This is a genomic window from Lentzea atacamensis (assembly GCF_003269295.1).
In the GTDB taxonomy this organism is placed as follows: domain Bacteria; phylum Actinomycetota; class Actinomycetes; order Mycobacteriales; family Pseudonocardiaceae; genus Lentzea; species Lentzea atacamensis.
In genome coordinates, this window is the sequence record NZ_QLTT01000011.1 from 228,229 (window position 1) to 285,223 (window position 56,995).

Below are 56,995 nucleotides of genomic sequence, written 5' to 3' on the forward strand. Positions count from 1 at the left end.
GTACGGGTCGTCGACCTCGACCGTGTGGTCGCCGTAGGACACCAGCAACCGGTAGTCGCCCGGCGCTTCCGGCAGCTCGCCCTCGAAGAGCGCGTCGGCGATGCGTGGCAGCTCGACCTGCTTGTCACCCCACGACACCGCGACCGACGTCGCGCCGGGCCGCAACGCGCGAGCGATCACCTGATCGCCGATGGTGTGCACGCCCAGCACCGAGTGCGGGTCGTGATGGGCTCCTGACAGCAGTCGGTCCAGGTCGGCCTTCACGACTCACTCTCCTCCGCTTGTCATGCGGGCGATCGACGACAACGGGACCGTCAACCACTCCGGCCTGTTCGCGTGCTCGTAAGCGACCTCGTAGACCGCCTTGTCCAACTCGAACGCGCGCAGCAGGTACGTGTTGTCCCGCGGATCGGCCGCCACCTCGGCGTACCCGTCGCAGAACGCCGCACGGTTGCGCTTCGTCCACTCCATCGCGCGGTATTCGAGCTGGTCGTCGTCGGGCTGACCGATGAGCAGCTGCCTGGCGGCGTAGTCGAACGACCTCAGCATCCCCGCCACATCGCGCAACGGCGACTTCAGCGCGTTGCGCTCCGCCGCGGGTGCCGCCGGCTCGCCCTCGAAGTCGATCAGCAGCCAGCCGTGCACGGTCCGCAGCACCTGGCCCAGGTGCAGGTCGCCGTGGATGTGCTGGATCGGGATCTGCCCGATGTGCTGCCGGGCTTCCTCGAACGTGGCGCGCAACGCCTCTTCGTAACGGCCCAGCTCGGGCACCGCCTCCAGCACGGTGTCCAGGCGCTGCTGCATGCCCGCGATGGCGTGCGTGATCGCGTCCTCGTCGGCGATCCGCGTGCCGAGCGCCTCGGCTAGGTCGGCGTGCACCTTGGCCACCGCGTGGCCGAGGCGGCAGGCCTCGCCGGCGAAGTCGCCGCCGACCTCGTCCGCGTGCAGGTCGGCCTCCGCCATCAGGTCGCGCACCGAGGTCTTGGCCATGTCCCAGCCCTCGACCGCGTCCGGCAGGAACTCCTGCAGCATCGCGAGAGTGACCGGTTCACCGTCCAGTTCGGTCGAGATCGAGCCCAGCGGCAGCGCGATGTGCTCGCAGCCGACCGACCGCAACGCCCTGTGCATCACCAGGTCGCGGTTCTCGCCGCGGGCGAGCTTGCGGAAGATCTTCAGGATGTACTGCTGGCCGTAGATCAGGGACGTGTTGGACTGCTCGACGCCGATCGGCCTGCCGCGCAACGAGGTGCGCAGCTCGACACCCTCCTCGTGCGCGAACGTGATGCCGTCCAAGTGTTCGCCTGCCGCGATTTTGGTCAGCAGCAAGCCGTTCCGCTCGGGGTCTGCCGTGGCGTCGAAGCCGTCGGAGTGCTCGCTGATGATCAGCTGGTACTTCTCGGTGCGGCCGGGCTGCTCGACCTCGACGATCACGTGCACCAGATCGTCGCTCAGCGGGGTCGTCCGCAGTGGACGGACGGCGGTGACCGGGCGGTCCTTGCCGCCGAACCAGCGCAGCGTCGGCAGAACGTCGGGCAGGGTGGTGACCAGCTTGTCGGTGAGCTCGTCGGGGTCAATCACGCGCGATTCACCTCATTTCGCCGTCGTCGCCCGCCTCTACCAGCTGGAACCAGTAGAAACCGTGACCGGGAAGGGTCAGCAGGTACGGGAGTTCCCCGATCGCCGGGAACTTGACACCTCCTGTGAGCTCCAGCGGCGTGTAGTCGCGGTGCTCGGAGAGGTCCAGCTCGACGGGTTGCGGGAAGCGTGACAGGTTGTTCACGCAGAGGACGATGTCCTCGCGTCCGTCGGGACGCTTCCACAGTCGTTTGTAGGCGAGCACGCTCGGGTTCGAGCCGCCGAGCTCGCTGAAGTCGCCCTCGGCGAACGCGTGGTGCTGCTTGCGCACCTCGATCATCCGGCGGGTCCAGTTGAGCAGCGACGACGTGTTGTTGAGCTGCGCCTCGACGTTCAGGGCCTGGTAGCCGTAGACCGGGTCCATGATCACCGGCAGGTAGATCCGGCCGGGGTCGCACGACGAGAAGCCCGCGTTGCGGTCCGGCGTCCACTGCATCGGCGTGCGCACGGCGTCGCGGTCGGCGAGCCAGATGTTGTCGCCCATGCCGATCTCGTCGCCGTAGTAGAGGACGGGCGAACCGGGCAATGACAGCAGCAGTGCGGTGAACAGCTCGTGCTGGTTGCGGTCGTTCTCCAGCAACGGGGCCAAACGCCTTCTGATGCCGATGTTCGCCTTCATCCGCGGGTCCTTGGCGTACTCCGCGTACATGTAGTCACGTTCTTCGTCCGTGACCATTTCCAGCGTCAGCTCGTCGTGGTTGCGCAGGAAGATGCCCCACTGCGCGTTCTCGGGGATCGCCGGCGTCTGCGCCAGGATCTCCGAGATCGGGAACCGCGACTCGCGCCGCACCGCCATGAAGATCCGCGGCATCAGCGGGAAGTGGAACGCCATGTGGCACTCGTCGCCACCGATCTCCGGGTCGCCGAAGTACTCGACCACGTCCGACGGCCACTGGTTCGCCTCGGCGAGCAGCACCCGGCCGGGGTACTCGTCGTCGACGACCTTGCGGCAGCGCTTGAGGAACTCGTGCGTGCGCGGCAGGTTCTCGCAGTTCGTGCCCTCCTCCTCGAAGAGGTACGGCACGGCGTCGAGGCGGAACCCGTCGATGCCGAGGTCGAGCCAGAAGCGCAGGACGTCGAGCATCGCCTCCTGCACGTCCGGGTTCTCGTAGTTGAGGTCCGGCTGGTGGCTGAAGAAGCGGTGCCAGAAGAACTGGCCGCGGACCGGGTCGTACGTCCAGTTCGACGACTCCGTGTCGACGAAGATGATCCGGGCGCCCGCATAGCGCGAGTCGTCGTCGCTCCACACGTAGTAGTCGCCGTACGGGCCCGTCGGGTCCTGCCGCGACTGCTGGAACCACGGGTGCGCGTCACTCGTGTGGTTCAGCACCAGGTCGGTGATCACCCGGATCCCGCGCCGGTGCGCCTCCTCCAGCAGGTACACGAAGTCCTCGACGGTGCCGAACTCCGGCAGCACCGCGCGGAAGTCGCTGATGTCGTACCCGCCGTCGCGCAGGGGAGAGGCGTAGAACGGCGGCAGCCAGAGGCAGTCGACGCCCAGCCACTCCAGGTAGTCGAGCCTGGACGCGAGCCCTCTGAGATCACCTGTCCCGTCACCGTTGGAGTCGCTGAACGCGCGGACCAGAACCTCGTAGAAGACGGCACCCTTGAACCAGCTCGGGTTCGCCAACGCCGGCTTGGCCGACTTGAAGTCCTCTGCCTGGGGTTCGATGAGCATGCCGTCGTCGTCGATGGCCTCACCGGTGTGCGGAATGCCTTCCAAGCCCAGTGCCGCGTCGGGACGGGTGTCTTCGTTCATGATCTCCCACCTCGTCGGGGTGTTGAGGTCACGGGTGGCTTCCGTCGTCCGAACGACGGAAGCCACCCGTGACCTAGCTGAAGCGGCGCTGCAGGCTCACGACGTGCGCGACGGCACGCCACGGCTCGAGGCGGACGTAGTTGGCCTGTCCCCAGTCCCAGGTCTCGCCGGTGACCTCGTCGTGCGCGATCACCCGCTCGTGCCAGTCGAAGCCGAGTGCGGGCAGGTCGAGGTACAGCGTGCCGTCCTGGGCGTTGTTCGGGTCGAGGCTCACCACGACCACGACCGTGTCACCCGTTGCCGGATCGCGCTTGGAGAAGGCGAGTAGCGCGTCGTTGTCCACGTGCTGGAACTTCAGCGTGCGCATCTGCTGGAGCGCCGGATGCGCCTTGCGGATGTGGTTCAGCTTGCGCAGCCACGGTTCGAGAGATCGCCCGTCCGCGAGTGCGCGGGCGTAGTCACGCGGCCGCAGCTGGTACTTCTCGGAGTTGAGGTACTCCTCGCTGCCTGGCTTGACGGCTTCGTGCTCGAACAGCTCGTAGCCGCTGTACACGCCCCACGTGGGGGAGAGCGTCGCTGCGAGGGCCGCGCGGAGCGCGAACATGCCGGGACCGCCGTGCTGCAGCGACTCGTGCAGGATGTCCGGCGTGTTCACGAAGAGGTTCGGCCGCGCCTCGTCCCAGTGGTCGCGGAGGTCCTCGCCGAACTCGATCAGCTCCTGCTTGCCCGTCCGCCACGTGAAGTACGTGTACGACTGGGTGAAGCCGAGCTTGGCCAGGCCGTAGAGCCGCGCGGGACGGGTGAAGGCCTCGGACAGGAACAGCGTGTCCGGGTAGACCTCCTTGACCTTCCAGATCAGCCACTGCCAGAAGTCCGGCGGCTTGGTGTGCGGGTTGTCGACCCGGAAGATCCGCACCCCGTGCTCGGCCCAGTACAGGACCACGCGCAGCACCTCGTGGTAGAGGCCCTGCGGGTCGAGGTCGAAGTTGATCGGGTAGATGTCCTGGTACTTCTTGGGCGGGTTCTCCGCGTACGCGATCGTGCCGTCCGGCCGCGTGGTGAACCACTCCGGGTGCTTGAGCACCCACGGGTGGTCCGGCGCGCACTGCAGCGCGAAGTCGAGTGCGACTTCCATGCCGAGCTGATGGGCGCGTTCGACGAGGGCGTCGAAGTCCTCGATCGTGCCGAGCTGCGGGTGGATCGCGTCGTGGCCGCCCTCGTCCGCGCCGATGGCCCACGGCGAACCGGTGTCCTCGGGTCCCGCGACGAGCGTGTTGTTGGGGCCCTTCCGGTTCACTCGCCCGATCGGGTGGATCGGCGGGAAGTAGACGACGTCGAAGCCCATCGCGGCGACCCGGTCGAGCTCCTTGGTCGCCGTGGCGAACGTGCCGTGCACCGCCTGGCCGGTCTCGTCGATCCCGCCTGTGCTGCGCGGGAAGAACTCGTACCACGAGCCGTACGCGGCCTTCTTGCGGTCGCACCAGATCTTGTGCGTCTTGCCCTTGGTGATCAGCTCGCGCACCGGGTGCTCGAACATGATCTTCTGGACGTCGTCGGCGAAGGCCGGCGCGACGCGTTCGCCCAGCGGCCGGTCCTCGTCGCGGAGTGCTTCCGCCGCGGACGTGAGAAGTGCTCGCTCCTGTCTCCGATCAGGGCGTCGTGCCACCCGATCGAGCAGCTGTGCACCGATCTCAAGATCGTTTGCGAGATCGCCGGGACCCTGTCCCGCCGCGATCTTCACCTCAACGGTGTGGTTCCAGGTGCCCCAGGGGTCGCTCCACGCATCGATCCGGAACGTCCACGCTCCCTGGTGATCGGGAACGATCGTGGCACCCCAGCGGTCGAGGCCGATGCCGACCTCGTGCATTCTCGTCTGGCGAGCGACTCGGTCGTTCGGTCCTCGCCACGTGACTGTCGCCGCGAGCTTGTCGTGACCCTCGCGCCACACCGTGGCCTGAACCGGAATGTGTTCTCCCACAACGGCTTTGGCTGGATACCTGCCAGCCGACACCACCGGGGATACGTCGTTGATACCGAGCCGTCCACTCATCGGCAGCGCCTTTCCGCCGTGTCGCTCCGCGTAGCTCGTAATCCTGCCTTGCTCGATCAAGCGGCCTGTCAGCGGGTTGCCCCGTTCCAGGTCCGTACCCAGTCGGTGTCGATCGCACACCTTGACCGGGCTGTGTGTCCAGCATCTCCGTCCATCATGTGGCCACCTCACGTTCTCGGCATTGGACCGTTCGCCCCATACCCACGACGTTACGAGGGGGCTACGGGTACCGTCCCGCGCGTGAACAAGCTTGGCGACCGCTACGTTCTGCTCGACCAGCTCGGCGCCGGCGCGATGGGCGTCGTGTGGCGCGCACGCGACGAGCTCCTGCACCGGGACGTCGCGGTCAAGCAGCTGCTCCTCAACGACGTTCAGCCGAACGAGTTCCACGAAGCCGTCCAGCGCGCCATGCGGGAAGGGCGCATTGCCGCGCGCCTGCAGCACCCGAACGCGATCGCCGTGTACGACGTCGTCGTCGACAACGGCAAGCCCTGTCTGGTCATGGAGTATTTGCCCTCCCGCAACCTGTCGGCGGTCCTGGACGAGCGCGGACCCATGCCCCCGGTGGAGGCCGCCCGGATCGGGTCGCTGGCCGCGTCCGCGTTGGCCGCCGCGCACGCCGCCGGGATCGTGCACCGCGACATCAAGCCCGGCAACGTCCTCATTGGACGTGACGGTGCGGTCAAGATCACCGACTTCGGCATCTCGCGCGCGCTGGGCGACGTCGCCGTGACCAAGACCGGCATGCTCGCGGGCACGCCCGCGTACCTGGCGCCGGAGCTCGCCCGCGGTGCCGAGCCCGCGCCGCCGTCGGACGTCTTCTCGCTCGGCGCGACGCTCTACGCGATGACCGAGGGCGAGCCCCCGTTCGGCAAGAGCACCAACGACCTCGGCCTGCTCTACAAGGTCGCGCGCGGCGAGACCCGGCCGCCGATGCGCTCCGGCCCGCTCACGCCGTTGCTGGTCCGGCTGCTGGCCAACGAGCCGTCGCAGCGCCCCACCGCGGCCCAGGCTGCGGAGGAGCTGAAGGCGATCGCGTCCGGCAACGTGCCCCCGGTCACCACCGTGCTCCCTCCTCGCCCGATGACGCCGCCGTCCGGCACCGCCGTGATGCCGTCCGGGCCCGGCACGCAGGGGCCGCGCACGGTACCGCCGCTGGGGCCGCCGCCCCAGGGGCCGCGCACGAGGCCGCCGGCGCCGGTGTTCGACCAGACGGAGCTGCCGCGCAAGAGCAACCGGGGCCTGGCCGTCGCCGCCTCGATCCTCGCGGTGCTGCTCGTCGCGGGCGTGGCGTACGCGATCATCAACGCCGGCGGCGGCAACAGCGCGGCGGGGCCCACCTCGACCCAGAGCACCCCGCAGAGCCAGGCGCAGGCCGGCGCCACGACCCAGACCAAGGCTCCGACCACCACGGCCCAGAAGAAGCCGGCGCCGACGTCGCAGACCTACACCAGCCAGCTGCCGTCGAAGCCCGCGAGCAAGTTCAACGCGGCCCAGGTCACGCTGTTCGTCAAGCAGCACTACGCGAAGCTGCCGAAGGACGTCGCGGGCGCCCGAGAGGACTGGGACCCGGAAAGCGCGCCCAGCGAAGGCTCCGAGAAGGAGTACTGGAGCGGCTACACGAAGGTCGCGGTCAAGGGCAATCCGGTCGTCACGACGTCCGACGACGGCACCTTCACCGTGACGACGGCGCTGGACCTGACCGAGGCCGAGACGAACAAGGTCGTGACGGAGGAGCACATCCTCAAGATCTCCGGCAAAGGCGACAAACTGCTCATCATCGACGAACAGCGCTGAACGGCAGCTTCGTCGTTTCGGCTGCTCACGCGGCCGGGCGTCTTGACCGGTTCTGCAAGTCGTTGCAGGTGTGAGCGGGAACGTTGTCAGGCGTGCGGGGGTGGCAGGTAAGTTGCCTCGGCATGCGAGCACTTCGCCGGTTCACCGTCCGAGCCAGTCTGCCGGAGCCCCTGTCCGCGCTGAGCACGCTCGCCACCAACCTGCGCTGGACGTGGCACCCGCCCACGCAGGAACTCTTCGCCTCGATCGACCCACGCGTCTGGTCAGAGGTCGGTGGCGACCCGTTGCGCCTGCTCTCCGTCGTGGACGCCGGAAAGCTGGAGGCCCTCGCGAGAGACGAGCAGTTCCTGCTCAAGCTCCACGCGCTCGCCTCCGACCTGGAGCGCTACGTCGAGGGGCCGCGGTGGTACCAGCGGCGCCAGGACGAGATCGCCCAGCGGCGCGAGCACGGAGCGACCACCGACAACCCGTTGCCGACGAGCGTCGCGTACTTCTCGATGGAGTTCGGCGTGCACGAGGCGCTGCCGAACTACTCGGGCGGCCTCGGCATCCTCGCCGGTGACCACCTCAAGGCGGCCAGCGACCTCGGCGTGCCGCTGATCGCGGTCGGCCTGCTCTACCGGTCCGGTTACTTCCGGCAGTCGCTGTCGCTCGACGGCTGGCAGCAGGAGCACTACCCGTCGCTCGACCCGCGCGGGCTGCCGCTCGAGCTGCTGACCGAGCCGTCCGGGCTGCCGTTGCTGGTCCACGTGGCGATGCCGGGCGACCGGATGCTGCGCGCCAAGATCTGGCGGGCCCAGGTGGGCCGGGTGCCGTTGCTGCTGCTCGACTCGGACGTGGAGCAGAACGACGAGGACCTGCGCGGCGTCACCGACCGGCTCTACGGCGGCGACCAGAACCACCGCATCCGCCAGGAGATCCTCGCGGGCATCGGCGGCGTGCGCGCCGTGCGCACGTTCTGCGAGCTCACCGGCCATGCGCAGCCCGAGGTGTTCCACACCAACGAGGGCCACGCGGGCTTCCTCGGTCTTGAGCGGATCCGCGAGTACATCACCAACGACGGTCTGGACTTCGACCAGGCGCTCACGGCCGCGCGTGCTGGCGCCGTGTTCACCACGCACACGCCCGTGCCCGCCGGCATCGACAGGTTCCCGGTCGACCTGGTCCAGCACTACTTCGGGTCCGAGCAGCTCGTGCCCGGCGTGAACACCCAGCGGATCCTCGCGCTCGGCGCGGAGGACAACCCCGGCATGTTCAACATGGCCCACATGGGTCTGCGCCTGGCCCAGCGCGCGAACGGTGTGTCCAAACTGCACGGTGAGGTCAGCAGGGACATGTTCCGCGGCCTCTGGCCGGGCTTCGACGCCACCGAGGTGCCGATCGGCTCGGTCACCAACGGCGTACACGGTCCGACGTGGGCGGCGACCGAGATGAGCAAGCTCCTCGGTGCGTCCGAAGCGGACACCCAGACCAGCACCGGCCTCGGCATCGGCTCGTTCGAGCCGGTCACCGACGCGGGCCTGTGGGAGCTGCGGTCGACGCTGCGCGGCCGCCTGGTCACCGAGGTGCGGCGCAGGCTGCGCGAGTCGTGGCTGCAGCGCGGCGCGTCGGCGCTGGAGCTGGGCTGGACCGACTCGGTGTTCGACCCCGGCGTGCTGACCGTCGGCTTCGCCCGGCGCGTACCGACCTACAAGCGCCTCACGCTGATGCTGCGCGACCCGGAGCGGCTGCGCGGCCTGCTGCTGCACCCCGAGCGGCCCGTGCAGCTCGTGGTCGCGGGCAAGTCGCACCCGGCCGACGACGGCGGCAAGGCGCTGATCCAGCAGATCGTGCGCTACGCCGACGACGCGGGCGTGCGGCACCGGATCGTGTTCCTGCCGGACTACGACATGTCGATGGCCCGGTACCTGTACTGGGGCTGCGACGTGTGGCTGAACAACCCGATGCGCCCGCTCGAGGCGTGCGGCACGTCCGGCATGAAGGCGGCGTTGAACGGCGGCCTCAACCTGTCCATCCGCGACGGTTGGTGGGACGAGCTCTACGACGGGTCCAACGGCTGGGCCATCCCGACCGCGGACGGCGTCACCGACCCGATCCGCCGGGACGACCTGGAGGCCAACGCCCTGTACGAGCTGCTCGGCTCGCAGGTCGCGCCGCTGTTCTACGACCGGGGCGAGGACGGCGTGCCGACCCGCTGGATGTCGATGGTCCGGCACACGCTGGCCTCGCTCGGGCCGGTCGTGCAGGCCTCGCGCATGGTCCGCGACTACGTGGAGAGCTACTACGCGCCGGCGGCCGCGTCGGCCGCGGGTGTGGTCGGCGAGGGCTTCCGCGGCGCGAAGGAGCTGTCCGCGTACCGGCACCGGCTGCGCGCGTCGTGGACGCGGGTGCGGGTGCTCGACAGCGACCTGGTGCTCGGCGGCTCGTCGGTGCCGGTGCTGGGTGCGCCGGTCATCGTGCGGGCGCGGGTCGAGCTGGCAGGGCTGGAGCCGTCCGAAGTGGACGTTCAGGTCGTGCTCGGCAAGGTGTCCCACGACTCCGACGAGCTCAAGGACGTCGTCACCGCCCCGATGAACTACGCGGGCAACGGCAACTACGAGGCGGAGGTGCCGCTGCCGCACGCGGGCTCGCTCGGCTACACCGTGCGAGTGCTGCCGCGTCACGGTCTGCTGGCGTCTCCCGCGGAACTCGGCAGGGTCGTGCTGGCCAGCTGACCTGGCAGGAGATCAACACAGGGCATCCAGTTCGCCTTCAAGCGGTGGGCTGGATGCCCTGATGTGTTCGTCTTCTTTGTTTCCTGTTCACTGCTCGTGATCCGGGGCAGGCGCGTGTTCGATTCAGCGCCCTCCCTCAATCGAATGAGCCCTTTTTCGAGTGGGTGAATTCGTGATCTCCGCTGGTAGGGGCCGGTGTACAGGCTTACGCTCTGTCACATGGAATGAACCGCACCAGAATTTTCCACGACGGCATTTCCGGCGCGGCTCCAGCGAATTTGCGCATTGAGGAAGAAGGTAGCCGTGAAGAAGACGATTACCGCACTCTCGCTCGTCGCAGCTCTGTTCACCGCTTCATCCGTACCGGCTGCCAGTGCGACGCCCGCCGCGCCAGAACTCCCAGCCGCCTGCGCGGGTCTCGTGACCGACCTCGCCGGGAAGCTCACGAAAGTCGTCAGCAGCCTGTTGCCCGTCCCGAACGTGGGCGCGGTGACACCGTTGATCGGCGATCTGCTCGGGCTGGTCTCCGCTCTGCAGGGCGCCGGCTGTCTGCCGACACCGCCGGTGAGCGCGCCGGGCGTGCCGTTGCCGGTCAAGGCAGCCGAGTACAGCGGGCCTGTCGACCAGTGTCTGCCGGTCGTGCTGAACCTGGTCTCGTCCATCGCCGGTCTCGGCGGCGCGATCCTCGGCGCTGCCGGTGGTGGCCTGCCGGACGTCGGCAAGATCACCGGGATTCTGACGACGTTGCTCAAGACGGTCACCGACCTGCTGCAGAAGTGCGGCCTGCCGGCACCTCCTGGCGGCCTGCCGACGCTGCCCGGCCTGCCGCTGCCGGTCGAGAACAGCTGATCTGAAACGCGGGGTGGGAAAGGGTCCGTCACCGGTCTCGGTGACGGACCCTTTCCCGTGTGCGTTCCGTAGCATTCCGCGCCGGGCTGAATACCTGTCACCACCTGCGCGGTCACCCGGTGGTTGCGGTTCTGGCGCTTTTCGGAACTGCACACAATTGTGCGACTGATCCGTTTTCGGTCAGACGATGTGGTTAGCCTGCGCAGGTGATGGCAATGGTGGCGGCGGCAACATCGTCGTGGGCACCTCGAGCTGCGGCTAGCTGATCTCGAGACGGGCGCGGGTCGCCGCCACCCGCGGACTCCAGCCCGCGAGCTCGTGCGCCTCGGCCACGAGATCGCGGGCCTTCGCGTTGTTGCCGTCTGCCATCCACGCCCGCGCCACGGTGATGAGGTCGTCGGCACGTCCCGGCGCGTTCTCGCTGCTCTTGGCGGCCCACCCGGCCAGCTGCCTGGCCTTCGCGGTCTCGCCCTCGACCAGCGCCATGACCGCCAGCGTCCCGTTCGCCCGGTGCTGCGGATAACCCGCCTCGTAGGCGTTGTTCAGCATGTTGCGGGCTGTCTGCAGCCCGACCTCGGCGGGGAACTGCCCGGCCTCGACCGCCTGCACGGTGATCCCGGCCGTGGTGGCCATGATGAACGCCAGCTCACGCGTGCCGATGTCGTCGCGCCCGTTCAGCGCGAGCACCGCCTGCAGCGCCTCCAGGTACTTCTCGCGGGCGCACCTGGTCACGACCTTGAGCCCGACCACGGTGATCAGGTCGGGGTGGTCCTTCACCAGCTCGTCGTAGATCCGCTCGGCCTCGTCGATGTCGCCGCGGTGGTAGGCGTCCATGCCCACCAGCACCCGCGGCCGTGCCTCCAGCTCGCCGAGCCGACGGCCGCTCAGCTTCGGCAGGCCGAACACGAACCAGCCCAGGCTGGTGTGGCCGGCCTTGTCGATCGGCACGAGCTGCAGGCAGAGGCACGCGGTGGTGGCGAGCGCAAGGCCCTTGCCGAACGCCGAACCGATCGCGAGCCAGGCCGCCGCCGTGATCAGCGCGCAGCAGGCGATGGCGAAGGCCCCGGTGATGACCGTCCGCCTGCGCACGCCCGGCTTCTGCCCGGTGATGCCGACCGCGGCCAGCACCGGGATGGAACGCAGCACGATCCGCTGGTTCGTCCTGGTCCACGACTTGAGCTCGCTGCCGAGGCCGATGATCAGGTGTGTGATCCGCAGTCCGAACAGGACGGCGCCGAGCGCCAGACCCGCCTGCGCCGCCGTGAGCTGCAGCAGGAGACCGATCAACGCCCCGGCCAGGCCGAGGTGGAAGTCCGGGAAGGTCCAGGCGATCGTGCCGGCCACCACCAGTGCCGTCACGACCCAGCGCACAACTGCCACGACCTCCAGACGCTACCGGCGTGACAGCGGTTCCACCCCCGGTTCACACCACGGCCTGGGAGCCGCCCTCCCGGATCGGCAGACCGGCCGCGCGCCAGCCGCGGTACCCGCCGACGAGGTCGGTGGCGTTGGCGAGCCCGATCCGTTGCAGATCGCGAGCCGCCAGCGACGAGGCCCATCCCTCGTTGCACACCACGACCACCGTGGTGCCGGCGTCGAAGCCGGGCAACCGCCAGTTTCCGGCCGGATCCAGCCGCCACTCCAGGACGATCCGCTCGACCACGACGGAGTTCTCGATCTCGCCCTCGGCCAGCCGGTTGTGGATCGGCCGGATGTCGACGATCAACGCGTCCTCGAGCCGGTGCAGCTCATGCGGCTCCAGCCGCTTCAGGTGGGACCGCGCCTCTTCGAGGATGATGTCGACGTTGTTCACGGGCCCTCCTGGTCGGCCAGCTGACGCAGTTCGGACAGGGGGAGACGCTGTGCGGGCAGCGGCGGGATCGAGTCGGGGATGTCGAGCAGCGACGCGTACTCGCGGGTCGGCACGAGCGGCGGGGAGTAGGCGTGCACGGTCGCGGCGGGCGTGGCGAACGGGTTCGTCACCTGGTGTGCCCGCCCGGAGCCGAAGCCCAGCGCCTCACCGGTGTTGCGGACCGCCGTGCGGACCGGTCCCGCCGGGTAGCGGTAGTCCTCCCGCAGCGCGCCGGTCAGCACGGTGAACGACCCGGCGGAGCCGCCGTGGTCGTGCGGCTCCGTGCCCTGTCCCGGCAGCCACGACAGCAGCCACAGCTCCACGCCCTCGGTCAGGCCGAGCCGCGCCCACCAGCGGCGGTCGGCCGAGTACTCGAGGATCTCCAGCAGGCCCGTGGTCAGCTCGCTCGCCACGAACGAGGTCAGGTCGCGCAGTTCGCGCGGCGTCCACAAAGGCCGGGACGGGTGGATCACGTCACGCAGCAGCTGGCTGTCCAGCCGCGGATGCAGGTCGAATTCTGCGATGGTCGAAGTCACCGGCTCGCTCCTGATGGCCACGTCGGTACGGGGTAGCGATCAAGACGCGACGCAGCGGCTCAGCGCGCGCGTCGCGTCGAGCTACACCCGCACGAGGCCACGAGGACGAGGTCGATCGTGCGGTCGGACCAGAAGAAGTGGACCGGCACGCGAGCGATGGTGCCAGACCCTCTCGGAGAGTGGCTAGAGCGTCCACTCGGTGGTCTGTGGTATAGACCAGATCTTGCGACCGTCCTGCTCCGGGCCGTAGGCAGATCAGCATGGAGATCAGTCGTCGCACAGCGCTCGCTCTCGGTGCCGCCGTGGCCCTGGTTCCCACCGGCACCGCCAGGGCCGTCGCGCCACCAGCGATCTTCTACTCGCCCCACCAGGACGATGAGTCACTCGCGATGGCCGGGTCGATCCGTGAGCACGAGGAGGCCGGCCGCCGGGTGATCCTCGTGCTGCTCACCCGCGGCGAGAACGGCGGCCTGCTCGACATCATGAACGGCACCGCCGACTGTCCTCTCGGGCAGGGTTGCCCCGGCGGTGGTTCACACCGCTTCGGGTTGACGCAGGAGGACATCGTGCGGGCGCGCACCGCCGAGTTCAGGGCGGCGGCGCGACGTCTCGGCGTCGACGAGGTCGTCGTCCGCGACCGGCCGGACTCCGCGTGGGGCGACTACGCCGGGTTCGTCCGGGAGGTGCGGAACACGATCCTCGAGTTCGAGCGGAAGCACCCCGGTGCCTCGCACAAGCTGGTCAACGGCTACCGCGACGTGATCCACGGCTCCCCGCCCGACCAGCCCAACCTGACGCACAAGGCGTGCCGTGAGGCCGCGGAAGGCCTTGCGGGCCTCGACTTCCGCTTCTACTGGGTCTACGGCTACACGTACCCGCGGGAGCAGCGGACTGCCGACTACGTGCTTCCGTTGTCCGCCAAGCAGTTCGCGCGCAAGCGGCAGGCGCTGGCCGAGTACGGCCGCTGGGACCCGGAGCGCGGCCGGTACGCGCTCGGGTACCACAGCGTCGGCAAGCTCATGATCGACCCGGCGGCGGCGGACCCGCACGAGTACATCGACCTGCCTCGCTCAGCGCGGCAGGCGCAGCAGTAGCAGCGAGCGCGGTTCCAGCGTCAGCTTCGACCTCGGCAGCAGGCCGGAAGGATCCGCGGGGGAGCCGTCCGGTGTCGTGGTGTCCAGGAACGGTTCGTACGACGGCCCGTAGCGCTCGTGCGGCAACGTCACCGTGATGGGGTCCGCCCCGGCGTGCATCAGCAACAGCCACGAGTCGTCCGACACGAGCTCACCTTCCCGCGTGCGCGAGAGGCAGTTCGAGCCGTCGATGAACATGCCGAGCGTGCGGCGTCCTTCGTCGAACCAGTCGGTCTCGGCCATCTCCTGCCCGTCCGGCCGGAACCACACCAGGTCCGGGTTGCCGCTCGGCGTCGTGCGTCCCTCGAAGAACTCGGGCTGCCGCAACGCCGGTGAGCTGGCCCGCAGCTCGATGAGCCGCTGGGTGAACCCGAGCAGCGCTTCACCGGCGTCGGTCCGGTCCCAGTCCACCCACGACACCGCGTTGTCGAGGCAGTAGGCGTTGTTGTTGCCGCCCTGCGTCCGCCACATCTCGTCGCCCGCCACCATCATCGGCGTGCCGGTGGACAGCACGAGCGTCGCGAGCAGGTTCCGCGCCTGCTTGGCCCGGAGCTTCAGGATCTCGGGATCCGTCGTCTCGCCCTCGGCCCCGCAGTTCCACGACCGGTTGTCGTTCGTGCCGTCGCGGTTGTCCTCGCCGTTCTCCTCGTTGTGCTTGTCGTTGTAGGACACCAGGTCCCTGAGCGTGAACCCGTCGTGCGCGGTGATGAAGTTGATCGACTGCCACGGCCGGCGCAGATCGTCCGCGTACAGATCACTCGACCCGCTCAGCCGGTACGCGAGATCCCGCACCGACGTGTGCCCGCGCCAGAAGTCCCTGACGGTGTCCCGGTACCGGCCGTTCCACTCGGCCCACTGCACCCCGAAGTCGCCGACCCGGTACCCGTCCCCGGTCGCGTCCCACGGTTCGGCGATCAACTTGGCCCGGCACAGCAGCGGATCCGTGGTGATGGCCGTGAGCAGAGCGCTGTCCCGGTCGAAGAACCCGCCGCCGGGCCGCCCCATCGTCGACGCCAGGTCGAACCGGAACCCGTCCACGCCCATCTCGCCGGCCCAGTACCGCAGCGAGTCCGTGACCAGCCGCACGACCTGCGGCGACCCGGCGTCCAGCGTGTTCCCGCAGCCGGTGATGTCCACCGTGCTGCCCCCACCCGCGTGAAGGTAGTACCCCGGCGCGTCGAACCCCCGGAAGCAGATCGTCGGACCGCCCGGCCCGCCTTCGCACGTGTGGTTGTAGACGACGTCGATCAACACCTCGATGTTCGCGGCGTGCAGCGCCGCCACCATCGTCCGGAACTCCTGAACCTCCCGGCCGGGCTCACTCGCGTACCCCGCGTGCGGTGCGCAGTACCCGAGCGGCGAGTACCCCCAGTAGTTGCTCGCGTTCCGCTGGATCAACGACGGTTCGTCCTGGAACGCCTGCACCGGCAGCAGCTCCACGGTGGTGACGCCGAGCCTGGTGAGGTGCTCGATCGCCGCCGGGTGCGCCAGCCCCAGGTACGTGCCGCGCAGCTTCTCCGGGATCTCCGGGTGGTTCTTCGTGAAGCCCTTGACGTGCAGTTCGTAGATGACCGCTTCCTCGAACGGCACCTCGGGCTTCACCCCGGTGTCCGCGCCGCCCGGCGAGCTGACCACCGACAGCGGCACCGACCCGAGCGAGTCGACGGCCGACGGCGGCCCGTGCATCGGGTCGCCGACGTACCCCAGCGCGGCACCGAGGTCCGTGATCTTCCCGGTGATCTGCCGCGCGTACGGGTCCACGAGGATCTTCGCCGGATTGCACCGCAGCCCGCGCCCGGTGTCGTACGGCCCGTGCACCCGGAACCCGTACCGCTGCCCCGGCGTGACCCCCGGCACCAGCCCGTGCCACACCCCGAACGTCCGTTCGGTGAGCTCCACCCGCTTCTCTGCCCCGTCGTCGTCGATCAGGCAGACCTCGACCGCCTCGGCGACGTGTGACGTCACCGCGAACCGGACACCGCCCGCCTCGGCGTGCGCCCCCAGTGGGAACGGACGCCCTGCCAGCACCTCGGACTCGGGTCGCGTAGCCATACCTCCGATCTTGGCATCCGACACCGACAAAAAACTTGCGAGTTCAGCCAGGCGGCGCAGTGCGCCTGCTCATAGCGTGCATCGCTCACATCACCGGCGGCCCCGAGGTGCACGGGCTCCCCACGTGACGTCCGGGTGACCCCCGATGGGTGGGGTGCGGGAGGCCGTTGGGAACAATGGGCTCGTGGCGGACGTCGACGTGACAGATCTGGTCGTGCACATGGCGGGCGTATCGGTCCGTCGAGGGAAGAACACGCTGGTCGGCAACATCGACTGGAGCGTGGAACTGGACGAGCGCTGGGTGGTGCTGGGCCCCAACGGAGCGGGCAAGACGACCCTGCTGCGGCTGGCCAGCGCCGAGCTGCACCCCACCAGGGGCAAGGTCCACCTCCTGGGCGAGCGCCTGGGCAAGACCGACGTCCAGGAGCTCAAGCCCCGCATCGGCCTCTGCAGCGCGGCCCTCAACGGACGCGTCCCCGGTGACGAGACGGTCGTCGACCTCGTCGTGTCCGCCGGCTACGCGGTGCTGGGCAGGTGGCGCGAGGAGTACGGCAAGCTCGACACCGACCGGGCCCGGGAGCTGCTCGGCACCCTGGGCATCGCGCACCTCGCCGACCGCCTCTACGGCACCCTGAGCGAGGGTGAGCGCAAGCGCACGCTGATCGCCCGCGCGCTCATGACCGACCCCGAGATGCTCCTGCTGGACGAGCCCGCCGCAGGCCTTGACCTGGGCGGACGCGAGGATCTCGTGGCCAAGCTGTCGGAGCTCGCCATGGACCCCGACGCGCCCGCGACCATCCTCGTCACGCACCACGTCGAGGAGATCCCGCCCGGCTTCACGCACGCGCTGCTGCTCCGCGAGGGTTCGATCGTGGCCCAGGGCCTGCTCGACGACGTCCTCACTGAGGAAAACCTCTCAAAGACGTTCGGTCAGGACCTCGAACTGCAAAAGTCGGGGGAGCGGTTCTTCGCCCGCCGAAAGGTCTGAGAAGCTACCGCCAAGTAACGTGACACCGGGGTCGCGACAACTAGGAGGGCGCTGCGTGGCTGAGTTCGTCAGGCTGGAAGTCGAGGACGGGATCGGCACGATCCGGCTGGATCGGCCGCCGATGAACGCCCTGAACCGGCAGGTGCAGACCGAGCTCCAGGCCGCCGCCAAGGAGGCGAGCGAACGGTCGGACGTCTACGCCGTCATCGTCTACGGCGGCGAGAAGGTCTTCGCGGCGGGCGCCGACGTCAAGGAGTTCGCGCAGATCTCCCACGCCGAGATGACGCTGCGGGCCAAGAGCCTGTCGGACGCTCTCGGCGCGTTGTCCACCATCCCGAAGCCGACCGTCGCGGCCATCACCGGCTACGCGCTCGGTGGCGGCTTCGAGGTCGCGCTCGGCTGCGACCGCCGCATCGCCGGCGACAACGCCAAGGTCGGCCAGCCCGAGATCCTGCTCGGCCTGATCCCCGGCGGTGGCGGCACGCAGCGCCTCGCCCGGCTGATCGGCCCGTCGAAGACCAAGGACCTGCTCTACACCGGCCGGTTCGTCGGCGCCCAGGAGGCGCTGGAGATCGGCATGGTCGACGAGGTCGTCGCTCCGGACGACGTGTACGAGGCCGCGAGGCGCTGGGCCAAGCAGTTCGTCAACGGGCCGGTGCTCGCGCTCGCCGCGACCAAGGCCGCCGTCGACGGTGGCCTCGACACCGACCTGGAGTCGGGCCTCAAGCTGGAGAGCCACCTCTTCGCGGCGTTGTTCGCGACGGAGGACAAGAAGGCGGGCGTGGAGTCGTTCATCGAGAACGGCCCGGGAAAGGCGAAGTTCAGTGGCAACTGATCCGGCACCCAACCCGCACGCGACCGCGGAAGAGGTCCAGGCGGCGTACTCCGACCCCAAGCTCGCCAACGTGCTCTACCACGACTGGGAAGCGGGCACGTACGACGAGAAGTGGTCGATCTCCTACGACGACCGCTGCATCACCTACGCCGTCGACCGCTTCAAGGCCGTCGCGGGTGACACGGGTCCGTACGAGCACGCGCTGGAGCTCGGCTGCGGCACGGGCTTCTTCCTGCTGAACCTCATGCAGGGCGACGTGATCAAGAAGGGCTCGGTCACCGACCTCTCGCCCGGCATGGTCGAGGTCGCGCTGCGCAACGCCCGGCACCTCGGTCTCGACGTCGACGGCAGGGTCGCCGACGCCGAGCGCATCCCGTACGACGACAACACGTTCGACCTCGTCGTCGGCCACGCGGTGCTGCACCACATCCCGGATGTGGAGGCGGCGATGCGCGAGGTGCTGCGCGTGCTCAAGCCGGGCGGCAAGTTCGTGTTCGCGGGCGATCCGACGAACATCGGCAACTTCTACGCCCGCAAGCTCGGCCAGGCGACGTGGTGGCTGACCACGAACATCACCAAGGCCGTGCCGGTGCTGAACGACTGGCGCCGCCCGCAGGAGGAGCTCGACGAGTCCTCCCGCGCCGCCGCGCTGGAAGCCGTAGTCGATCTCCACACGTTCGACCCGGACGACCTGGAGAAGACCGCGCGGCGCGCGGGCGCGGTGGAGGTCAAGGCCGTCACCGACGAGCTGTCCGCGGCGCTGTTCGGCTGGCCGGTGCGCACGTTCGAGGCCGCCGTGCCGCGCGAGAAGCTCGGCTTCGGCTGGGCGATGTTCGCCTACCGCACCTGGCAGAACCTCTCGTGGGTCGACCAGAACATCTTCGCGAAGGTCCTGCCGCGCGAGGTGTTCTACAACGTGTCGGTCACCGGCAAGAAGTCCTCCTGAGTTGGGGTACGCGTTCACCTCGGACGACGTGGCGTTCCTGCGGTCCGCCGCCGGAGTCGCCGCCGTCGCCGAGGTGAACGCGTTGCCCTTCACGGACTCTTCTCGCCTGCACGACGTGGGCGTCGCCCGCAAGCTCCTCGGCGAGCGGTTCGCTCCCGTCGTGGAAACCGTGCTGCTGCGCCGTCGCGCGACGTCCAAACTGGACAACGCCGCCGAGTGGCTCTTCACCGACGACGCCCTCCAGCAGGCCACCGCGTCACCGGTCGCCCGCCATCGGGCTTCGCGGTTCGCCGGGCGCGATGTGCACGACGTCACGTGCTCGATCGGCGCGGACCTGTTCGCGTTGAACGCTGTCGCTTCCCGGTGCGTCGGCTCGGACCTCGACCCGGTCCGGCTCGCCATGGCGCGCAACAACGTTCCCGGCCAGCTGGTCGTCCAGGCGGACGCGCTGAAGCCGGTCTCCCGGGCCACGGCCGTCACCGCGGACCCGGCCCGCCGTGACTCGTCCGGCCGCCGCAAGTGGCACCCGCAGGACTTCGTGCCACCGCTGGACGAGCTGTCCGAGGTGTACGCGCACGTCGACCTCGCGGTGAAGTGCGCGCCCGGCATCGACTTCGCGGTCGCGCCGTGGGCCGACGAGATCGAGCTCGTGTCGCTCGACGGCGCCGTGCGCGAAGCCTGCCTGTGGACGCGAGGCCTTGCCACGGAAGGAGTTTCACGCCGCGCGACGGTCATCCACGGTGACGACTCGTGGACCGTCACCGACGCCGAACCCGACGACTGCCCGGTCGCCCCGCCCGGTGAGTGGATCATCGACCCGGACGGCGCGGTCGTGCGCGCGGGCCTGGTGCGGCACTACGCGGCCCGCCACGGTCTGTGGCAGCTCGACGAACGCATCGCGTACCTGAGCGGAGACACACCTCCCGCGGGCATCCGCGCGTTCCGCGTGCTCGACCACGGGCACTACACGGAGAAGGCGCTCAAGTCGTTGCTGAAGACGCGCGGGATCGGCCGGCTGGAGATCCTGGTGCGCGGCCTGGATGTCGACCCGAACACCCTGCGGAAGCGGTTGAAGCTGGTCGGCCGTGACGAGGCCACGGTGGTGTTGACCAGGATCGGTACGAAACCCGTCATGGTGCTGTGTCGGGCAGAGCGGACCTGATCCCGCGCTAGCGGCCTTGGCTCAGCACGAGATCCAGTCGATCGAGGTGGTGGCTGGGCCGCAGCCGCTTGCCGTGGGTGAGCGTGGCGATGCCGTGCAGCGTGCTCCAGAAGACCTCGGTGAGCGTCTCCAGATCACGGTCGCCCGCAACGGGTTCGACCGCGGCGACGAGCTCGGCGAACGCCGCGCGCAGCTCGGCGGGCGCGTCGGCGGTGCCGAACGGGATGTCGACCTCCCGCACGAACATGGCGTCGTAGAGTGCGGGCCTCTCCCTGGCGAACTCCAGGTATGCCTCCGCGACGGCGTGCGGGCGCGATTTTCCTTGCAGGGCATTGGCTTCGTGCAACTTCTCGGCCAGCTCGCCACAACCCTGGATCGCGACCTCGCGGATGATCGCGTCCTTGTTCTTGAAGTGGCTGTAGAGCACGGGCTGGCTGTACTCGACCTTCTCGGCGAGCCTGCGCGTGGTGACCGCGTCCCAGCCTTCCGCCTCGGCCAGCTCGCGGGCCGCGTCGATGATCAGCTGGTGGCGTTCGGCGCGTTCGCGTTCGCGCCGGCTCTGGATGGTCACGGCTCTGAATCTAGCACTGCTAGACATTCGAGCGCTGGTACTGTTAGCGTTGCTCTAGTTGCTAGCAGTGCTAGAAATCATGGGGAGAGATCATGCGGTTGACCACGATCATGGCCTGGCTCGTCGTGCTGGCCGGTTTCGTCTTCGGGCTGGGCTACCTGTTCAACGGGCACGGCGCGGCCGCGGGGTTCGGCATCGTCGACCCGTCCGGCTACTACGTCGTGAAGGGTGTGCGCGACCTCGCGTACGGCCTGACAGCGTTGATCCTGCTGCTGCTGAAGCAGCGTCGCGCGCTGGGCTGGGTGGTGCTGGCCGACTCGATCATCCCGATCGGCGACTGCCTGGCGGTGATCACGAGTGGCGGTTCGGTGGGCTACGCGCTGGCGGTGCACGGCTCCGCGGCCGTGCTGGTGCTGCTCACCGCTGGACTGCTGCTCCGGGAGACAGCGCCCGCACGGCCTCAGCCAGTGCCGAGTCGCTGATCTCGGTGAGCAGCAGTCCGGTCAGCACGTGGAACGCCCTGCGCAGCTCGTCGGGGTGTGTGGAGAGCACGAGCGTCCCGGCGAACTCGCGGGCGTCGTGCAGATCGTCGAGGCCGCGCCCCTGCACGGCGTTGACGCCTTCGTTGAGGCAGCGCAACGACATCACGTGGTCACGCATGTTGTTGATCATGTAGAGCGCCTGCCAGCAGCGGCCGCGTTCGATCGACGACCGCGCGTGCAGCCCGTGGAGCCAGGCGAGTCCGATGAGCTCGGCGCGGTCCGGCTGCGCCGACTGCGGAATCTCGTTGGCGTCACCGAAGAGCAGCCGGAACGTGGGCCCCGTCGCCCCGAACTCGGTCGACGGCCAGAAGGCGATGTCCACCTGCAACGTCGACCGCATCAGGAAGACCCGGAAGAGAACAGCCCCGCGCCGCACGTCGAGGTGGCTGACCGCGCCGCACGCGTACATCAGCGCGGTCCAGTCGGCCACCACGGCGTCGATCTCGCGGTCGACCGACAGCGCGAAGTCGATGTCGGACCAGCGATCCTCCCTGCCCACGGCCGCCGACCCCGTCAACGCCGCCCCGACCACGCGCGGGTCGGTGTCGGCGGCGTTCACGAGGTCACGACGCAACCGGTCGCGTTCCGAAACGGTGAACACCACCCCACACTATTGGCCCCGGCTCACGGGATCGACCCCGGCGAGCCTGAGCAGGTCGACCATTCCGAACTGACCGGAGGAGCGCGCCGGCAGCGTCGGCTTCCAGCCCGGCTGCTGCCGCAGGTACGACTCTGGATCCAGCTGCAGCAGCCCGACGAACACCTCACCGATCAGCCTGGCGCTCGCTCCCGCGAGCGTGATGCCGTCGCCGAGCGTCTCGGCCTCCCGCAACGTGTAGTACCAGAGCGGTGTCGAGCGGTCGAAGCCGAACTCCCTGAGCTCAGGCACGTTGTCCAGCACCGGAATGCCCATGGCCTGCGCCACGGCCTGCCCGGACGGCAACGACCACGTGAGGTGCCTCAGCAGGTTGCGCTGGGGGAGCGCGGTGGGCGGGCTGCCGTCCGCGATGGCGCCGAGCGGCAACCGGAAGAGCGGCGTGCTGATGTGCGTGTCGATCCTCTTGTTGGGCCGCACCTGCCCGTCCCCGAAGTCGAAGAACGTCTGCCACCCGATGAACCTCCTGCGCGCCCGCCGCCCGCCGCGGAGATCCACCGGGTCGCTCTGTCCTTCGGCCGCCGGATCGAAGATGAACCCGAAGAACGGCTGGTTGTTGTTGTCCCCCTTCAAATTCGCCCGGTAGGACGGCCGCACCTGGCTGTGCCCGAACCGGTAGCAGGCCCCCTGGAACTCGACCGGCATGAAGTGCTGGTTCTGCGCGGGCCGGTAGAAGCGCCGCCCGTGGGTGAGGATGTCCTGCGTGAGCCCGAAGCCGATGACCTGCGGCAGGAACTCGTGCACCACGATCCACTGGTAGTGCCACACAACGGTTCGTTGCGCCTCCGCGAAGACCCGGTCGGCTGGCGTGTTCTGCGCTCTGAGCCGATCCACAACCCGGTTGTGGAACAACAGGAACGCCGCGTGCAACCCGGAGATGATGAGGTTCTCGTCGTTGCGCGGGTCCCCGATGATCGCCACACCGTCACTGCGGCGCGGCAGGTCCTCGAACAGCCCGCCGCTCTCGACCCGGAACTTCGCTCTGTCGTTGCTGTCGTACAGCTGCGGACTCTGAACCGGCCCGCCGCCGTACACGGAATCCAGCGACAGCGTGGGGTTGCGGGTGTTCGGACTCTGCTCGGGCACCGCCGGCACCGCGAGCCGGGAGTGGAGGTCGAAGGTGAGGTCGTGGTCGATGAACTGCCCGAGGAACGTCGTCCCTGCCGTGTTGAACGGGTTGTCGAGGTTGCCGGGACTCAGCTCGGGGTTGGTGATGAGCCTGATCGGCCCTTCGCGCAACGGATCCTTGGCGTCCAGCAGCCCGCCCGGCGCCCCCATCGCCCGCAACGCGTCCTGCACGCGCGGGGTGTTCTCGGCGAACGGCGGGAGGTTCGGGAAAATCCGTCCGAAGAACCGGGGCGAGGTGGCCGCGTCGACTGTCTGCGCGACCGTCTGCGCGACGGCAGGGGAGGGCGCCAGCGTCACCGCACCGGCGCCCGCGACCCCTCCCAGAAATCCACGTCTGGTGAGATTGCCCATGTCAGCGCAGTTTTCTGCAAGATCACTCGCTGCCGCACGGACGAAGAACCATGCAGGGGACGCCAATCCCTTACGCCGGTTTCCACGTCAGCCGGGCTTGCGCACTCACGTCAGCAACCCCAGCCGTTGCGCCTCCGCCAGCGCCTGAGCCCGGTTGTGCACCCGCAACTTGAAGAACAACTGCCGCTGCTCCGACTCCACGGTCTTCACCGCGATCCCCAACGCGTGAGCCGTCTGCCGGACCGACTCCCCACGAGCGATCGACGACAGGATGTCCTGCTCCCGATGCGTGAGCGTGGGAACGTTCTCACGAGCGACGACCCCTGAGCACGGAGCCCGGACCAGTCCGAGCCGCGCCACCACAGCAGCAGCCTGCACCCGGCTCTGCACCTCGAGCTTCGCAAAGATCCGCCGCTTGTAGTTGACCACGGTGTGCGGTGACAACCGCAGGGCGGACGCGACCAACGCGGCCGACTGTCCGGAGCAGACGTAGGCGAGGACTTCCATCTCGCGATCGGTCAGCGCACCCGGCGCGACACGGCGCAGCGGAACCAGCGGCACGTGCTCCAACGAAGCCCGCAAGGCAGCGAGGCCCCAGGCCGGGCAGAGCGGGACGAGTGGAAAGTCCGGTACGAGGTCCGGTTCCAACTGCCCCACGACGACGTCCGGCGGTCTCAGCCGACACAACAACGCCAGGTCTTCCACCGAGCAGGCGGTGCCCACGACGAGCCAGCCGGGCAGGGCGTCCAGCCAGGTCGCGACGGCGTCCGCGGTGAGCCGTTCCCAGGAATGCACGGCGATCCTCGTTGATCGCACGCCTTTGGGCATGGCGCCTCACGCTCAGAGCGAGGCGGCGGCACTTGGGCTTCTCACACCATAGGTCGTGGGTGGTTTCTGACGCCACTGCGCCAGAAACCACCCGGCGTTCGACGAACTAGCCCAGTGCCACGGCGAAAATGTGCAGGTTCACATCTTCTGGCAGCACGATGCTCGCCAGCGTCTTGCCTTCCGGAGCCACGTACGTCTTCGTCGCGAAGATGTGCGTGGCGACCTTCTCGTTGCCGCCGCCGAGCTGGTTGCGGTACGGCGTGGTCGCGACGACCACGTTGCCGTAGCTCGGCGTCTGGCCGCCGCCGCCCAGGGTCCAGTCGCTGAAGCCGATCTCCACGGACGCCGTGGTGCCGTCCGTGAACGTCACCACGGCGGGACGAGTCCGGGCTCCGTTCGTGGCCGAACCCAGGAAAGCGAGGCGGGTGCCGGACAGCGCAAGCGTCTGCTTCGCCGCGGTCGCGTTGTCCGGGCGGCCAGGAGGCGACGACGGCCAGGTGAAGGACAGGCCATCGACGGTGCCCGTGCCGCCCGGCGTGAGGCCCGCAACAGCGAGGGCCTGGCGCGAGTAGCTGTAGCCGCCGCCGTCGAAGTCGCCCTCGCCGTCGGCGTCGTCGGACGCGCCCACGTTGTTCACGGCGGCGAGCATGCTGCCCGCCGGCGCGACCTTCACCGTCTGCGGCAGCACGACGGGCTTCGCGGCGCCCTCGACGTTCACCGTCACGGTGAAGTCGTAGAAGCCCTGCGCGGTTCCGGCCGCTGCCGCGATCGTGAAGTCACCCGGCACCGCGCCGGTCGTCGGCGTGAAGGTCAGCGCCTCCGGGCCGGTGATCGTGTAGGTCGCCTTCGGGTCGCCGTCGTACAGCTTCACCGCGTTGACCTTCGCCGTGATCGACTTGCCCGGCTCGACCACCAGCTGGCGCGGCTCGACGGTGAGGTGGTACGGCTGGTCGTGCCTGATCGGCTGCTCGCCCTCGCGGAACGACGGCGGCGCGTCGGAAGCGCCCGTGCCCCACGAGGAAGGCGACTTGCCGAGCACGAAGTCCAGCTTGCCGCCGCGCTCCACGAACGACTCGGGCAGCCAGGTCTTCGTCGAAGTGCGGCCGTTGACCTTCAGCGACTGCACGTACTTCGTGGTGGTGTTGGCCTGGGGCGCGGTGATGGTGATGTCCTTGCCGCCACCGCGGTTGATCTTCACCGACGTGAACAGCGGGCTGCTCAGCACCAGCTCGGCGCGCGACGGCACCTGCGGGTACATGCCCATCGCGGTGAACACGAACCACGACGACATCGCGCCGAGGTCGTCGTTGCCGGGGATGCCGCCGGGGGCGTTCTTCCACAGCGTGTTGATGGTCTCCCGCAGCGTTTCCTGCGTCTTGGCGGGCCGGCCGGTGTAGTTGTAGAGCCACGGGACGTTCACCGACGGCTCGTTGTCCAGTTCGGACTTCGCACCGCCCTGACCCGTCAGGGCCCAGCTGCCGTCGGCGTTGTGGAAGAAGTCGTCGAGACGCTTGTTCGCGCGTTCGCGGCCGCCCAGCGACTCCACGAGCCCGGCGACGTTGTGCGTGACCATCCAGGTGTACTGGGCGCTGCTGCCCTCGACGAAACCGTTGCCGGTGTCCGGTGTGAAGTCCTTGACCCACGTGCCGTCGGCGTTGCGGTTGCGGATGTAGCCGCCGGTGCTGTGCGCGACCGGGTCGAAGTTGTTCTGCCACCACTGCGCGCGCTCGGCGAACGTCCTGGCAGTCTTCCTGTCACCTGTGCGCTCCGCGAGCTGGCTGATCGCGAAGTCCGCCGCGGAGATCTCCAGGGTCTCCGCCGCGCCGCCCCACGCGTTCGACACGGACGGCATGTACTTGTGCTTCAGGTACTTGTCGAGCGACGGCCGTTGCCCGACCGACATCACGGCCCAGCCGTCCTTGCTCAGGTCGAGCGCGGTCGGCACGGTCGCGGCCTTGACCAAGCTCCGAAGCGACGACCTGATGTCGTACCTGTCGCCGCCGAACGCGGAGATCGCGGCCAGTGCGATGGGCGACGGGTCACCGTTCATGACGTGCGTGCCGCCGTTGTTGTGCGACCAGCGGTCCCAGACGCCGTTGTTCTGCTCGGCCTGGTTGAGCAGCGACTGCGCGATGTCCGAGCCGATCTGCGGTTCCAGCAGCGTCACCAGCTGCAGCTGCGAGCGGTAGACGTCCCAGCCGGAGAACGTGCCGTACTGGGCCTTCTGCTTCGAACGGTTGATCTTGTGCGTCTTGCCGTCGAACCCCGCGTACTCGCCGTTGACGTCGCTGAACAGGTTGGGGTGCAACAAAGAGTGGTACAACGCGGTGTAGAACTTGGTCCGCTCGTCATCGGAGCCGCCGCCGACCTCGATGCGCTTGAGCTGCTTCTGCCACGCGATGTACGCGTTGTCCCTCATGTCCTCGATGGACTGGCCCTTGTTCTCGGCGACCAGGTTCTGCTTCGCGTTGTCCAGGCTGACGTAGGAGATGCCGACCTTGACGTTGACCTGCGAGCCGGGCGCGAACCCGAGGTAGGCGCCGGACCCCTTGCCCAGCACCGGCCAGCCGTTCGTCCCGTACGTCGTGCCGCCCTTCGAGGACGTCGAATTGGGCGTGACAACGTTGTCTTGATACGTGCCGACCTCGGTGAAGTCCTGGTCGAACTCCGCCACGAAGTGCAGCGTGTAGTAGCTGCGGCGGCCGACCTGGTTGATGTAGCCGCAGAAGTTGCCCGCGGTGACCGAACCGGTGATCGTGCGCTTGTCCCTGTCGATCACGGTCTGGGCGTCGGACGAGCCCACCTGCGACTTGGACGTGTTGATCAGCACCGTCGCCGGCTTGCCGGCCGGGAAGCTGAAGCGGGCCGCACCGGTGCGTTCGGTCGCGGACAGCTCGGCCTTGGCGCCGGACTTGAGCGTCACGTCGTAACGTCCGGGCTTGGCCACCTCGTCCGCGTGCGCGAACTCGCTCGCGTAGACCGCGTCCGTCGCGTCCGTGGTCGGCGACGTGGTGACCGTCCCGACGTGCGGGAAGATCGGGATGTCGCCACTGCCGCCCGCGCACCCCGTGCCGGACATGTGGGTGAGGCTGAAGCCGCGGATCTTCGTGGCGTCGTAGCGGTAACCGCCGGGCGCCGCGGCGCGCAGGGTGTTGCCGCGGCTGGCCTCCGGACTGAACGAGAACATGCCGAACGGCACGACCGCGCCGGGGAACGTGTTCCCGAGGTTGGTCGTGCCGATGAACGGGTTCACGTGAGCCGCGGGATCCGGCACCACCTGAATCTGGGGCTGAGCGGAGGCAGGGACCACTCCGAACGTCATGGCCACCGCCACCGCAGCTGTCGTGAGGACTCTTCGCTGCATGGTCGCGGACCCTACTTACCGTGCCCGCGCAACCCCAGAGAGCGACACGAAGTTGTCGTCAAACGGACAAGCGCTGCTCCATGAAGGCCCGCAGCGCGGGCCAATCGGTGTCCTCCGCGACCTCCACCTGGTGATTTCCCTCGACGAGGGCGCCGTCGTCGTCGATGTCGAGCAGGTGCGTCTTGGTCTTGAGCGTGCCGGGGACGATCGCCTCGGCCACCGCCACGGCGTCGTGGACGTAGATCCCCTGGTTCTCCGACCGGTTGGCCAGGTACGTCCGGTAGGTGCCCGTGAGGTTGCTCAGCGTCTGGTCGACGTTGGCCAGGAACTCGGTGTCGGCGATGCACCGGTGCGTGAGGTTGAGCGGCACGACGACCGGGTTGCCCTTGCGGATCACCGTGCGCGCCGCGGCGGGGTCGGCCCAGAAGTTGAACTCGGCGCGCTCGGTCGTGTTGCCGAGCCCGAGGCCGCCACCCATGACGATCAGCCGGGGGAACTCGATCCCGGCGTCGAGAGCCTTGGCGATGTTGGTCTGCGGCCCGATCGCGACCACCACCGTCTCCGGCGTCAGCCGTTCGCGGAAGAAGCCGACGACATCGTCACCGAAGATCTCCCGGTCGCTCTCGGGCAACGTGTGCGCCTGCCCGCCGAGCCCGTCCTCGCCGTGCACGTCCGCCGCCCCGCTGGGCCCTTCCGCGCCCCTGACCACGGGCACGTCCGTCCGCTCGAGGTAGGCGAGCAGCCGCAGGGCGTTGCGGGTGGTGAGGTCGAGCGCGACGTTGCCGAACACCGTGGTGAGACCGACGAGGTCCACCTCGGCGCTGCGGGCGGCGAGCGCGATCGCGAACGCGTCGTCCACGCCGGGGTCGGTGTCGATGATCAGAGGGATCGCCATGCCTCCAGGGTGCCTGAGACTCGGCTCCCACCTCGACACGACATTCCTCAGGCCCGGCCGTTCGAGGTAGCCCTTCTCCAGCATGTCCGCGTGGTAGCGACGCGCATCGGCCTAGTTGTCGTACACCTGGATCGCGTGGCCGTCCTGCGTCCGCGTCCCGTGCACGAACCCCGGCAGCCAGACCTTGCTCGACGCCATCAACGGCACCTGCGCCCGCCATTCGTCGTGCATTTCCAGGTTGAGCTTCCAGACGCCGATGACCGCCCACATGCCGCACCTCTGTTCGCCGTGGTCACGACACCTTGGAACCGTTTCCCGGTCACCGGCCGCCCGAAGTTAGAGTCTCCGTCCATGACGAGCATGTGGGGCGCACCGGTGTGGACCAGATGGCGCAGGTCGCGCCGGGACCCGCAGCAGGCACGCTTCCTCACTCTCGCGTCCCTGCGCTGGGTCCTGCGCCACCGCGCCTACACCCCCTGGTACCTCGTGCGGTACTGGCGGCTGCTGAAGTTCCGCCTGCTCAACCCGCACGTGGTGCTGCGCGGCATGGTCTTCTTCGGCAAGCGCGTCGACGTCATGGCCCGCCCCGGTTACGGCCGCCTGGAGATCGGGCGCTGGGTGCACATCGGCGACGGAAACGCCATCCGGTGCCACGAGGGCTCGCTGCGCATCGGCGACAAGGTCGTGTTCGGCAAGGACAACACGGTCAACTGCTACCTCGACATCGAGATCGGCGCGTCGTCGCTGGTCGCGGACTGGGTCTACATCTGCGACTTCGACCACAAGACCGAGGACATCACCCTGCCGATCAAGGACCAGGGCATCGTGAAGTCGCCGGTGCGGATCGGGCCGGACTGCTGGCTCGGGGCCAAGGTGACCGTGCTGCGCGGGACCCGTGTCGGTCGCGGGTGTGTGCTGGGGGCGCACGCGGTGGTGCGCGGGGACGTGGCGGACTACAAGATCGCGGTCGGGGCGCCGGCACGGGTGGTGCGGGATCGGCGCGCCGACTACGAGGCTGATGCTCAGCGCAGGGCGGACATCGCGGACATGGCCCGCAAGGCCAAGGAGGCGCTGGCTAAGCGAGCGGAAGAAGCTGCGGACGCTTAGCGCGGAAGCCGTCGCCCGGCTGGCGGCCGATCAGCTTGTTGCGTGAGCGCGAGCAGGCGACGGGCAGCACCTGGTCGCGCAGCCACCGCAGGTGGTCGAACAGGGACGCCGGTGCGGCCACGCCGTCCAGCGGTGCCATCCACGACGAGTCGAACGGGATCTCCAGCGCCGACAGCAGGTGACCGGCCAAACGCCTGTGCCCCAACGACGACAGGTGCAGACGGTCCGGGCCGAAGTAGCGTGAGTCCCGCACGCACTCGTCGTCCGCAACGTCGACCAGGATCGCGCCGTAACGCACCGCGGCCACACGCACGGCGTCGTTCAACGCCTCGATGCGCGGCCGCATGCGCCAAGCGAAGGGCATGCGCTGCGAGATATCGCTCAACGTGAAGACGGCGACGGTCGGCGCGAAGGACGTCACGGCGCGCACCATCGCGTCCGCCCGGCGCGCGATCTGGCCGCACGACGCTCCGGACATCACGTCGTTGCCGCCACCGAACAAAGCAACGAGGTCGGGCTCCAACACCTCAGCGGACGGGACCTGCTCGACCAGCATCTGGTCGAGGCGACGGCCGCGCACGGCCAGGTTGGCGTAGCGGAAGCCAGGCGCGTCCAGCACGGACGCGACGCGGTCCGCCCAGCCCCGGTACCGGCCGTCGGGAAGCAGATCGTCCAGGCCCTCGGTGCAGCTGTCCCCGAGCGCCACGAAGCGTTGGTATTTCATTCAGTCCTCGGTCACCTCTTGTCAACGGGACCGGCGACTGTACCAAGATCAAGTGAACAGGTTGCCCGTGGCGATCTTGGGGCGCCCCAGGACACGCGGTTCGCGCACTGCGGCAGACGCATAAACCGCGGCTGTGTCCGCGGCGATCGTGGCCCAGTTGAAGTCCGTGGCCAGACGCTCTTTCGCAGCACGGGCACGCGCGGCAGCGGCAGCGGGATCGGACAGCACCGCGCGCACGGAACGGGCGAGTCCGTCCACGTCACCAGGGGCGAACGACAGGCCCGTCACGCCGTCCAGAACCACCTCGCCGAGGCCGCCCGCGGTGGAAGCCACCAGTGGCGTTCCTGCCGCCGCGGCTTCCAGCGCCACGATCCCGAACGGCTCGTAGCGGGAGGGCAGCACGACCGCGTTTGCCGCTGTGAGCAACGCCGCCAAAGACCTGTCGGAGAGATGTCCGACGAACTCCACCGCACGCAGCACGCGGTGCTTGCGCGCCTGCTCCCGCAACCACTCGGTCTGCGATCCGCCGCCGGCGACCACGACACGGGTGCCGCGGAACGCACGGCGGATCCGGGGGAGCGCCGCGATCAGGTCCTGGATGCCCTTCTCCCACTCGATGCGGCCGAAGAACAGCAGCAACGGGTCACCGTGCGGGGAGTAGGCACGCCGAGCGGCGCCGACGTCCTTCGCCCGCACCTTCCAGCCGCCCGGCTCGATGCCGTTGTGCAGCACGGAAACCGTGTCAGCGTCCACATCGAACAGATGCGCGACCTCGCGCCGCATGGCCGAGGAGCAGGTGATCAGCGAGTCCGCGCGGTTCGCCAGCCACCACTCCACCGAGTGCACCTGCTGGTTCAACGGGTGCGACAGCCAGCCGGAGTGGCGGCCCGCCTCGGTCGCGTGGATCGTCGCCACCAGCGGCACGCCGAAGGCCTCCGCCAGAGCCACCGCCGGGTGCGTGACCAGCCAGTCGTGCGCGTGCACCACGTCCGGGCGCCACGGGCCCAGTGACAGTCCCGCGCGCGTCATCGCGTGCCCCATGGCCAGCGTCCACGCCACGAGGTCCTTCTCGAACACGAGATGCGCGGGGTCCTCGGCGACGCGGATCAGCCGCACGCCCTCGCTCACCACGTCGACGGTCGGGTGCGTCACGGCGTCGGTGCCGGAAGGTTGCCGGCACAGCACCACGACGTCATGCCCCTGCGCGGCCAGCTGTGTCGCGAGCGCGTGGACGTGCCTGCCCAGCCCGCCGACGACCACCGGCGGGTACTCCCACGACAACATCAGCACGCGCATCCCGTTACCCCATTCCTCGCGCGTCCAGATGCCCGAACGGGCCGTCCGCCGCGCGGAGCTCCGCCGCCCTCGCACGTCCACGACCGCTTCGCGCCAACGTCGCGAGCTCGCTGAAGCGGTCGCTGTGAATCTTCGCGCGGTAGCGGGCGTAGTCGGCGGCCGAGTCCTTCGTGACCATGAAGGCCCAGTCGCTCGACAGCGCCAGCAGCGCCTCGCGCACCGCCTGGTCCAGCACCGGATCCCGCACGTCGGACGAGAAGTCCAGGCCCAGCAGCTCCTGTTGCACCGACGAGTTCAACGACACGATGTCCGACACCTGGGCGCCGTCCCACACCCGCCAGTCCTTGCCGCTGCCCCACGACGAGGCGGGCAGTTCCACCGGCGCACCAACATGCCCGGCCTCAACGGCTCCGCGCAAGGTCGTCACGCGCACGCCGGCTTCCGGCAGTGCGCGCAGCACGGCCTCCAGCCACAACGGACCTTCGTGCCACCAGTGTCCGTAGAGCTCGGTGTCGTAGGCCGCCACGACCAGCCCGCCGTCGATCGCCCGCAGCCGTCGCACGACGGTGTCCACGAAGTCCTCGACGTGGCGGCCGATCGCTTCCCGTGCCAGCAAAGGGTCGTACGGCCGCTTGTCCTCCGGCGCCACGTTCTTGCCCGTCACCCGCGACGGCTTCAGGCCCGTCGGGTGGTCGAAGGTGTGAAAATCCCGGTACGCGGCATCGCCCGGATAGCCGACCTTCGGCGACCAGACGCGGTACGAGACTTCGAGATCACGCCCGAACGCCAGCACGTCCGACGATCCGACGGGGTGCGCCGACGAGGTGTCGCCGTGCAGCGCCGGTCCGTCCACCATGAACCGCCGCACGCCCGCCGCCGCGTACCCCGCCTCCATGCCGGGCGAGTAGCCGCATTCGGGCGCCCAGATCCCTTCCGGGGCCTTGCCGATCCGCAGCGCGGTGTCGTCCAAACCGGTCCGCAGCGCGAAAGCCCGCACCCGAGGGTCCAGCAACGGCTGAAAGGGATGCGTCGCCGGCCCGCCGAGCAGTTCGATCGTCGAAGAGTCCACAAGGGACCGCAGCAGGGGCGAAAACCCGTGCCGCCAATGCGATTCGAACTGGTCCAGTGCCCAAGAGGATGCCCGGTGCTCGTACGCGGACAGCTCGCGCAGCCTTTCACCGGCGTAGTGCGAACGCAGGTGCCAGTTGCCGAGCCAGTCGTGCGCTCCCCGCAAGCAGTACGGGTCGTCGAGCTGCGCGGCCAGGATCGGCGTGACACCGAGCGTCAGGACGTCGGACCGGCCCTCGTCGGCGAACCGCCGCAGCATGTCCACGACGGGCAGGTACGAGTGCGCCCACGCCTGGTAGAGCCACTCCTCGCCGACCGGCCACGTGCCGTGATGCGCGAGCCAGGGCAGATGGCTGTGCAGGACCAGGCAGAACGTTCCTTCAGTGCCTTCCCGGGTCACGCGCGCACCGCCACGGCCACGAGGTCGAGGCACGTGTCCATGTCCTCGGAGGTGATGTCGAAGTCGTCCACCGTCACGGACTCGACAGCCTCCTTCAGCTCGGCCGGCCACGGCGCACCGGACAGGGCGACCTCGACCTGTGCGTCGATGATCCGTCCATCCAGGAGGGAGTCAAGCCTCTTCCCGTGACGCAGCCCTGTCAGTTCGTCAACGCGGAAACCAGCCTCGCGCAACATCTCGTCCAGTTCGGACGGTGCGAGCTCCCTGGTGTGGAACGGGTTCAGCGGCGTGTCCTGGCCGGGTGAGAACGTCAGCCTGTTCGGCGTCGTCACGATGAGCGTCCCGCCGGGACGCAGCACCCGCCGGCACTCCGCGAGGAAACCCTCCTGGTCCCACAGGTGTTCGATGACCTGCAGGTTCGCCACGACGTCGACGCCGCCGTCGCGCAACGGCAGCGTCGCGAGGTTCCCGCGCAGCACGTTCAGCTGCGGGTACGCGCGGGCGACGTGGTGCGACGTCAGCTCGTCGTAGTCGAGCGCGATCACCCGCCGCGCGACCGTGCGGATCAGCTGGGCGCCGTAGCCCTCGCCGCAGCCGGCCTCCAGCACGACCGCGTCCGCGCAGTGTCCGATGAGGTGCAGGTACGCGGCCTCGTGCCGTCGGAACCAGTAGTTCTCCTCGGCGATGCCGGGCACCGTGCGTTCGCCGGTCAGGGGGAGGGTCACGCCCGTCAGGTTACTTGCCAGTAGTGATGATCAGAACGGCGAGACGGTAACGGCCAGGGCTCCGGGACCCACATTTGCGCCGATCGCAGCACTGACCTGCGTCAGGACGACGTCGCGTGCGTGCGGAATCCGTCTTTGCAGCATCTGCAGCAGCTCGTGTCCCTCCTTTTCGGCCGCGAAGTGCTCGACCGCGAGGTCCACGTTCCGTCCATACGCGAGCGCCACCGCCTTGTCGACGAGCTTGCCGAGCGCGCGTTCCCTGCCGACGACCTTGTCGAACGGCTCCACCTCGCCGTTGACGACGGTGAGCAGCGGCTTGACCGAGAGCGCGTCGCCGAAGAGCTTCGCGGCGGCGCTCACCCGGCCGGCCTGCCGCAGGTAGTGCAGCGTGTTGACGTAGATCAGCACGCTGGCGTCGCGGCCGCGCTGCTCGGCGACGCTGCGCGCGTGCTGGACGTTGCCTCCGGTCTGGACGATCCGCGCGGCCGCGAGGGCGGCGAACCCGAGCGTCATGCCCGACGAGTGCGAGTCCACGATGAACACCGGCACGCGCGACTTGGCCGCCGCTGCCTTCGCGGCGTCCGTCGCCGGCGAGAGCTTCGGCGTGACGTGCACCGACACGATCGTCTCCGCGCCCCTGGCCCACGCGTCCTGGTACGCCCAGAAGAACGCGTCCGGCGCGGGCGGCTGGGTCGTGATCGGGATCTGGGCGTCCATCGCCTGCAACAGCCTGTCGGTCGGCACGTATGCCTCGTCGATCAGCTCCGACCCGATCTTCAGCTGCATCGGGACCGTGATGATGTTGAACCGTTCCGCCAGACGGGCGGGAAGTGACGCGGTCGAGTCGGTGACGACGGCTACTCGTGAGGACACGAACGAGGAGGTTAACGAAGCGTGATCGCAGTAGCCACTGACGAACGATGGCAATTCGTGTGATCTACCCCCGGGTGGTTACTTTTCGTGCACGGCGAACGCGAGGAGTGAACCCCTCGGAAAGGCGTCCGACTTGACACAATCGGGTGACTGCGCGTTGTTTGGAGTTGATCTACACGCGTCTCGTTTGCGCTGGAAGCCAAGGATATTCCACGCGTTACATGTGCGCGCTCTGTCCACTGTCGACGCTGGTTGGCGGTACCCGAGCTGGGTAAGCTCGCACAATCTTCGGCCTGGTTGAGTGAGTAGGTGACCATGGGTGCAAAAGAGCAGGAACTAGTTCCGCTGCACGCCGCTTTCGACGTTGTGTACCGAGGTTTTCATCGACGTCAGGTCATCGAGCACATCGAGAATCTCGAGGAGCAGCTGCGCTTCACGAGCCTCGACCGGGCGGAGGCGCTGGCACAGGCCGCCGATTTGCGCAAGCTGCTGGAAATGACGCGCCGGGACCTGGAGGAGGCGCGCGCCCGCATCGAGCGCCTGGAATCCACCTCCGGCACGCACGCGGGCGCCACCGAACGGATGCACCGCATGCTCCGCCTCGCCGAGGACGAGGCAGCGGAGATGCACCTGCAGGCCGAACGCGAGTGCGCCGATCTCCGTGCGCGGACCGACGTCGAGGTCGCCGCGTTGCGAGCCGACGCCGAACGCGAGGCGGCGGCAATGCGCTCGGAGGCCGAGTCCGAGCTCTACGCGACCCGTCAGGACTGCGCCAACCGCGCCGCGGCGATGGAGCGGCGCGAGCTGGAGATGGAACGCCGCTGCTCCGACCTCGAGGCGCAGCACCGTCAGCGCGCGGACGAGGTGGAGCGCGAGTGCGCCGCCGCGATGGCTCTCGCCCAGTCCGACGCCGACCGGCTGCTGCGTGAGACCGCTCTCCAGTGCAACGCCCTGGAGGCCGACTCCGAGCGCAAGCGGGAGAAGGCCCAGCAGTTCTTCGAGCTCACCATGACCCGGCGCCGCAACGAGGCCGCACAGCACCTGCAGGAGCAGGAGGCACTCGCCAAGGCGCGGGCGGAGTTCGTGGTGAAGGTGGCCTGCCGCGAGGCCAGCCGCCGCCTGGCCGAGGTCGCGCAACGGACCGACGAGCTGCACGAGCTGAGGCGCACCGTCCACACGCAACTCGCCGCGGCACGTGCGGCCCTGTCCGTCGCCGCCGACCGCGTTGCACCGGTGCATATCCCGGAACAGGTGGCCGCGTCGTGAAGCGCTGGGTGCCGCTGGCCGTCGGGGCGCTGATGGTGCCCGCGTCGGTGACGGCGTTCGGCTTCTCCGTGTACGGAGACGAACTGGAGACGGCGCTGTCGTCGTCGCCCGCCGCACCCGCCGTTCTCGCCGGCCCGGTGCCGGTCGAGGACTTCATCGCGCCGTTGCGGATGCAGCCGCCCGCTCCGCTGGTGGTGCCCGCGGCCGTCGCGCAGCAGCACGTGCGCGAGCTGTTCTCGTCGCACGCCGTCAAGGGCATCACGTTCGCGCCGGGCACCGCGTCGCTGGTGGGCCGCGGCGAGGACGTGCGCAGGAGCCTGGCCAGCGTGCTGCGCAACGTCACCGGCTCCGTGACGCTGGTGGCGCACGCCTGGAACGGCGAGACGGCGTCGCACCGCTGCGACGTGCTCGCCATGGAGCGGGCCGGCCTGGTGCGGCAGTACCTGGCCGAGCAGGGAGTCGACAGCGTCATCACCACTCGGGTGATCGTGGATCCCGTCTGGGGGCCGCCCTCTGACGGCGGACCTCAGGTCGACGTCCTCGTCGCATAGGACGTCCTCGTCGTCTAGGTAGGAGCCGTTCGCATGGCAGGGGCCGTCGGGATCGTCTTCGGGTTGTGCGTGCTGTCCTTCACGTTAGGGGCGGCCCTCATGTACGTGGTGCTGAGACGCCGCGAGGACGCCGGTGCTTCCCCGGCCTCCGCTGCTGCTGACGAGCCGGCTGATCGGGTGCGGGTGGAGAAGCCCGCCGTCGAGCCGGTCGACTACGACTACGACTCGCGGCCGATCCACCGCAACCCGGTGGTGGGGTTGCCGCAGCTGGAGCCTGCGCTGGCGGTGCTGGCCGTGCCGGTGGCGGAGGCCGAGCCTGTCGCGGAGGCTGAGCCCGTCGCGGAGGCTGAGCCTGTCGCGGAGGCTGAGCCTGTTGCGGAGGCCGCGCTAGCCGCGGAGCCTGCGCTGGTTGCGGAACCCGTGTCGGCTGCGGAACCCGTCGCGGCTGAAGAGCCGGAGCCTGTCGCGGAACTGGAGCCGGTCACGGAGCGAGGGCCGGTCACGGAGCGAGAGCCGGTTGTGGAACCGGAGCCGGTCGCCCAGGCAGAGCCTGAGGTTGTCGAGGAGCCCGTCGAGGAGCCCGAGATTGTCGGTGCTGACGGATACGATCGGGATGGGGACTTCGCGCCCCCCTTGGGGGAAATCGAAGCCCCCGAATCGATCGTAGCGGCGAGCACCGACAGTTCTGAGGCTGTCGAGGAGCCCGAGCCGGAACCCGCGCCGGAAGCGATCGTCGAAGCCACGTTGCCACCACCCGCCGCACCCCAGCCAATGGAACACATGACGTGGGTGGAGCGCGAAGACTTCCGGCAGCGCTACCTCCCGACGTTCGAAGAGGTGCGTCGCAATGCGGGCAGCAACTAGCCCGGCGTCCGAAAATCATCGGTTCATGTCCGAAACTCGCCGGACATGTATCGGTGTCCGCTGATATCACTTCGATCATGACTTCCAGCACCGACCGCACGCAGCTCTTCCACGCCCTTCACCAGCCGGGCCCGCTCACCCTTCCCAACGCCTGGGACGTCGCCTCCGCCCTCATCGTCGAAGCCGCCGGCGCCAAGGCCGTCGCCACCACGAGCGCCGGTGTGGCGTGGAGTCTCGGCGCCCCGGACGGCGACGCGCTGAGCCGCGACCTCGCGATCGACCTCGTCGCGAGGATCGCGAAGGCGGTCAGGGTTCCGGTGACCGCGGACATCGAGTCCGGCTTCGGCAAGAACGCGGACGAGGTCGGCGAGACCGTGCGGGCCGTCAGCGAGGCGGGCGCGTCCGGCGTCAACATCGAAGACGGGCACGGAGGCTCCGTGCGTGACGCGCAGGAGCAGAAGGAACGTCTTGCGGCGGCCAGGGAAGCGGCCCCGGAGCTCTACATCAACGCCAGGATCGACGTGTACCTGCGCGGGGTCGGCGACCCGGCGGACCGCCTGCAGGTCACCCTCGACCGCGCCAGGACGTACCTCGAGGCGGGGGCGAGCGGCATCTTCGTGCCCGGTGTGACCGACCTGGGCATCGTGCGGGAGCTGGCGAACGGCATCGACGCGCCGCTCAACGTGCTGGCCGGCCCTGGTGCGCCCGCGGTGGGTGAACTGGCGGGCGCGGGCGCGGCCAGGATCAGCGTCGGCACCGCGCTTCCGGAGATCGCCTATGCGGCGGCCAGGAAGGTGGCGCTGGAAGTGCTGACGAAGGGCACCTACAGCAGTGCTGAAGGTGGCATCGAATACGGCGAGCTGAACGCTCTCTTCGGCAACTAGTGCTTCTTGCCGCGGAACTTGCGCAGCAGCTGTTCGGCCTGCGCGCGCTTGCGCGGGTCGTTGGCCACCTGGCGTGCCTTGGTCTTCAGTCGCTGGCCCTGCGGACTGCGCAGGAACCTGGTGATCTTGTCCATGAACGAGGCCATCGGTCCTCCCGGGGTCCGTTACGTCCAGTTCAACGGACGGAACAGCACTCCGAGTTCCCGATGATCAGACCGGCGAAACTGTGATGCCCAGCGCACCGGGGCCCACGTGGGCGCCGATCGCCGAGCTGACCTGCGTCAACATGAACTGGCGGACGTTGGGCACGCCGCGACGGAGCTTGCGCAGCAGCCGGGAGGCCTTCTCCTCGGCGTCGAAGTGCTCGACCGCCACGTCCACGGTCTCGGTGCCCGCGCGCTTGATCGCGATGTCCAGCATCCGGTTGAGCGCGCGGTCGGCGCCCATCACGCGGTCCAGCGGCGTGATCTGGCCGTCGGCCATGGTCAGCAGCGGCTTCATCGACAGCGCGGAGCCGACCAGTGCGGCGGCGGCACCGATGCGGCCGCCGCGGCGCAGGTACTCGAGCGTGTCCACGTAGATCAGCTCGGTGGACCTGTCGAACCGGCGCTGGGCGGTCGTGAGCACTCTCTCCGCGCTGCCACCCGCTTCCGCGATCTTCGCGGCGGCCTGGACGGCGTAGCCGATGCTCATCCCGCAGGTGTGGGTGTCGACGACGTGCACGGGCACGCGCACCTGGGCGGCCGCGGTGCGGGCGGCCTCGACGGTCGCGGACTGGCGGCTCGACACGTGCACGGACACGATCGAGCGCACGCCCTGCGCGGCCAGTTCGTTGTACGTCCAGAAGAACGCACCGGGGTCGGGCGGGATCGTGGCCACCGGCACGTTCGAACGCATGGCCGAAACCAGCTCGGGGACCGGGATGCGGGACTCGTCATCGGTGTGGTCGCCGATCCGCACCTGGATCTGGACGACCTCGATCCCGAGTTGATCAGTCATCTGCGCCGGGAGGCAGGCCGTGGAATCGGTCACAACTGCTACTCGCCGGTACATGTCCGCGCAGTTTAGTCGCCCGAATGGGTTAGGTCTCAAAAGGTGGCGTTAACGGGTGATAACCGTCACGCTTGCGGGGTGCTTGCTGCCGTTTGCAGGGGTGCTACTGGCGGGTAACATCCGGGTGATGGCAGGGTCGTGAACACCCGGCGGCGCAGTCCTACAGTCCTCTGCGTAAGCGTCGCCGCCCGTCCGCAGGAGGTCGAAGAGGACCTATGAACATTGTTGTCCTGGTCAAGCAGGTGCCTGACACCTGGTCCGAGCGCAAGCTCACCGACGCCGACCACACCCTTGACCGCGAATCCGCGGATGCCGTGCTCGACGAGATCAACGAGCGCGCCGTCGAAGAGGCGCTGCAGCTGCAGGAAGCGCACGGCGGTGAGGTCACCGTCATCGCGATGGGCCCCGACCGCGCCACCGACGCCATCCGCAAGGCGCTGTCCATGGGTGCCGACAAGGCGATCCATGTGAGCGACGAGGCGCTGCACGGCTCGGATTCGCTGGCCACGGCGAAGGTCCTCGCGAAGGCGATCGGCACGGTCGAGAACGTCGACCTGGTCATCGCCGGCAACGAGGCGACCGACGGCCGCGCGGGCGCTGTCCCGGCCATGGTCGCCGAGCTGCTCGGCCTGCCGCAGGTCACCCAGCTGCGCAAGGTCACCGTCGAGGGCACGACGATCAAGGGCGAGCGCGAGACCGACGAGGGCGTCGCGTTCCTCGAGGCGTCGCTCCCGGCCGTCGTCAGCGTGACCGAGAAGATCAACGAGCCGCGTTACCCGTCCTTCAAGGGCATCATGGCCGCGAAGAAGAAGCCCGTCTCCACGGTCACCGTGGCGGACCTGGGCGTCGACGCGTCCGAGGTCGGCCTGTCCGGTGCGTGGACCCAGGTGCTTGAGGCGGCCCCGAAGCCGCCGCGCAGCGCGGGTCAGCGCGTCGAGGACGGTGGCGACGGCGGCGCGAAGATCGCCGAGTTCCTCGTCGGCCAGAAGCTCATCTGAGAAGGATTGGGAGGGAAGAAGAATGTCTGAAGTCCTGGTCCTGGTCGACCACGTCGACGGCGAGGTCAAGAAGGTCAGCTACGAGCTGCTGACGGCCGCGCGTCGTCTCGGCACGCCGGCCGCCGTGGTCGTGGGCGCGCCCGGCACCGCGTCGAAGATCCGCGAGTCGCTCGGCCGCTACGGCGCCGCGAAGGTCTACGCCGTCGAGTCCGACGACGCCGTCAGCTTCCTGGTGACGCCGAAGGTCGACGCCCTGGCCGCCCTCGCCCCGAACGCGTCCGCGGTGCTCGTCTCCGCGACCGTCGAGGGCAAGGAGGTCGCTGGCCGTCTCGCCGTGCGCATCGACTCCGGCTGGCTGGTCGACGTCGTGGACGTCGAGGCCGACGGCACCGGTGTGCAGTCCATCTTCGGTGGCGCGTTCGTCGTCAAGGCGAAGGTCAGCAAGGGCACCCCGATCATCAGCGTCCGCCCCGGCGGCGTCGAGGCCGAGGAGTCGGCCGCGGACGCCGTGCTGGACGAGTCGGTCTCCATCTCCGTGGACACCGCGAAGGCCGCCCGCGTGACCTCGCGCGAGGCCGTCGTCGGTGGCGACCGCCCGGAGCTCACCGAGGCCTCGGTCGTCGTCTCCGGTGGCCGTGGCGTCGGCTCGGCGGAGAAGTTCTCCGTCGTCGAGGAGCTGGCCGACTCGCTCGGTGCCGCCGTCGGTGCCTCGCGCGCCGCGGTCGACTCCGGCTACTACCCGCACCAGTTCCAGGTCGGCCAGACCGGTAAGACGGTCTCGCCGCAGCTGTACGTGGCGCTGGGCATCTCCGGTGCCATCCAGCACCGTGCGGGCATGCAGACCTCGAAGACGATCGTCGCGGTCAACAAGGACCCCGAGGCCCCGATCTTCGAGATCGCCGACTTCGGTGTCGTGGGCGACCTGTTCAACGTCGCGCCGCAGCTGACAGAAGAGGTCAAGAAGCGCAAGGGCTGAGCACTGCCGCTCGATGGGCCGTCCCGTTCATTCACGGGGCGGCCCGTTCGCGTTAACGGGACCACCGGTGGTTAACCCGACTGCCACTGACCGGTCATCGTTCCGACCTGCTGTCATTCGCCGACACGGCTTCACCCTGGTTCGCATGACGCAGCCGGAACTGCTTGTCAGCACCCCTGTCCAGCAGGACGGGAACGCTCCTCGCTACTCCCTCCTCGTCGCCCGCGACAGCGCCGAGGTCGTCGCCGCGCAGAGACTGCGCCACGAGGTGTTCGCCGGCGAGATGGGGGCGACGCTGCACACCAGCGTGCCCGGTCACGACGTCGACGAGTTCGATGAGCACTGCGACCACCTCGTCGTCCGCGACGACCGCACCGGCGAGATCGTCGGCGGTTACCGCATGCTGCCGCCCGAGCGCGCGAAGGAAGCCGGCCGGCTCTACAGCGACGGCGAGTTCGACCTCGCCAACCTGAAGGACATCCGGCACACCACGGTCGAGACCGGGCGCTCCTGCGTGCACCCCGATCACCGCAACGGCGCCGTCGTCAGCCTCGTGTGGGCGGGCATCGCGCGGTACATGCTGCTGAGCGGGCACAAGTGGCTCGTCGGGTGCGCGTCCATCCCGCTGCAGGACGGCGGCAGCTTTGCCGCCGGGGTGTGGGACACCGTGCACGCCAAGCACTACGCGCCAGAGCAGTACCGCGTCACGCCGCACAACCCGTGGGACGTCGACCGGATCGCGCGGCCTGGCAAGACCGCGCTGCCGCCGCTGCTGAAGGGCTATCTGCGCCTCGGTGCGTGGGTCTGCGGCCGGCCCGCGCTCGACGCCGACTTCGGGGTCGCGGACCTCTTCATCCTGCTCGGCATGGACCACGTGGACCAGCGCTACCTCAAGTTCTTCCTGGGGGAGACGGCATGAGTCACGCCTGGATGCCCACGTCGCCCTGCGGTGACGGCTGCGTCAGCACGTCTGCGCACCACGTCAGCCCGATCAGACAGGCCTGGCGTGCTTTCACCGCTGTCACCGCGATCCTGTGCGGCGCGGCGATCGCGATCGCGCTCCTGCTGCCGCGCAAGCAGCGGGAGAGCGCGATTCGCCTGTGGTTCCACGCCGTCCTGCGCGCGTTCGGCGTCAAGCTCCAGGTCCACGGCGCCAGGAAGTTCCAAGCCATGCCGGAACGCGGCGTGCTCGTGGCGAGCAACCACGTGTCCTGGCTGGACGAGCTCGCGATCGACTCGGTGCAGCCGATCCGGATCGTGGCCAAGAAGGACCTCAAGAGCTGGCCGGTCCTCGGCAGGCTCATCACGGCGGCGGGCACCGTCTACCTGGACCGCGAGAAGCTCCGCGAGCTGCCCAAGGCGGTCGAGGAGCTGGCGACCACCCTGCGCAACGGCAGCGCCGTCGGCATCCACGCCGAGGGCACGACGTGGTGCGGGCTCGCGTCCGGGCGCTACAAGCCCGCGCTGTTCCAGGCCGCGCTCGACGCCGGTGTGCCGGTGCGGCCGATCGTGCTGCGCTACCGGATCGGCGATCACCTGACGACGCAGCCGGCGTTCGTGGGCAGCGACACGCTGATCGACTCCATCCGGCGCGTGCTCAGGATGAAAGGCCTGGTCGTCGAGGTCCACGTGCTCGACGAGATCGCTCCCGGCCGCGCGGCGAACCGCAGGGAGCTCGCGAAACTTGCCGAGGAACAAGCAAACCGCTTGACCTCGACCGAACTGGAGATAGCACCATCAACGGGTGACTCTCACCGCGCCCGCACCGTCTCGCCTCTGGTCGCCTGACCGCCGCTGGCCCACGACGGGCATCCTCCTGCTGGTCACGCTCGTCGCCTTCGAGGTGATGGGCGTCGGCACGGCGATGCCCACCATGGTCCGCGAACTCGAGGGCGAAGCGCTGTACGCGTGGCCGTTCCTGGCGAACCTCGCGGCGAGCGTCATCGCGACGGTCTTCTCCGGGCGGCTCTCCGACCGGCGCGGACCGAAGCCCTCGGTGCTGATCGGCGTCAGCCTCTTCCTGGCCGGACTCGTCGTCGCGGGCGTCGCCGAGACCATGACCGTGCTGCTCGTCGGGCGCGTGCTGCAGGGCTTCGGCGTGGGCTTCCTGATCGTCGCGATCTACGTGCTGATCGCGCTCGCTTATCCCGAGAGCGACCGGCCCGCGGTGTTCGGCGCGCTGTCTGCGGCCTGGGTGGTGCCGTCACTGGTGGGTCCGGCGGTGGCGGGCTGGGCGACCGAGCACCTGAGCTGGCGGCTGGTCTTCCTCGCGATCATCCCGCTCGTGTTGATCGGCAGCGTGCTGCTCGTTCCGGTGCTCAAGGGCCTGCCTCCGCACGACGCGGCGCCGCCGCAGCGCAAGTACCTGCCGCTCGCCGCGGTGGCGGTCGGTGTCGGTGTGGCGAGCCTGAGCTGGGCGTTGCAGCACCGCACGTGGTGGCTGCTCGCGGTGGCGTTGCTGCTGCTGGCGCCCGCACTGCGCATCCTGCTGCCGAAGGGCACCCTGCTCGCCCGGCGCGGTCTGCCCGTCACGATCCTCGCGCGCGGCCTGCTGGCCGGCACGTTCTTCGCGGTCGAGGGCTTCATCCCGCTCACGCTGACCGTCGTGCACGGCTACTCGCCCCTGGAGGCGGGCATCCCGCTGACGCTGAGCGCGCTCGGCTGGGCCAGCGCGTCGATGTGGGCGTCGCGGCACCCGGAGATCCAGCGCTACACGCTGGTGCGGGTCGGCTTCCTGTTCACCGCGACGGGCATGGCGGCCGTGACGCTCATCGCACCGTCGTGGGGCCCTGCCTGGCTGACGCCGGTCCTGTGGGCCCTCGCGGGCGCGGGCATGGGCATGGCGACCTCCAGCGTCGGCGTGCTGATGATGGCGGCGTCTCCCGAGGAGGACCGCGGTTTCAACTCCGCCGCACTGCAGATCTCGGACATGCTCTTCGCGGCGACCATGATCGGCATCGGCGGTGTGCTGGTGGTGGCGACCGCGCCGACCGCGGGCGTGGTGGTGCTGAACCTGTCGATGGCGGCGTTGGCCGTGGTGGGAGCGATTCTGACCGGGCCCCGCATGCGGGCTACCCTTGAGCCCTGATGGCTTATCTCGACCACGCTGCCACGACCCCGATGCACCCCGAGGCGGTCGCGGCCATGACCGAGGCGTTGTCCACCACGGGCAACGCCTCGTCGCTGCACACCTCCGGCAGGCGGGCGCGGCGTGCGATCGAAGAGGCCCGCGAGACCATCGCCGACGCCCTGGGCGCCCGGCCGTCCGAGGTGCTGTTCACCGGTGGCGGCACGGAGAGCGACAACCTCGCGGTCAAGGGCATCTACTGGGCGAGCGGCAAGCGTCGTGTCCTGGCCTCGGCCGTCGAGCACCACGCGGTGCTGGACGCCGTCGAGTGGCTGGAGCGGCAGGGCGCCGAGGTCACCTGGCTGCCGACGGACCGCTTCGGCCGGGTGTCCGCGGAGTCGGTCGCCGGGGCCCTGGACGACGACGTAGCGCTCGTCACGACGATGTGGGCGAACAACGAGGTCGGCACCATCAATTCGGTGCACGACATCGCTCGCGTCTGTGCTGAGCGTGGTGTGCCGTTCCACACGGACGCGGTGCAGGCCGTGGGCGCTGTCCCGGTCGACTTCGCTGCTTCCGGCGCCTCCGCGCTGACCATGACCGGCCACAAGGTCGGCGGCCCGTACGGCGTCGGCGTGCTGCTGCTGGCGCGCGACGTGAAGTGCGCGCCGTTGCTGCACGGCGGCGGCCAGGAGCGGGACGTGCGGTCCGGCACGCTGGACGTGCCGTCGATCGTCGGCCTCGCGCGGGCCGTGCGGATCGCGGTGGACGAGCAGGAGCAGCGCGCGCGTGAGCTCACCGCACTGCGCGAGGAGTTGATCTCGTCGGTGCGCGCGGTGGTGCCGGACGTGATCGTCAACGGCGACCCGGACGACCGGCTGCCCGGCAACGCGCACCTGACGTTCCCCGGCTGCGAGGGCGACAGTCTGCTGATGCTGCTGGACGCGCGCGGTGTCGAGTGCTCGACGGGTTCCGCGTGCACGGCGGGTGTGGCGCAGCCTTCGCACGTGCTGCTGGCGATGGGTGTGGAGCCGTCCCTGGCGCGCGGTTCGTTGCGGTTCTCGCTCGGGCATACGTCGACGCGCGCGGACGTTGAAAAGCTCGCGTCGGTCATCGGCCCGGTGGTCGAGCGCGCGCGTACGGCAGGTTTGGCAGGCATGAGGCGTTCCCGGAAGGTGGTCAAGCAGTGAAGGTCCTCGCGGCGATGAGCGGTGGTGTCGACTCCGCGGTGGCGGCGGCACGCGCCGTCGAAGCGGGACACGACGTGACGGGCGTGCACCTGGCGTTGTCGGCCAAGCCCGGCACGCTGCGCACGGGCGCCCGCGGCTGCTGCACGATCGAAGACGCCCACGACGCCCGCCGCGCGGCCGACCTGATGGGCATCCCGTTCTACGTCTGGGACTTCGCCGAGCGCTTCACCGAGGAGGTCGTGGAGGACTTCGTCGCGGAGTACGCGGCGGGCCGCACGCCGAACCCGTGCCTGCGCTGCAACGAGCGGATCAAGTTCGAGGCGTTGCTGGACAAGGCGATCGCGCTGGGCTTCGACGCCGTCTGCACCGGCCACTACGCACGGCTCGCCGTCGTGGACGGCCGGCCAGAGCTGCGTCGCTCCGCCGACCTGGGCAAGGACCAGTCCTACGTCCTGGCGTCGCTGACCGCGGACCAGCTCGTGCACGCGATGTTCCCGTTGGGGGACACCACGAAGGAGCTCGTTCGCGAGGAGGCCGCGGCGCGCGGTCTCTCGGTCGCGAAGAAGCCGGACAGCAACGACATCTGCTTCATCCCGGACGGCGACACGCAGAAGTTCCTCGCCGGCCGCATGGAGACCAAGCCGGGCCTGCTGATCGACGACGAGACGGGCGCGGTGCTCGGCCGGCACGCGGGCGTGCACGAGTTCACCGTGGGCCAGCGCAAGGGCCTGGGAATCGACGGCCCCGCGCCAGACGGCCGTCCTCGCTACGTCCTGGCGCTGGAGCCGGTGTCCGGCAACGTCCGCGTGGGCTCGGTCGAGAAGCTCGCGGTGACCGGGATCGCCGCGTCGAACCCGATCGCGCACGTGGAGCTGGACGGGCCGGTCGAGTGCGTCGCCCAGGTGCGGGCGCACGGCGGTACGGCGCCGGCGGTCGCCGAGCTGGTCGACGGGATGCTGAGGGTGCAGCTGCGGGAGCCGCTCAAGGGTGTGGCGCCGGGGCAGGCCGTGGCGATCTACCGCGAGGACGCGGCGGGCGACGTGGTGCTGGCCAGCGCGACGATCGACGCGACCAGCTGATCCGGTTGTCGCTCGGTAGCGTCCGCGGTGTGACGTTCACCGACGCCGACAACGCCGCGCTCTACGACAGGCTGAACCCGTGGAAGGGTGCGGACGCCGACTTCTACGACCCCTTGGTCGACGAGGCGCGCGACGTGCTCGACGTCGGTTGTGGCACGGGCCAGATGCTGATCGCGGCGCGGGAGCGCGGCCATGCCGGGCGTCTCGTCGGCCTCGACCCGCACGACCCGTCGCTGGACCGGGCACGCCGGCGCACCGACGTCGAGTGGGTGCTGGCGAAGGCCGAGGACGCCCGCTGGGAGGCGGAATTCGGTCTCGCGGTCATGTCCAGCAACGCGTTCCAGTGCTTCGTGACCGACGACGAGCTGCGGAACTCGTTGCGCGCCATCAGGAAAGCGCTGCGACCCGGAGCGCGGTTCGCGTTCGACACACGAAATCCCGCCGCCCGTGAGTGGGACGCGTGGCGGGACGCGACCTTCGAGATCGACGACCTCCTGGTGAGCTACGAGGTCGAGACGGTCGAGGACGGCGTGGTGACGTTCACCGAGTCGACCTCCCGTGACGGCGATCTGCTCAGGTGCGACCGGGCCTCGTTGCGGTTCCTCGAGGTCGATGAGCTGAACGGGTTTCTCGCCGAGACCGGCTTCATGATCGAGGGGCAGTACGGCGGCTGGACGCGCGGCCCGATCACCGACCGCACCAGGTCGATCGTCACCGTGGCCGCCACTCGGAGCTGGTGACGCGCCCAGCTGGGGACGCCGACCGCTCTGCCGAGCGTGAACCACCGGCCGGCGTCCCGGCTCGCACTCCCAGCTCCACAAAGGACAGCGGCGGTCACGGCGCCGGCGGTCGCGTGCTCGGCGGGTCCGGCGGGGGCGGGGTTTCGATGCTGCTGGTGACGGACGGCGGTGGCGGCGAGAACGTCGTGGTCACCGGTGGCTCGACGACGGGCGTCGGCGGCTCGATGCGGGGCATCGCGGTGGTGGTCGCCGTGGTCGTGGTGGGTTTGGACGCCGAAGCCGGGGTGGTCGTGGGCGCGCTCGAGGAGGTGCGGCTCGGCGACGTGGCCGGGTTCTGCGGCACGGTCGCGCGAACGTTCAGCTCTGCCGGGGCGTTGGGGACGGTCGCGGTCTGGTTCGGTTCGCCCGTGGTGGTGGTGCCGGTCGAACGATCCGCCCAGGTCACGGCGGCCAGCGCGGCGACGCCGATGGCCATTATGCCGGTCGCCCCGACGATGATCTTGGGGCGCTTGCGGCCGCGCTGGCGGGGAGCGGACAGCGGCGCGGTCGTCACCACGGGGCGGGTCGGCGGGGCGGTGCGCGTGAGCACGGGGCGTGCGTCGAACGCGGCCAGCGCGGCGCCGGTCGCCACGGACGTGCTCTGGTCGGTGTCCACGGCGACCGGGCGGCCCAGTTCCATCGAGATCAGCTGTGCCACCAGCGGGATGCGGGACGAGCCGCCGACGAGCAGCACCGCGGCCAGGTCTTCCGGTTCCAGCCCTGCCGAGCGCACGGTGCGGCGCAGTGCCTCGACCGTGTCGTCCAGAGCGGGCCGGATCATCGCCTCGAACTCACCGCGCACCAGCCGGATCTGTGCGCGCGTTCCGGGCAGCAGCACCGGAATGGTGACCTCGGTGTCGGTGGACAACGCCTCCTTGGCCTCGGTGCAGTCCCTGCGCAGCCGGGCGACCGCGGCGACCGTGACCGGGTCCTCCGGGTCCAACTCGTCCACGACGTCGGTGATGCTCGCGCGGACGTGGTCGAACACGACCTCGTCGAAGTCGATGCCGCCCAGCCGTTCAATGCCTTCGGGACGGCCGAGCAGCTCGAACCCCGCGCACTCGGTGCGGCGCAGGACGGCGGCGTCGAACGTGCCGCCACCCAGGTCGTAGACGGCGATCGTGCCGCCGGGCTCGATGCGTTGCGCCGAGGCGTAGTGCACGGCGGCCGCTTCCGGTTCGGTGAGGAACACGACGTCGTCCAGGCCGGCGGCGCGCAGCCCTTCGGTGAGCCGGGCCATCTTGTGCGGGCCCCATCCGGCGGGATGGGTGATCGCGATCCGGTCCGGTGCCGCGCCCTCGCGCTCGGTCACCCGGTCGACGACCCAGCGCGCCAGGAAGCCGGTGAGCTCGTGTGCGTGCTGGGGGCTACCGGCCACCATCAGCGGGGTCGGGTCGCCGATCCGGCGCTTGAACTCGCGGATCACCCGCTCCGGGTCCGTCACCGCACGGCGTTCCGCCGCCTCCCCGACGAGCACACCGGAGTCCTCGCCGAGGTACAGAACCGAGGCGACCGACGCCGACCGGGGACTCAGTGCCACAACCTCGGCGGATGTGGACGTCCGGTGCACGGCGGCGGCGGTGAACGTCGTGCCCAGGTCAACACCCAATTGATAGACCACAGCGCGCAACATTAGCAACATTTCCGGCGGGAACTGCAATCCCCTATTTCCCCTATCTTGCCACCCCGATCCCCGTCACTCATTCGGGTGGCGCGGTATGTTCGGCATCCCCCAGCGGCCTCCCGTGGAATTCGGAGCGATCACCGATGGCAAGCTTCTGCCGCGGTCCTAGCGTTCGTGCGGTCGAGCGCGGAGTTCGGCGTGCATTCGAAGCGATCAGTGACCTAGAGGAGAAGGCAAACGCCATGACCAGCCTGCTGGAATTCATTCTCAACCTGCTCCGAGACCCGGTGGCTCAGGAGCAGTTCAAGGCAGACCCCCAGCAGGCCCTGCGCGATCACGGGTTCGACGAGGTCTGCGGGCAGGACGTGCACGACGCGTTGCCGCTGGTGGTGGACAACGTCCTGGTGAGCGGCACGGGCGGCCCGCTGCCGTCGCCACAACCGGGCGAGGACCACTTCGACATCGCGATCCGGCAGATCGACCACATCGTGAACAACTATTCCTACACCGACAGCCACGACACGCACGTGGATTATTCGGTGCACCAGACCATCTGGACCCAGGGGGACGTGAACCAGTCCTTCGACAACGACTACGGCAACGACAACGGCACCGTCAACGACAACGACACCACCAACGACAACGACACCATCAACGCGAACGACAGCACGGTTGTCGACGGTGATGCCAACGCCACCGCCACCGGCGACGCGGATCTGCAGAACTTCGGTCAGGGCGACGTCACCGGGAACTCCGGCAACAATTCCGAATCTGATTCACATGAGGTGACCCACCAGCATTCCCACACCACGATCGACGCCTCGTACCGCGAGGAGCACGAGCACAACGTCGGCATCGACCACACCGACCAGCACGGCCTGGTGAACGTCGACGACACGTTGAACGACGTCGACCTGTTGAGCCACAACGACGTCGACCTGCTCAACGGCCTGCACCTGTAGGGCACCACCGCCCGGTCCAGGTGTCACGCCTGGGCCGGGTACCGGAGCCCACGAGAAGGATTCTGTGAGGGAGTAGCACTTGTCGGTTCCCGCAGCGATCGAGGTCGTCGACCTCGCGCTCCAGGCGGCACTCGCCTACGGTCGCGCGGACTTCGGCGCCCGCCTGCGCCAGACTCGGCGCAGGCTGACCGAGGACGGCGTCCGGGTGCTCGTGGTCGGAGAGTTCAAGCAAGGCAAGAGCCATTTGGTCAACGCGCTGCTCAACGCGTCCGTGTGCCCGATCGACGACGACATCGCCACCACGGTTCCCACCATCGTGCGCTACGGGGAGGAGCCCGCGGCCGTGGTCGTGCACGAGTACGGCGGTGAGGCGCCGGCCGAGAGCAAGCCCGTCCCGGTCGACCGGCTCGCGGACTACGTCTGCGACCCCGGCAACCGGCGCGGTGTCAGCTACGCCGAGGTGGGTGTCCCCCGCACGTTGCTGGCCGGTGGGCTGGTCGTGGTGGACACGCCGAGCGTCGGCGGGCTCGCTTCCATGCGCGGTGCGGCGACCATCGCCGCGTTGCCGCTGGCCGACGCGGTGGTGTTCGTCTCGGACGCGGGCTCGGAGTTCACCGCGCCCGAACTGGACTTCCTCCGGCACGCCGCGCAGGTGTGCCCGAACATCATCTGCGCGTTGACGAAGATCGACCTCTACCCGCACTGGCGGCGCATCGCCGAGATCGACCGCCGGCACCTCGCCAACGCCGAGCTGGAGGCGGAGATCGTGCCCGTCTCGTCGACGCTGCGGCTGCACGCGGTCCGCACCAACGACCACATGCTCAACACCGAGTCCGGTTTTCCCGTGCTGATCGGGCACTTGCGCGACCGGATAGCCGGCCAGGCCGGCCAGCTCGCGTGCCGCGCCGCGGCGCAGGACGTGCTGGCGGTCACCGAGCAACTGACGACCACCATGCGGGCGCAGCTCTCGGCCTACCAGGGCGGTGACGCCTCCGCCGAGCTGATCCGCGAGCTGGAGCTGGCGCAGCTGCGGGCCGATCGGCTGCGGGAACGGTCGGCGCGCTGGCAGCAGACGCTGAGCGACGGCATCGCGGATCTGATCTCGGACATCGAGTACGACCTGCGCGACAGGATGCGGCAGATCGGCCGCGACGCCGAACGCGAGATCGACCAGGCCGATCCCGTCGCGATGGAGGACCAGTTCGCCGCCTGGCTGCAGCAGCAGGTCTCCGGTGCCGCGTCAGCGAACTTCGTGTGGGCGATGGACCGGGGACGTTGGCTCGCCGACCAGGTGGCCGACCACTTCGCCGAGGACGGTGACAAGGTGCTGCCGGACCTGCGTGACGTCGATTTCGCCAGGATGACCGGCTCCATCGATGCCATCGTGATGCCGCGCAACGAGAAGCTGAAGCTGGGCAACAAGCTCATCCTGGGCATGCGCGGCGGTTACGGCGGCACGCTGATGTTCGGCATGGCGGGCACGCTGGTGGGGATGGCGCTGCTGAACCCGTTCTCGATCGCCGCAGGCCTGCTGCTGGGCGGCCGCACGGTGCGAGAGGAACGCAAGAGATTGGTGCAGCGGCGGCAGATGGAGGCCAAGAGCGCGGTCCGCCGGCACCTGGACGACGTCGTTTTCCAGCTGGGCAAGGAGTCCAGGGACATGCTCCGCGAGGTTCAGCGCACGTTGCGCAACCACTTCACCGGTCACGCCGAGGAGCTGCAGCGGTCGGTGAACGACTCGTTGCAGGCGGCGCAGAACGCGTTGCGGGCCAACAAGGAGGAGTGCAAACGCGCGATCGCGGACCTGCAGGCCGAACTCGCCCGCATCGCCGCGCTGGAGGATCGCGCGCGTGATCTGACGGCGGGACCGCAGCTCGTGCTGAGCGAGGTGGCGCGTTGAACACGACTTCGGGACTCGGCGCGTCCGTGCGTGCCGTGATGCGCCGGGCGATCAAGGCGTATCGGGACTGCCCAGACATGGTGGCGTACCTGCAACGGCATCTGGACCGGATGAACGAGCCGCTGCGCGTCGCGATCGCGGGGCAGGTCAAGGCGGGCAAGTCGACGTTGCTGAACGCGTTGGTCGGCGAGGAGATCGCGGCCACCGACGCGGGCGAGTGCACCCGCGCCGTCACCTGGTACCGCGCCGCCGAGACACCGCGGGTCACGTTGCATCCGTCGGACGCCCCGCCCCGGCAGCTGCCGATCGACCGGCGTGACGGTGCGTTGCGCATGGACCTGGGCACGGACCGGGTTGACCGCGTGGTCGTCGACTGGCCGTCACAGCACCTGCGCACCATGACCCTGATCGACACGCCGGGCCTGCAGTCGATCTCCGCGGAGATCTCGGCACGCACGGCCGGCTTCCTGTCCGGTGACGAGGAGCCGGCGGAGGCCGACGCGGTGATCTACCTGATGCGGCACCTGCACTCGAGCAACGTGCGGTTCCTGGAGTCGTTCTACGACCGGGGCATCGCTCGTGCGACGCCGGTGAACACCATCGCGGTGCTGTCGCGGGCGGACGAGATCGGAGCGGGCCGGGTCGACGCGTTGATGTCCGCGCGGCGCATCGCACGCCGGTACGGCGCCGACGAGAAGCTGCGGTCGTTGTGTCAGACCGTCGTGCCGGTGTCCGGTTTGCTGGCGCAGGCGGGCAGGACGATGCGGCAGGCCGAGTTCGCGGCGTTCCTCGAGCTCGTGCGGGCGCGGCGATCCGATGTCGAGGCCGCGCTGCTCTCCGCCGACCGGTTCGCGCGCTACGACGGCCTGGAACCGGACGTCTGCGTCGACCTGTTGCACCGGTTCGGACTGAGCGGTGTCCGGCTGGCCGTCACGTTGGTGCGGCAGGGTTTCGACGGCGCGCCGAAGCTCGCCGCCGAACTGGTGCGGCGCAGCGGCCTCGACGAGCTGCGCGAGGTGCTCACCGCGCAGTTCACCGCTCGCGCCGAGCTGTTGAAGGCGCGGTCCGCACTGCTCGCGCTGGACGTGGTGCTCAGCAGAGCGGTCCGGCCGGAGACGCAGGCGCTGGTCGTCGAGGTGGAACGGATCGTGGCGGGTGCGCACGAGTTCGCCGAGCTGCGGCTGCTCAGCTCGTTGCGGCTGGGCTCGGTGAAGCTCCCCGCCGACGTGCTCACCGAGGCCGAGAGGTTGCTCGGCGGGCTGGGCGTGGGTTCGACGACCAGGCTGGGTCTCGGTGTGCACGCCACCATGGCCGAGCAGCGCAACGCCGCGCTGGACGCACTGAGCCGGTGGCGACGGCGCCTCGAGAACCCGCTGTCCAGCCTGGCGCTGACCGACGCGTCCCGCATCGTGATCCGCAGCTGCGAGGGCCTGCTGGCAGAGTTCGCTGACTGACGGCATCAGGCCGTCAGCAGGGTGCGGAGCTGGGTGAAGAGCTCGCTGCGGGTCGCGCAACCGAGACGGCGGCGCATCTTCGCCACGTGGTGTTCGACGGTCTTGGCGGAGATGAACAGTCGTTCGCCGATCTGTTTGTACGTCAGACCGCTCACGACCAGCTCCGCGACCTCGCGCTCACGGCCGCTGAGCGGCGTGCCGAGAAGTTCGGTCGCCACCTGGGTCTGCGCGGGTGTGTCCACAGAGGTCAGCTCACGCGCGAGCGCCAGCAGCGAGCTCATCGCGGCCCGGTCGCGGCAGCGGATCGCGGCCTGCCCGGCCAGCCGCGCACCCTCCCAGGACTGTCCGGCCGCCCACAAGCCGCGGGACGCCCGCTCGACCACCGCGACGTCGATGTCGCCTGCCAGCACGCGCAGCCACGCTCGTGCCGCGTCGGCCAGCGCGGGGTGGCTGCCCGCGAACCGGGCCAGAGCGGCGGCGTGCTGGTTGGCCTCCTGCGGTGACTCGGCGACGATGGCCGCCTGCAGGCGAGCCCAGTGCAGCGGCGCCGCCCAGAACGCCGGGCGGCCCAGGTCGTCGAGCAGCCGGTCGGCATCGGCGAGGTGCGCGGCCAGCCACGCGGGCTCGCCGACGCGGGCCGCGGCGATCGCCAGTTCTCCCAGCGGCAGCAGCACGTAGAGGTCCGTGGTGTGGTGCAGCACGGCTTCCCGTGCACGGGCCCACGAGTGGGTCAGCGCCACTACGTCACCGGCACGCCGGGCGATCGCGGCGGCCAGCGCGGCCGCGAACAGCTCGTCTCGTGGTTCGAGCAGGTCGCAGGCGTCGAGCAGGGCGCGTGCCGCGGTGAGGTTGCCCTGGCGCATGACGATCCAGGCCCGCAACAGCTGATGCCGGGGCGAGAGATGTCCGCTCAGCACCGACTCGCCGATCGAGAACTCTCCGCAGTGGAGCGCCACGACAGCGGTCAGTGCCGCCGGGTCGTCGGTGAGCAGAGCGGTCTGTCCCACCGGTTCGAGCAGTGCGGCGGCACGGGCCAGCCGGGACAGCGCGGCGGCGGGGGTGCTGGTGATCGTGTCGAGAAGCCCCTGCGCCGTCAGGTGCTGGGCACCGGCGAGCAGCGTCGGTCCGGTGACCGCCGAGGCGAGCAGGTGCTGCGCCTCAGAGAGCGCGCCGACGCCGAGCAACGCGGGAACCATCACCAGGGCGTGCTCGCCCAGCGCCGGTGCACCCAGCCATCGGTAGAGATCCACGCCACGTGCCAGCATGCCCCTGCGCGCCAGCACCGCCGCCGCGACCATGACCGCGCGCGGACGGTCGGGCGCTCGCGGATCGCCGATCACCTGGTCGGTGAAGCGCAGTGCGGTGTCGAGATCACCCGCGAGCGCCGCGGCTTCCGCCTGACGGGCCGGCATCAGCGGGGTGGGTGCGGCCGCAGTGAGGCTCAGAATGGCCTGACGCGCCAGTGGAACGAGGTCACCGGCGTCCGTGAGCAGGCCGGTCGCGAACGCGCCCTCGCACGCGCTCACGCCGACCCCGGCCGCCTTGGCGAGCAGCACCTGGCGCACCTGCTCGTCGAGGCAGTCGAGGTCGTGCCGGAACTGTTCGATCACCCCGTCCGGGATCGTCTCCTGACCGACGAGCCTGCCGTCGGCGAGCCTGCCGGTCTCGTGCAGCGCGGCGACGAACCGGTCCACCAGTGACGGAATGCCGTTGGTCTGCTCGAACAGGAAGTCGGTGAGCTCGTCGCAGGGCGGGTGACCGAGCACGTCGGCCGCGCGGGCGGCCACGGCGGCTCGGTCCAGCCTGCCGAGCACCACCGGCAGACGGCACCTGCCCAGCACCGCGCCCAACGCGCTGAGCGCGGGCGGGCGTGGCCACGGCCGGTAGGCGACCACCAGGCGGTGCGTGCGGGCGACGGCCAGCCTGCGGAGCCGGTCGAGCGTCCCGTCGTCGAGCGCGTGCGCGTCGTCCACCAGCAGCGCGGTGGAAGTGTCCTCTGTGTACTCGCGCGCCACCGGGACACCGGCGTCGCGGTAGATGCGGGCGAGTGTTTCCAGCGTGGCGGTCTTACCGCAGCCACCGGGACCTGCGACGGCCGCGACCAGCGGTGCGTGCGGATCTGCGACGACGTCCCGGCAGAGCCGTTGTGCCGCGGACGGCAATGGGGTGCTCCTTCTTCTTGATCGTTTCCCCGACGGCTCTACGGATATCGGCTGTCTGCCCAGAATCTTTAGGCTGGGATCTTCAGCGCGGGGCCCACTCGCTGTTCGCGCCGCACAGGATCACGCACGGCAGCTCGCCCGGCACGTCTCCACGCAGGAAGGCCGCGAACGCCACCGCGCCCGCGGGTTCGACGGCCAGCCGGAACTCCTCCCACAGCCGGTCCCTGGCCGCGAGCAGTTCGGCATCGGACACCAGCACCGACGAAACCCGGTGCCGCTGCAGGATCTCCAGCGCCAGCGAGCCCGCCCTGGTGGCGCCGAGCGCGTCTGCCGCGACGGAGTTCACCGCGGAGTCGACGGGCTCACCTGCGGTCAGGGCGTTGTGCATCGCGCGGCAGTTCTCCGGCTCGACCGCGATGACGCGCCGCCCACCGGAGGCGAGTGCGGCACCGGCCACGAGCCCGCCGCCACCGACGGCGACACCGATCGTGTCCACTTCGGGCACGTCCTCGACGATCTCACGGGTGACCGTCGACTGGCCCTCGATCACCTCGGGATCGTTGTACGCCTCGATGTAGGCCGGTCCGAAGTCGCGCGCGGCCGCGGCGGCCTCGGCGTAGGTGGTGCCGTGTCGGATCAGCTTGGCGCCCAGCGCTTCGATGCGGGTGGTCTTGCTCTCCGGTGCGGTCACCGGCACGAACACGGTGGCATGTGCGCCGAGCAGTTGCGCGGCCTGGGCCACGGCGATGCCGTGGTTGCCTCCGGACGCGGTCACCACCTCGGAGACGTTCAGCGACAGCAGCTTGTTGACCGCGCCGCGGATCTTGAACGAACCCGTGAGCTGGAGGTGCTCCAGCTTGAACACGAGCGGTCGCCCGTCGACGGTCACGCGCATGACCGGGGTGCGGCGGACGTACTGCGACAACGTTCTCATGTGACCAGCTTCCACAAGAACTGCACGAGAGTCACGATGCCCAGCAGGAAGCACACCAGGACGAACGTGCCGCCGACCATCACGATCAGGCAGGCACCCCAGGACGTTTCCTCGTGCGGTGTCGCGTCCAGCTCGCGTTGCAGCTCGACCCGCGCTTCCAGGTACAGCGACGCGAGCCGGGTGCGCGCGGTCTCGGTGGGGGCCTCGTCCACGCGGCCCTGCCAGCACAGCGCGACCAGGCGGGCCTCGGCGCGGCGGTAGGCGCGTTCGAAGGCCAGCGTCTCCTCGGGGTCGCGTTCGTCGGAGAGGTAGGTCCAGCGGCCGGCTTGGGCCGGTTGGCCGAGCACGCGATAGACCTCGGCGAGGCGCTCGCGCAGATCGAGCCGGTGCGGGTAGGAGCCGACGAGGCCGGCGACG

51 protein-coding genes (2 of these 51 running past the window's edge) are annotated in these 56,995 nt (G+C 69.4%); 25 read left to right on the forward strand and 26 right to left on the reverse strand.

What is annotated here, in order from left to right:
• From glgB to C8D87_RS37935, 4 genes are all read right to left on the reverse strand, one after another.
• Positions 1-264, reverse strand: partial view of a 1,4-alpha-glucan branching protein GlgB gene (gene glgB / locus C8D87_RS37920; protein ID WP_109634470.1) — the start only. It extends 1,890 nt beyond the left edge of the window; the window shows 264 of its 2,154 coding nt (coding positions 1-264); its start codon is at positions 262-264; the stop codon falls past the left edge of the window.
• A gap of 3 nt (positions 265-267) precedes the next feature.
• Complete coding sequence (locus C8D87_RS37925; RefSeq protein ID WP_112230812.1) at positions 268-1,578, reverse strand: maltokinase N-terminal cap-like domain-containing protein; 1,311 nt, start codon at positions 1,576-1,578, stop codon at positions 268-270.
• A gap of 7 nt (positions 1,579-1,585) precedes the next feature.
• Positions 1,586-3,394 carry a maltose alpha-D-glucosyltransferase gene (treS, locus tag C8D87_RS37930; RefSeq protein ID WP_109635261.1) on the reverse strand — a complete coding sequence of 603 codons (1,809 nt, stop codon included), beginning with the start codon at positions 3,392-3,394 and terminating at the stop codon, positions 1,586-1,588.
• A gap of 73 nt (positions 3,395-3,467) precedes the next feature.
• Positions 3,468-5,444 (reverse strand): alpha-1,4-glucan--maltose-1-phosphate maltosyltransferase, encoded by a 1,977-nt coding sequence (locus C8D87_RS37935; protein ID WP_112230814.1) that lies wholly within the window; start codon positions 5,442-5,444, stop codon positions 3,468-3,470.
• A 240-nt stretch (positions 5,445-5,684) separates the two neighbouring features.
• Between C8D87_RS37935 and C8D87_RS48300 the strand changes: the two genes are divergently transcribed.
• The 3 genes from C8D87_RS48300 (at position 5,685) to C8D87_RS37950 (ending at position 10,804) form a co-directional block, all read left to right on the forward strand.
• On the forward strand, positions 5,685-7,241 hold the full coding sequence (locus tag C8D87_RS48300; RefSeq protein WP_267899915.1) for a serine/threonine-protein kinase: 1,557 nt from the start codon (positions 5,685-5,687) through the stop codon (positions 7,239-7,241).
• 122 nt (positions 7,242-7,363) lie between these two features.
• Positions 7,364-9,955 carry an alpha-glucan family phosphorylase gene (gene glgP / locus C8D87_RS37945; RefSeq protein WP_112230816.1) on the forward strand — a complete coding sequence of 864 codons (2,592 nt, stop codon included), beginning with the start codon at positions 7,364-7,366 and terminating at the stop codon, positions 9,953-9,955.
• Between the two features lie 303 nt (positions 9,956-10,258).
• Entirely contained in the window at positions 10,259-10,804 is a 546-nt protein-coding gene (locus tag C8D87_RS37950) for a hypothetical protein (protein WP_112230818.1), read from the forward strand.
• A gap of 258 nt (positions 10,805-11,062) precedes the next feature.
• On the opposite strand, the gene C8D87_RS37955 is transcribed toward C8D87_RS37950, so the two are convergent.
• Genes C8D87_RS37955 through C8D87_RS37965 form a run of 3 tightly spaced genes read right to left on the reverse strand, consistent with a single transcriptional unit; the run spans position 11,063 to position 13,192 of the window.
• Complete coding sequence (locus tag C8D87_RS37955) at positions 11,063-12,184, reverse strand: tetratricopeptide repeat protein (protein WP_146771998.1); 1,122 nt, start codon at positions 12,182-12,184, stop codon at positions 11,063-11,065.
• 43 nt (positions 12,185-12,227) lie between these two features.
• The gene (locus C8D87_RS37960) at positions 12,228-12,617 is read right to left on the reverse strand and encodes a rhodanese-like domain-containing protein (protein ID WP_112230822.1); all 390 of its coding nucleotides are present in this window, start codon (positions 12,615-12,617) and stop codon (positions 12,228-12,230) included.
• Complete coding sequence (locus C8D87_RS37965; RefSeq protein WP_109635259.1) at positions 12,614-13,192, reverse strand: cysteine dioxygenase; 579 nt, start codon at positions 13,190-13,192, stop codon at positions 12,614-12,616. Before C8D87_RS37965 ends, C8D87_RS37960 begins: the two co-directional genes overlap by 4 nt.
• A 260-nt stretch (positions 13,193-13,452) precedes the next feature.
• On the opposite strand from C8D87_RS37965, the gene C8D87_RS37970 reads away from it, so the two are divergent.
• Positions 13,453-14,286 carry a PIG-L deacetylase family protein gene (locus C8D87_RS37970; RefSeq protein WP_112230824.1) on the forward strand — a complete coding sequence of 278 codons (834 nt, stop codon included), beginning with the start codon at positions 13,453-13,455 and terminating at the stop codon, positions 14,284-14,286.
• On the opposite strand, the gene glgX is transcribed toward C8D87_RS37970, so the two are convergent.
• Complete coding sequence (gene glgX, locus C8D87_RS37975) at positions 14,263-16,377, reverse strand: glycogen debranching protein GlgX (RefSeq protein WP_109634449.1); 2,115 nt, start codon at positions 16,375-16,377, stop codon at positions 14,263-14,265. The genes C8D87_RS37970 and glgX overlap by 24 nt on opposite strands.
• A 145-nt stretch (positions 16,378-16,522) precedes the next feature.
• Here glgX and C8D87_RS37980 point away from each other — a divergent pair, with 145 nt between their 5' ends.
• The 4 genes from C8D87_RS37980 to C8D87_RS37995 are packed head-to-tail and all read left to right on the forward strand — an operon-like array spanning position 16,523 to position 20,308.
• Positions 16,523-17,365 (forward strand): ABC transporter ATP-binding protein, encoded by an 843-nt coding sequence (locus tag C8D87_RS37980; RefSeq protein WP_109634447.1) that lies wholly within the window; start codon positions 16,523-16,525, stop codon positions 17,363-17,365.
• Between the two features lie 55 nt (positions 17,366-17,420).
• Positions 17,421-18,200, forward strand: a complete 780-nt coding sequence (locus C8D87_RS37985) for an enoyl-CoA hydratase/isomerase family protein (protein WP_109634444.1) — start codon at positions 17,421-17,423, stop codon at positions 18,198-18,200.
• The gene (locus C8D87_RS37990; protein ID WP_109634442.1) at positions 18,190-19,146 is read left to right on the forward strand and encodes a class I SAM-dependent methyltransferase; all 957 of its coding nucleotides are present in this window, start codon (positions 18,190-18,192) and stop codon (positions 19,144-19,146) included. The genes C8D87_RS37985 and C8D87_RS37990 overlap by 11 nt, the downstream gene beginning before the upstream one ends.
• A 1-nt stretch (position 19,147) precedes the next feature.
• Positions 19,148-20,308, forward strand: a complete 1,161-nt coding sequence (locus tag C8D87_RS37995) for a THUMP-like domain-containing protein (RefSeq protein ID WP_112230826.1) — start codon at positions 19,148-19,150, stop codon at positions 20,306-20,308.
• 7 nt (positions 20,309-20,315) lie between these two features.
• Here the strand turns inward: C8D87_RS37995 and C8D87_RS38000 are convergent, their stop codons facing one another.
• On the reverse strand, positions 20,316-20,879 hold the full coding sequence (locus tag C8D87_RS38000; RefSeq protein WP_109634438.1) for a TetR/AcrR family transcriptional regulator: 564 nt from the start codon (positions 20,877-20,879) through the stop codon (positions 20,316-20,318).
• 92 nt (positions 20,880-20,971) lie between these two features.
• Here C8D87_RS38000 and C8D87_RS38005 point away from each other — a divergent pair, with 92 nt between their 5' ends.
• Positions 20,972-21,361: a DUF4267 domain-containing protein gene (locus tag C8D87_RS38005; RefSeq protein ID WP_109634435.1), complete on the forward strand. Its 390-nt coding sequence runs from the start codon at positions 20,972-20,974 to the stop codon at positions 21,359-21,361.
• Here the strand turns inward: C8D87_RS38005 and C8D87_RS38010 are convergent.
• The 6 genes from C8D87_RS38010 to C8D87_RS46470 all read right to left on the reverse strand — a co-directional run bounded on the left by C8D87_RS38010 (position 21,297) and on the right by C8D87_RS46470 (position 28,912).
• Entirely contained in the window at positions 21,297-22,022 is a 726-nt protein-coding gene (locus C8D87_RS38010) for a hypothetical protein (protein WP_109635256.1), read from the reverse strand. The two genes, C8D87_RS38005 and C8D87_RS38010, sit on opposite strands and share 65 nt — an antisense overlap.
• 9 nt (positions 22,023-22,031) lie before the next feature.
• Positions 22,032-23,555 carry a peroxidase family protein gene (locus C8D87_RS38015; protein WP_109634433.1) on the reverse strand — a complete coding sequence of 508 codons (1,524 nt, stop codon included), beginning with the start codon at positions 23,553-23,555 and terminating at the stop codon, positions 22,032-22,034.
• 105 nt (positions 23,556-23,660) lie between these two features.
• Positions 23,661-24,350: a LuxR C-terminal-related transcriptional regulator gene (locus C8D87_RS38020; protein ID WP_170154833.1), complete on the reverse strand. Its 690-nt coding sequence runs from the start codon at positions 24,348-24,350 to the stop codon at positions 23,661-23,663.
• 139 nt (positions 24,351-24,489) lie between these two features.
• On the reverse strand, positions 24,490-27,747 hold the full coding sequence (locus tag C8D87_RS38025) for a GH92 family glycosyl hydrolase (protein ID WP_112230828.1): 3,258 nt from the start codon (positions 27,745-27,747) through the stop codon (positions 24,490-24,492).
• A gap of 58 nt (positions 27,748-27,805) precedes the next feature.
• The gene (locus tag C8D87_RS38030; protein ID WP_112230830.1) at positions 27,806-28,642 is read right to left on the reverse strand and encodes a nucleoside hydrolase; all 837 of its coding nucleotides are present in this window, start codon (positions 28,640-28,642) and stop codon (positions 27,806-27,808) included.
• A 111-nt stretch (positions 28,643-28,753) separates the two neighbouring features.
• Entirely contained in the window at positions 28,754-28,912 is a 159-nt protein-coding gene (locus C8D87_RS46470) for a hypothetical protein (protein ID WP_170166732.1), read from the reverse strand.
• Positions 28,913-28,993: 81 nt separating this feature from the next.
• Here C8D87_RS46470 and C8D87_RS38035 point away from each other — a divergent pair, with 81 nt between their 5' ends.
• A complete protein-coding gene (locus C8D87_RS38035) occupies positions 28,994-29,749 on the forward strand; it encodes an acyltransferase (protein WP_109634419.1) in 756 nt (251 codons plus the stop codon).
• Here C8D87_RS38035 and C8D87_RS38040 read toward each other — a convergent pair.
• From C8D87_RS38040 to C8D87_RS38060, 5 genes are read right to left on the reverse strand one after another with little or no spacing between them, the layout of a single operon-like run.
• On the reverse strand, positions 29,718-30,473 hold the full coding sequence (locus C8D87_RS38040) for an SGNH/GDSL hydrolase family protein (RefSeq protein ID WP_112230832.1): 756 nt from the start codon (positions 30,471-30,473) through the stop codon (positions 29,718-29,720). The two genes, C8D87_RS38035 and C8D87_RS38040, sit on opposite strands and share 32 nt — an antisense overlap.
• Before the next feature lie 48 nt (positions 30,474-30,521).
• Complete coding sequence (locus tag C8D87_RS38045; RefSeq protein WP_112230834.1) at positions 30,522-31,769, reverse strand: glycosyltransferase family 4 protein; 1,248 nt, start codon at positions 31,767-31,769, stop codon at positions 30,522-30,524.
• 4 nt (positions 31,770-31,773) lie between these two features.
• The gene (locus tag C8D87_RS38050) at positions 31,774-33,237 is read right to left on the reverse strand and encodes a 1,4-alpha-glucan branching protein domain-containing protein (RefSeq protein WP_112230836.1); all 1,464 of its coding nucleotides are present in this window, start codon (positions 33,235-33,237) and stop codon (positions 31,774-31,776) included.
• Entirely contained in the window at positions 33,234-33,971 is a 738-nt protein-coding gene (locus C8D87_RS38055) for a class I SAM-dependent methyltransferase (RefSeq protein WP_170154869.1), read from the reverse strand. The genes C8D87_RS38050 and C8D87_RS38055 overlap by 4 nt, the downstream gene beginning before the upstream one ends.
• A 21-nt stretch (positions 33,972-33,992) precedes the next feature.
• Positions 33,993-34,835 carry a DegV family protein gene (locus tag C8D87_RS38060; RefSeq protein ID WP_112230838.1) on the reverse strand — a complete coding sequence of 281 codons (843 nt, stop codon included), beginning with the start codon at positions 34,833-34,835 and terminating at the stop codon, positions 33,993-33,995.
• Positions 34,836-35,150: 315 nt separating this feature from the next.
• Here C8D87_RS38060 and C8D87_RS38065 point away from each other — a divergent pair, with 315 nt between their 5' ends.
• From C8D87_RS38065 to C8D87_RS38080, 4 genes are all read left to right on the forward strand, one after another.
• Complete coding sequence (locus C8D87_RS38065) at positions 35,151-36,101, forward strand: coiled-coil domain-containing protein (protein ID WP_146771999.1); 951 nt, start codon at positions 35,151-35,153, stop codon at positions 36,099-36,101.
• A complete protein-coding gene (locus tag C8D87_RS38070) occupies positions 36,098-36,652 on the forward strand; it encodes an OmpA family protein (protein WP_109634405.1) in 555 nt (184 codons plus the stop codon). Before C8D87_RS38065 ends, C8D87_RS38070 begins: the two co-directional genes overlap by 4 nt.
• Before the next feature lie 33 nt (positions 36,653-36,685).
• Positions 36,686-37,516 carry a hypothetical protein gene (locus tag C8D87_RS47245; RefSeq protein ID WP_215732601.1) on the forward strand — a complete coding sequence of 277 codons (831 nt, stop codon included), beginning with the start codon at positions 36,686-36,688 and terminating at the stop codon, positions 37,514-37,516.
• 77 nt (positions 37,517-37,593) lie between these two features.
• A complete protein-coding gene (locus C8D87_RS38080) occupies positions 37,594-38,400 on the forward strand; it encodes an isocitrate lyase/PEP mutase family protein (RefSeq protein ID WP_112230842.1) in 807 nt (268 codons plus the stop codon).
• Here C8D87_RS38080 and C8D87_RS46475 read toward each other — a convergent pair.
• Both C8D87_RS46475 and C8D87_RS38085 read right to left on the reverse strand, forming a co-directional pair.
• Positions 38,397-38,546: a hypothetical protein gene (locus C8D87_RS46475; protein WP_170154831.1), complete on the reverse strand. Its 150-nt coding sequence runs from the start codon at positions 38,544-38,546 to the stop codon at positions 38,397-38,399. The two genes, C8D87_RS38080 and C8D87_RS46475, sit on opposite strands and share 4 nt — an antisense overlap.
• A 64-nt stretch (positions 38,547-38,610) precedes the next feature.
• Positions 38,611-39,453 (reverse strand): DegV family protein, encoded by an 843-nt coding sequence (locus C8D87_RS38085; RefSeq protein WP_109634400.1) that lies wholly within the window; start codon positions 39,451-39,453, stop codon positions 38,611-38,613.
• 215 nt (positions 39,454-39,668) lie between these two features.
• Here C8D87_RS38085 and C8D87_RS38090 point away from each other — a divergent pair, with 215 nt between their 5' ends.
• From C8D87_RS38090 to C8D87_RS38125, 8 genes are all read left to right on the forward strand, one after another.
• A complete protein-coding gene (locus C8D87_RS38090) occupies positions 39,669-40,451 on the forward strand; it encodes an electron transfer flavoprotein subunit beta/FixA family protein (RefSeq protein ID WP_109634397.1) in 783 nt (260 codons plus the stop codon).
• 22 nt (positions 40,452-40,473) lie between these two features.
• Positions 40,474-41,427, forward strand: a complete 954-nt coding sequence (locus tag C8D87_RS38095; RefSeq protein WP_112230844.1) for an electron transfer flavoprotein subunit alpha/FixB family protein — start codon at positions 40,474-40,476, stop codon at positions 41,425-41,427.
• 145 nt (positions 41,428-41,572) lie between these two features.
• A complete protein-coding gene (locus C8D87_RS38100; RefSeq protein ID WP_109634392.1) occupies positions 41,573-42,346 on the forward strand; it encodes a GNAT family N-acetyltransferase in 774 nt (257 codons plus the stop codon).
• Positions 42,343-43,215 carry a lysophospholipid acyltransferase family protein gene (locus C8D87_RS38105; protein ID WP_112230846.1) on the forward strand — a complete coding sequence of 291 codons (873 nt, stop codon included), beginning with the start codon at positions 42,343-42,345 and terminating at the stop codon, positions 43,213-43,215. Before C8D87_RS38100 ends, C8D87_RS38105 begins: the two co-directional genes overlap by 4 nt.
• Positions 43,172-44,515, forward strand: coding sequence for an MFS transporter (locus C8D87_RS38110; RefSeq protein ID WP_112230848.1), 1,344 nt, complete (start codon positions 43,172-43,174; stop codon positions 44,513-44,515). Before C8D87_RS38105 ends, C8D87_RS38110 begins: the two co-directional genes overlap by 44 nt.
• Positions 44,515-45,684, forward strand: a complete 1,170-nt coding sequence (locus C8D87_RS38115; protein WP_112230850.1) for a cysteine desulfurase family protein — start codon at positions 44,515-44,517, stop codon at positions 45,682-45,684. Before C8D87_RS38110 ends, C8D87_RS38115 begins: the two co-directional genes overlap by 1 nt.
• A complete protein-coding gene (gene mnmA, locus C8D87_RS38120; protein ID WP_112230852.1) occupies positions 45,681-46,763 on the forward strand; it encodes a tRNA 2-thiouridine(34) synthase MnmA in 1,083 nt (360 codons plus the stop codon). The genes C8D87_RS38115 and mnmA overlap by 4 nt, the downstream gene beginning before the upstream one ends.
• Before the next feature lie 29 nt (positions 46,764-46,792).
• On the forward strand, positions 46,793-47,503 hold the full coding sequence (locus C8D87_RS38125; protein ID WP_112230854.1) for a class I SAM-dependent methyltransferase: 711 nt from the start codon (positions 46,793-46,795) through the stop codon (positions 47,501-47,503).
• Positions 47,504-47,597: 94 nt separating this feature from the next.
• Here C8D87_RS38125 and C8D87_RS38130 read toward each other — a convergent pair whose 3' ends face one another.
• A complete protein-coding gene (locus C8D87_RS38130) occupies positions 47,598-49,163 on the reverse strand; it encodes an Hsp70 family protein (RefSeq protein ID WP_112230948.1) in 1,566 nt (521 codons plus the stop codon).
• 245 nt (positions 49,164-49,408) lie between these two features.
• Here C8D87_RS38130 and C8D87_RS46480 point away from each other — a divergent pair, with 245 nt between their 5' ends.
• From C8D87_RS46480 to C8D87_RS38145, 3 genes are all read left to right on the forward strand, one after another.
• A complete protein-coding gene (locus C8D87_RS46480; RefSeq protein ID WP_112230856.1) occupies positions 49,409-50,128 on the forward strand; it encodes an IniB N-terminal domain-containing protein in 720 nt (239 codons plus the stop codon).
• Positions 50,129-50,207: 79 nt separating this feature from the next.
• Positions 50,208-52,028, forward strand: coding sequence for a dynamin family protein (locus C8D87_RS38140; protein ID WP_112230858.1), 1,821 nt, complete (start codon positions 50,208-50,210; stop codon positions 52,026-52,028).
• The gene (locus C8D87_RS38145; protein ID WP_233442484.1) at positions 52,025-53,482 is read left to right on the forward strand and encodes a dynamin family protein; all 1,458 of its coding nucleotides are present in this window, start codon (positions 52,025-52,027) and stop codon (positions 53,480-53,482) included. The genes C8D87_RS38140 and C8D87_RS38145 overlap by 4 nt, the downstream gene beginning before the upstream one ends.
• Positions 53,483-53,487: 5 nt before the next feature.
• Here the strand turns inward: C8D87_RS38145 and C8D87_RS38150 are convergent, their stop codons facing one another.
• The 3 genes from C8D87_RS38150 to C8D87_RS38160 form a co-directional block, all read right to left on the reverse strand.
• On the reverse strand, positions 53,488-55,644 hold the full coding sequence (locus C8D87_RS38150; protein WP_112230860.1) for a LuxR family transcriptional regulator: 2,157 nt from the start codon (positions 55,642-55,644) through the stop codon (positions 53,488-53,490).
• Between the two features lie 82 nt (positions 55,645-55,726).
• Positions 55,727-56,578 carry a serine/threonine dehydratase gene (locus tag C8D87_RS38155; RefSeq protein WP_112230863.1) on the reverse strand — a complete coding sequence of 284 codons (852 nt, stop codon included), beginning with the start codon at positions 56,576-56,578 and terminating at the stop codon, positions 55,727-55,729.
• Positions 56,575-56,995, reverse strand: partial view of a DUF6584 family protein gene (locus C8D87_RS38160; protein ID WP_112230865.1) — the 3' portion only. 83 nt of this gene lie beyond the right edge of the window; the window shows 421 of its 504 coding nt (coding positions 84-504); its start codon lies off the right edge, out of view; it ends in the stop codon at positions 56,575-56,577. The genes C8D87_RS38155 and C8D87_RS38160 overlap by 4 nt, the downstream gene beginning before the upstream one ends.

What these genes read in the sequence shown, in the direction of transcription:
- C8D87_RS37970 (WP_112230824.1), top strand. Translation starts at nt 13,453, where the DNA reads ATGGAGATCAGTCGTCGCACAGCGCTCGCTCTCGGTGCCGCCGTGGCC.
- C8D87_RS37935 (WP_112230814.1), bottom strand. Translation starts at nt 5,444, where the DNA reads ATGAGTGGACGGCTCGGTATCAACGACGTATCCCCGGTGGTGTCGGCT.
- C8D87_RS38005 (WP_109634435.1), top strand. Translation starts at nt 20,972, where the DNA reads ATGCGGTTGACCACGATCATGGCCTGGCTCGTCGTGCTGGCCGGTTTC.
- treS (WP_109635261.1), bottom strand. Translation starts at nt 3,394, where the DNA reads ATGAACGAAGACACCCGTCCCGACGCGGCACTGGGCTTGGAAGGCATT.
- C8D87_RS46475 (WP_170154831.1), bottom strand. Translation starts at nt 38,546, where the DNA reads ATGGCCTCGTTCATGGACAAGATCACCAGGTTCCTGCGCAGTCCGCAG.
- C8D87_RS38030 (WP_112230830.1), bottom strand. Translation starts at nt 28,642, where the DNA reads ATGGCGATCCCTCTGATCATCGACACCGACCCCGGCGTGGACGACGCG.
- C8D87_RS38100 (WP_109634392.1), top strand. Translation starts at nt 41,573, where the DNA reads ATGACGCAGCCGGAACTGCTTGTCAGCACCCCTGTCCAGCAGGACGGG.
- C8D87_RS38155 (WP_112230863.1), bottom strand. Translation starts at nt 56,578, where the DNA reads ATGAGAACGTTGTCGCAGTACGTCCGCCGCACCCCGGTCATGCGCGTG.
- C8D87_RS37980 (WP_109634447.1), top strand. Translation starts at nt 16,523, where the DNA reads ATGGGTGGGGTGCGGGAGGCCGTTGGGAACAATGGGCTCGTGGCGGAC.
- C8D87_RS38080 (WP_112230842.1), top strand. Translation starts at nt 37,594, where the DNA reads ATGACTTCCAGCACCGACCGCACGCAGCTCTTCCACGCCCTTCACCAG.
- C8D87_RS38025 (WP_112230828.1), bottom strand. Translation starts at nt 27,747, where the DNA reads ATGCAGCGAAGAGTCCTCACGACAGCTGCGGTGGCGGTGGCCATGACG.
- C8D87_RS38115 (WP_112230850.1), top strand. Translation starts at nt 44,515, where the DNA reads ATGGCTTATCTCGACCACGCTGCCACGACCCCGATGCACCCCGAGGCG.
- C8D87_RS38095 (WP_112230844.1), top strand. Translation starts at nt 40,474, where the DNA reads ATGTCTGAAGTCCTGGTCCTGGTCGACCACGTCGACGGCGAGGTCAAG.
- C8D87_RS46470 (WP_170166732.1), bottom strand. Translation starts at nt 28,912, where the DNA reads ATGTGGGCGGTCATCGGCGTCTGGAAGCTCAACCTGGAAATGCACGAC.
- C8D87_RS38090 (WP_109634397.1), top strand. Translation starts at nt 39,669, where the DNA reads ATGAACATTGTTGTCCTGGTCAAGCAGGTGCCTGACACCTGGTCCGAG.
- C8D87_RS38065 (WP_146771999.1), top strand. Translation starts at nt 35,151, where the DNA reads ATGGGTGCAAAAGAGCAGGAACTAGTTCCGCTGCACGCCGCTTTCGAC.
- C8D87_RS38015 (WP_109634433.1), bottom strand. Translation starts at nt 23,555, where the DNA reads ATGGGCAATCTCACCAGACGTGGATTTCTGGGAGGGGTCGCGGGCGCC.
- C8D87_RS38105 (WP_112230846.1), top strand. Translation starts at nt 42,343, where the DNA reads ATGAGTCACGCCTGGATGCCCACGTCGCCCTGCGGTGACGGCTGCGTC.
- C8D87_RS38085 (WP_109634400.1), bottom strand. Translation starts at nt 39,453, where the DNA reads ATGTACCGGCGAGTAGCAGTTGTGACCGATTCCACGGCCTGCCTCCCG.
- glgP (WP_112230816.1), top strand. Translation starts at nt 7,364, where the DNA reads ATGCGAGCACTTCGCCGGTTCACCGTCCGAGCCAGTCTGCCGGAGCCC.
- C8D87_RS38035 (WP_109634419.1), top strand. Translation starts at nt 28,994, where the DNA reads ATGACGAGCATGTGGGGCGCACCGGTGTGGACCAGATGGCGCAGGTCG.
- C8D87_RS38045 (WP_112230834.1), bottom strand. Translation starts at nt 31,769, where the DNA reads ATGCGCGTGCTGATGTTGTCGTGGGAGTACCCGCCGGTGGTCGTCGGC.
- C8D87_RS47245 (WP_215732601.1), top strand. Translation starts at nt 36,686, where the DNA reads ATGGCAGGGGCCGTCGGGATCGTCTTCGGGTTGTGCGTGCTGTCCTTC.
- glgX (WP_109634449.1), bottom strand. Translation starts at nt 16,377, where the DNA reads ATGGCTACGCGACCCGAGTCCGAGGTGCTGGCAGGGCGTCCGTTCCCA.
- C8D87_RS38040 (WP_112230832.1), bottom strand. Translation starts at nt 30,473, where the DNA reads ATGAAATACCAACGCTTCGTGGCGCTCGGGGACAGCTGCACCGAGGGC.
- C8D87_RS46480 (WP_112230856.1), top strand. Translation starts at nt 49,409, where the DNA reads ATGACCAGCCTGCTGGAATTCATTCTCAACCTGCTCCGAGACCCGGTG.